A 55,293-nucleotide genomic window follows, 5' to 3' on the forward strand; every position below is an offset into this window, starting at 1 on the left:
CGCAAGCGCTCTCCTGCTCTGAGGTCGTGAGCGGGCCGGGGGGGAGGCGTCGCGGGGCGGCGCTCCTGATGCGGGCCAGGATGGGCGAGAGAGGTTAACGAGCCGTATACGGGGCGTTCGGTGGGGGGTGGGGCGACGCAACACCCCGGGGGCAAGGCTCTGATCCAGCTCGCAAACCGCTCGGGCCGGGGTGTTGCGTCGCCTCCTCGGGGTGGGGTTCGATCCGTCCAGGCATCGCGCCGAATCAGGGCGTGACTCGGGGGAGCTGGCCGTCGCCGAGGTCGGCCCGATCCGCTCCCGAAGCTCAGGCCCCGCCTCCGCGAGGGGGACGGGGCCGGGATCGCGCCGGCTCGGGGCGCCGGTCGTGGGGCCCTCGCTTGCCGGTCCGGGCGAAACCCGCTAGGGGCCCCGGCAATACCTCACGGAGCCCCGCCATGACCGCCCCCGCGCCCAAGAAGGTCGTCCTCGCTTATTCCGGCGGGCTCGACACCTCGATCATCCTGAAGTGGCTCCAGACGGAGTACGGCTGCGAGGTCGTGACCTTCACCGCCGACCTGGGCCAGGGCGAGGAGCTGGAGCCCGCGCGGAAGAAGGCGGAGCTGCTGGGGATCAAGAGCGAGAACATCCACATCGAGGATCTGCGCGAGGAGTTCGTGCGGGACTTCGTCTTCCCGATGTTCCGGGCGAACGCGCTTTACGAGGGGCTGTATCTGCTCGGGACCTCGATCGCGCGGCCGCTGATCGCCAAGCGGCTGGCGGAGATCGCGGCCGAAACCGGGGCCGATGCCGTGGCGCACGGGGCCACGGGCAAGGGCAACGACCAGGTGCGGTTCGAGCTGGGTGTGGCGGCGCTGAATCCCGCGCTCAAGGTGATCGCGCCGTGGCGGCTCTGGGACCTGACCTCGCGCACCAAGCTGCTGGAGTTCGCGGAGGCGAACCAGATCCCGATCGCCAAGGACAAGCGGGGCGAGGCGCCGTTCTCGGTGGACGCGAACCTGCTGCACACCTCGTCCGAGGGGAAGGTGCTGGAGAACCCGGCGGAGGAGGCGCCCGCCTACGTCTACCAGCGGACCGTGGACCCCGAGGCGGCGCCGGACCGGGCGGAGCTGGTGGAGATCGGGTTCGAGCGCGGGGATGCAGTCTCGATCAACGGGGAGCGGATGTCGCCCGCGACGATCCTGACGCGGCTGAACGAGATCGGCGGCCGGCACGGGGTCGGGCGGCTGGACCTCGTGGAGAACCGCTTCGTGGGGATGAAGTCGCGCGGAGTCTACGAGACGCCCGGCGGGACGATCCTGCTGGAGGCGCATCGGGGGATCGAGCAGATCACCCTGGACGCAGGCGCGGGTCACCTCAAGGACTCGATCATGCCGCGCTACGCGGAGCTGATCTACAACGGCTTCTGGTTCTCGCCCGAGCGGGAGATGCTGCAGGCGCTGATCGACAAGAGCCAGGAGCACGTCACCGGGACGGTGCGGGTGAAGCTCTACAAGGGGTCGGTGCGGACGGTGGCGCGGTGGTCGGACCAGTCGCTCTATTCCGAGAAGCACGTGACCTTCGAGGAGGACGCGGGCGCCTACGACCAGAAGGACGCCGAAGGGTTCATCCGGCTCAACGCGCTGCGGCTGCGGCTGGTGGCGGTGCGGAACGCGCGGACGAAGGGCTGAGCGGGTGATGCGCCTGAGGCGCGTCCGAGGCTAGGGACGTTGGAGGGCGGGGGAGACCCCGCCCTTTTCCATTTCGGCGTGTTCTCACGGGAGTGCCGCCTTTGGACGGGTCTGAAGCGCGGTTCGACCCGCCGTGATGCAAGGTGGCGGGCTGAAGCCCGCCCTACGCATGACGGAGAAGGCGCTCGTAGTGGGGCAGCCCCTGGTCAGCAAGGCGCTGGTAGTCGGGCGGGAGGGTCGGGAGCGGGCCCTCGGCGGCGTCGAAGCCGGTGGAGGCGTGGACGGCGTTGTACCAGTGCGGCGCCCAGGCGCCGTCGTAGGGCTTGGGGCCGGGAGGCCAGGAGAGCATCCGGTCGGTGAAGGGGATGTGGAGGGCGTCGCAGAGGCGGGCGAGGGTGGCGCGGGGGTTCGCGCGGACGGCCTCGGCGGAGACGACGGGAGGTGGGTGGCCGAGCCATCGGGCGACCTCGTCGAAGAGGTCGGCCTGCGCGCGAAACCCGAGGTCGTCGAAGGTGGGGGCCTCGCGCTTGCGGGCATAGGAGGCCACGACCCGGGCGGGGTGGCGGATCAGGAAGACGTTGGTGACATGGCGCATCCAGTCGCGAGGGACGCCCGCGACCATGTGGAGCGTCATGTGCTTCTGATAGAACAGCGGCTCGGGGCGGTCCTTGGTGCAGGCCGTTGCCACGGACGTGGGGTCCGCGTCGTGGGCGGCGATGATCTCGTCGCGCATCGGGTGGGGGATGCCGGTGAGGCGGAGGTAGGCGGCGTAGAAGGGCTCGTCCCAGACGGCGCAGTCGCCCCGGGCGGCGAAGCTGTACATCAGGGCCGTCGAGAGGTTGCGCGGCCCCGACCACATGGCGATACGGAGGGTCATGGCCTGGGATGCCCCGGGGCGATGGCGGCGCAGAAGTTCATGCGCCGACCAGCGCCTTGTAGAGGTCGCGGAGGCGCGCCGTCACGGGGCCCATCTGGCCGGTGCCGATGGTGCGGCCGTCGATCATGCCCACCGGGGTCTGGGCGCCGAAGGTGCCGGTGAGGAAGGCCTCGTCGGCGGAGTAGGTCTCCACGAGGGAGAAGTTCTTCTGGTGGACTGGGATGCCGTGGGCGCGGCAGAGGTCGATGACCTTGGCGCGGGTGATGCCGGGCATGCAGTAGTCGCCGGTGCTGGTCCAGACCTCGCCCTTGCGGACGATGAAGAAGTTGCAGGCGTTGGTCGTGTTCACGAAGCCATGGACGTCGAGCATCAGCGCCTCGTCGGCGCCGGCCTTCTCGGCCGCGATGCAGGCGAGGATGCAGTTGAGCTTGCTGTGCGAGTTGAGCTTGGGGTCCTGCGTCATGGGCAAGCCTCTCAGGTGCGGGACCGTGGCAAGGCGGATCGGGCGCGGGGCGTTGGGGCGCGAATGCTCCATGATGATGGCCATGGTGGGGCCGGAGCGGCTCAGGGAGGGGTGCTGGAAGGGGCGGGACTTCACGCCGCGCGTCACCATCAGGCGGGCGTGGGCGTCGGTGTGCATCCCGTTCGCCGCCTGGGTGTCGAGGAGGGCCTGGGCGACCTCCTCCCTCGTGCGGCCGATGTCGAGGTCGATGGCCTTCGCGGCCTCGAACAGGCGGTCGAGGTGGTCGTCGAGGAAGGCCCAGCGGCCGTCGTAGAGGCGCAGGCCCTCCCAGACGCCGTCGCCGAGCATGAAGCCGGAGTCGTAGACGCTGACGGTGGCCTGCGCGCGGGGAAGGAGCTGGCCGTTGACCCAGATGAGGATGGAGTCGTTGCGGGCGTCCTCCTCGGCCTGGTGGGTGGTGACGTGGGTGTCCGCCCCCTCGAGGGCCTGGGGGGTCGGGGCGTGGTCGTCAGGCATGGGCTTCTCCCTCGAAGGCCTCGGCCTCCGCGCGGGTGGGAACGGCGTCGGCGGCGCCGTGGCGCGTGACCTTCAGCGCGCTGGCGCGGGTGGCGAGGCGGATGGCGTCGGGCATGGGCATCCCCTCGTCGAGCGCGGCGAGGATGTAGCCGGTGAAGGTGTCGCCGGCGCCGGTCGTGTCCACGGGGGTGACGCGGAGGGCCGGGAAGCTCTCCTCGCGGCCGTCGTGGAACCAGAGGCAGCCCTCGGCGCCGAGCGTGACGATGACGTCGGCGACGCCGAGTTCGCCGAGCGGCGTGCCGGTGGCGTCGCGGAGCTGGTCGGCCTCGACCTCGTTCAGGATCAGGAAGTCGGCGTGGGGGAGCATCGCCTGGACGGCGGCGGGATCAAAGGGGGCGGCGGCGTAGCCGACGCGCAGGCCGCGCGCCTTGGCGAGGCGGGCGGCCTCGAGCTGGTGGTTGGTCTCGTTCTGCGTGAGGAACCAGTCGCCGGGGGCGGCCTGGGCGAGGGCGGCTTCGATATGGGCGGGCGGGATCTGGCGGTTGGTGCCGGGGAAGACCAGGATGAGATTCTCGCCCCCGTCCTCCACCGCGATGATCGCGTGGCCGGAGGGGGCGTCGAGGGTGGCTATGTGGGTGGTGCCGACGCCGTAGGAGCGGAGGCGGTCGGCCATCCAGGCGCCCTCGGGGCCGAGGGCGCCGATGTGTTCTGTCTTGCCGCCTGCCCGGGCACAGCCCACCGACATATTGGCCCCCTTGCCGCCGAGGCCAGTCGTAAGGGTGCGCGCGGCGAGCGTCTCGCCGGGAGCGGGCAGGTGCGGGAGGGCGTAGATGTAGTCGGCGTTGATGCTGCCGAGGTTCCAGATGGTCATGGGATCACGCGATGGGAGGTGAGAGATCGAGTGCGGCGCGAGCGGAGGCCGCCAAGGTTCCAGATGGTCACAGGAGCTGTCCCTGGCGGTCCACCTGCGCGGCGGCGAGGAGGCCCATGTTGAGGATGTCGTTGGCGGTCGCGACGGTGGAGCAGAGCTGGATCGGGCGGTCCACCCCTGCGAGGATCGGGCCGATGACGGTGGCGCCCGCCATCTCCTGCAGGAGCTTGACGCTGATCGAGGCGGAGTGGCGGGCCGGCATGACGAGGACGTTCGCGGGGCCGGTGAGGCGGGAGAAGGGATAGGCCTTGGCGGCCCCGGGGTTGAGGGCGACGTCCACGGTCATCTCGCCCTCGTACTCGAAGTCGGCGCCCTCCTCGTCGAGGACGCGGGGGGCCATGTGCATCTTGGTCGCGCGCTCCGAGACGGGGTGGCCGAAGGTGGAGAACGACAGGAAGGCCACGCGGGGGGTGAGGCCGAGGTCGCGGGCGACCTGGGCGCCGCGCCGGGCGATGAGGGCAAGGTCGCGCTCCTCGGGCCATTCCTGCACCAGCGTGTCGGCGATGAGGACGATGCGGCCCCGGTGGAGGACGGCGGTGATGCCGACGGCGCCGCTGGCGAGGTCCACATCGAAGACCTTGCCGATCTGGTCCATGACATGGGCGGACTTGCGGGTGGCCCCCGTCACCATGCCCTCGCCGTGGCCGTGCGCCAGCATGAGCGAGGCGAAGACGTGGCGGTCCCGCGCGGCGAGGCGGTGGATGTCCTCCTGGTCGAAGCCGCGCCGCTGTAGGCGCTTGTAGAGGAACTCTTTGTAGGTCTCGAGGTGGGGCGTGTTGGCGGCGTTGACGACCTCGATCTCGCCCACGGCGTCGGCGAGGCCCTCGGCGGTCAGCTTCGCGCGCACGTCGGATTCGCGGCCCACCACCAGTGCCTTGCCGAAGCCGCCGCGCTGGTAGTTGACGGCGGCGCGCAGGGCGCGGGGGTCGTCTCCTTCCGCGAAGATGATGGTGGCCTGGGCGGCGCGGGCGCGGGCGTGGATGCCGCGCAGGACCGAGGCGGTGGGGTCCATCCGTTGCCGAAGCTGGGCGGCGTAGGCGTCGAGGTCGGGGATCTCCCTGCGGGCGGTGCCGGTGCGCATCCCGGCCGCCGCGACGGCCGGGGGAGTGCGGTGGATGAGGCGGGGGTCGAAGGGGGTGGGGATGATGTAGTCGCGCCCGAAGGCGAGCTTGCGGCCGTAGGCCATGGCGACCTCGTCGGGGACGTCCTCGCGGGCGAGCGCGGCCAGGGCCTCGGCGCAGGCGATCTTCATCTCGTCGTTGATGGCGCGGGCCCGGATGTCGAGAGCGCCTCGGAAGAGATAGGGGAAGCCCAGGACGTTGTTGACCTGGTTGGGGTAGTCCGAGCGGCCCGTGGCGACGATGGCGTCGGGGCGGACGGCCTGCGCTTCCTCGGGCGTGATCTCGGGGTCGGGGTTGGCCATGGCGAAGATGACGGGGTCGCGGGCCATGCTGGCCACCATTTCGGGCGTGACCGCGCCCTTGGCGGAGACGCCGAGGAAGACGTCGGCACCCTGCATTGCCTCCTCCAGGGTGCGGAGGTCGGTCTTCACCGCGTGGGCCGACTTCCACTGGTTCATGCCGTCGGTGCGGCCCTGGTAGATGACGCCCTTGGTGTCGCAGGTGATGCAGTTCGCCGGGTCCGCGCCCATGCTCTTGAGGAGCTCGATGCAGGCGATGCCGGCGGCCCCTGCCCCGTTCAGGACGATGCGGCAGTCCTTGAGGTCCTTCCCGGTCAGGTGCAGGGCGTTGATGAGGCCCGCCGCGCAGATCACCGCCGTCCCGTGCTGGTCGTCGTGGAAGACGGGGATGTCCATCTCCTCCTTCAGCCGGCTCTCGATGACGAAGCACTCGGGCGCCTTGATGTCCTCGAGGTTGATGCCGCCGAAGGAGGGGCCGAGGAGGCGGACGGCGTTGCAGAAGGCGTCCACGTCCTCGGTCGCGAGCTCGAGGTCGATGCTGTTGATGTCGGCGAAGCGCTTGAAGAGGACGGACTTGCCCTCCATCACCGGCTTCGAGGCGAGGGCGCCGAGGTTTCCGAGGCCCAGGACCGCCGTGCCGTTGGAGATGACGGCGACGAGGTTGCCCTTGTTCGTCAGGTCGTAGGCGAGGCCGGGGTCGTCGCGGATCGCGAGGCAGGGATGGGCCACGCCGGGGGAGTAGGCCAGCGACAGGTCGCGCTGGGTGGTCATGGGTTTGGTCGGCTGGACCTCCCACTTGCCCGGGTGGGGCTCGCGGTGGAAGGCCAGGGCCTCCTCGGGCGTGATGCGGGCGCGTGGCATGAGTCCCCCTGTTGTCCCGGCAGATTGCGCGAGGGTCACGGCGGGGGCAACCGTCCTCGGCGGGGGCTGGCGAGGTGCGGCCCGAGGGCCTAGCCTTGCCGGGATGCGAGGGGAGCGGGCGATGGACGGGTCGGGGGAGGTGTCGGGCCCAGATTCGAGGGGCGTCACGCCGATGATGGCGCAGTACCTGGAGATCAAGGGGCGGCATCCGGACGCGCTCCTGTTCTACCGGATGGGCGACTTCTACGAGATGTTCTTCGAGGACGCCGCCCGGGCCGCCGAGGCGCTGGACATCGCGCTGACCACGCGGGGGCAGCACCTTGGACGGGACATCCCGATGTGCGGGGTGCCGGTGGGGACGGCGGAGTCGTATCTCCTGCAGCTCATCCGCAAGGGGTTCCGGGTCGCCATCGCGGAGCAGCTCGAGGACCCGGCGGAGGCCAGGAAGCGCGGGTCGAAGTCGGTCGTCAGGCGCGACGTGGTGCGGCTGGTGACGCCGGGAACGCTGACCGAGGAGTCCCTGCTGGAGGCTCGGCGGGCGAACTTCCTCGCGGCCTTCGCGGGGTCGCGAGGCGAGGGGGCGCTGGCCTGGGCGGACATCTCGACGGGGGCCTTCGGGGTGAAGGCCTGCGCGGTGCGGGACCTGGGGGCGGAGCTGGCGCGGCTCGCGCCCCGGGAGCTCCTGGTCTGCGACGAGCAGGAGCGGGAGCTTGAGGCCGTGGCCGGCGAGGCGGGGGCGCAGGTGACGCCCCTGCCGAAGGGGGCCTTCGAGGCGGGCGGGGGCGAGCGGCAGCTGCGGGCCTGGTTCGGGGTGGCGACGCTCGACGGGTTCGGGAGCTTCGGGAAGGCGGAGTTGGGCGCGATGGGGGCGCTCGTCGACTACCTCGACCTCACGCAGAAGGGGGCGCGGCCGCATCTGTCGCCGCCGGTGCGGGAGAGCGAGGGGGATTGCGTCGAGATCGACGCGGCGACGCGGGCGTCCTTGGAGGTCACGCGCGCCATGGGAGGTGGACGAGCGGGGTCGCTGCTGGGATGCGTGGACCGGACGGTGACGGCGGGAGGGGCGCGGCTGCTGGAGGCACGGCTCGCGGCCCCGTCGCGGCGGCTGTCGGTGATCGCGGCGCGACTCGACGCGGTGGCGGCGCTGGTGGAGCGGCCGGGGCTGGTGCGCAACCTGCGGGAGGAGCTGCGGCGGGCCGGGGACATGGACCGGGCGCTGTCGCGGCTGGCGCTGGACCGGGGCGGGCCGAGGGACCTCGGGGCCTTGCGGGACGCGCTGGGGGTCGCGGAACGGGTGGCGGGGCTCCTAGGGGGCGAGGACCTGCCGGGGCTGCTGGCCGGGGCGGCGGAGGGACTTTGGGGACCGGAGGGGCTGCGGGAGCTGCTGGAGGAGGCGCTGGTCGCCTCGCCGCCGACTCTGGCGCGGGACGGGGGCTTCGTGGCGGCGGGCTTCGCGGGGGACCTCGACGGGGCCCGCAGGCTGCGGGACGAGGGGCGGGCGGTGATCGCCGGGATGCAGGCGGAGTATGCCGAGCGGACCGGGGTGGCCTCGCTCAAGATCCGGCACAACGGGACGCTGGGCTATGTGGTCGAGGTCTCGACGGCACAGGCGGAGAAGCTGAGGCGGGCGCCCTTGGACGCGGTGTTCCATCATCGGCAGACGACGGGCTCGGCGGTGCGCTTCGCCACGCAGGCGTTGAGCGAGACCGAGGCGCGGCTCCTCAACGCGGGCGAGGAGGCGCTGGCCATCGAGCGGCGCATCTTCGGGGAGCTGCGGAGCGCGGTGCTGGCGGAGGCCTCGGGGCTGGCGCGCGTCGCGGGGCGGCTCGCGGAGGTGGACGTGGCGTCGGGGCTCGCGGACCTCGCGCTGCAGGAGGGGTGGACGCGGCCCGTGCTGGACGAGTCGCGGGATTTCGAGGTGCGGGGCGGGCGGCATCCGGTAGTGGAGGCGGCGTTGCGGCGACAGGGCAAGCCCTTCGTGGCGAACGACTGCGATCTGTCGGCGCGGCCGGTGAAGCTGCTGACCGGGCCCAACATGGGGGGCAAGAGCACCTACCTGCGGCAGGCGGCGCTGCTCGCGGTGCTGGCGCAGGCGGGGAGCTTCGTGCCGGCGGAGCGGCTGAGGATGGGGCTGGTGAGCCGGCTCTTCTCGCGCGTCGGCGCCTCGGACGATCTGGCGCGCGGGCGGTCCACCTTCATGGTGGAGATGGTCGAGACGGCGGCGATCCTGCACCGGGCGGATGACCGCTCGCTGGTGCTCCTCGACGAGATCGGGCGGGGGACGGCGACCTGGGACGGGCTCAGCATCGCCTGGGCTGTGCTGGAGCACCTGGAGGGCGTGAGCCGCTGCCGGGCGATCTTTGCCACGCATTACCACGAGCTCGCGGAGTTGGCGGCGCGGCTGCCAGGGTCGGCCAGCGCCCATGTGGCGGCGACGGAATGGAACGGCGACCTCGTGTTCCTCCATGAGGTGCGCGAGGGGGCGGCGGACCGGAGCTACGGGGTGCAGGTGGCGCGGCTTGCGGGGCTGCCGCCGAAGGTGGTGGCGCGGGCCAAGGCGGTGCTGCGGGCTCTGGAGGCGCGGGCGCGCGAGGGGGGGCCGAGGGCCCTGGAGGACGAGCTGCCGCTGTTCGCGCAGGCGGCGCCGGAGGTGATGCGGGAGCCCTCGGCGGTGGAGGAGCGGCTAGGGACGGTGCGGCCGGACGAGTTGAGCCCGCGCGAGGCGCTGGAGCTGGTCTATGAGCTGAAGCGGCTGGCAGGGGACGGGTGAGGCTCGGCTTTACCGAGAAGCACCTATCCTGCGGGGAGGCCGTAGGGCGGGCTTCAGCCCACCACGACCCTGGCTGCCAAGGAAGCGCCGGCTACGGCCGGAGATGGCGAGCTGAAGCCCGCCCTGCGGGAATCGGCGCAGGATGGGTGTGCCCCACGCGGACGGAGCCGACGCGTGGGTTGCGCCCGCAAGGGGGCGGGCTCCACCTCATCCTACAGTACTACGGAGCGGTCGCAGGGCGCTCAGGACGCCGGCATCGAGGACACGCCGACCTTCGCGGGACGCAGCAGGCGGTCGTGGAGCATGAAGCCCTCGGCGGCGATCTGGATGATGTCGCCGGCGCGGGTGCCGGGGAGGGGGGCCTCGAACATCGCCTCGTGGACGGCGGGGTCGAAGCGGTCGCCGACCTTCGGCGTGACGACCTTGATGCCGTGGCGGCCGAAGACGTTGACGAGCTCGCGCATCGTCAGGTCGATGCCCTCGAGGAGGGCGGCGTTGGCGGCGCGCTGCTCCTCGGTGACCGTCTCCAGCGCACGGCTCATGGCGTCGTAGACGGGCAGCAGGTCGCGGGCGAGCTTGGAGCCGCCGTACTGCTCGGCCTCCTTGCGGTCGCGCTCGGCGCGCTTGCGCATGTTCTCGGCGTCGGCGAGGGCGCGGAGCAGGCGGTTCCTCATGTCCTCGTGCTCGGCGCGGAGACCTTCGAGCTCCTCCTCGAGGTGCTGCGCGGCGGCGTCCATCTCGTCGCCCTCGGCGGCGAGCTCGTCGAGGGACTTGGGCTCGGCCTGCTGGGGCTTGAGGTCGTCGGCCTGGGGGTGCGGGTCGGTCGGACATTCGGAGGGAATCCTTCAGGTGCGTTCGGAGAGGAGGCGGCCCACGAGCTGGGCGGTGTAGTCCACGATGGGGACGATGCGCCCGTAGTTGAGCCGGGTGGGGCCGATGACGCCGATGGCGCCGACCACCGTGCGGTCGGCGTTCATGTAGGGCGACACGACGAGGGACGAGCCCGAGAGCGAGAAGAGCTTGTTCTCGGAGCCGATGAAGATGCGGACGCCCTCGGCGCCCTGGGCCAATTCGAGAAACTGCGCGATGTCGCGCTTCTGCTCCAGGTCGTCCATGAGGCTGCGGACGCGGTCGAGATCGGCCTGCGCCTCGGGGCTTTGGAGGAGGTTGCCGGCGCCTCGGACGATGAGGCGCTCGGGCGCGCCGTGATCCTCGCTGGCCCAGGTGGCGAGGCCGCTCTCGACCATCGCCTGGGCGAGGGCGTCGAGCTCCTGCCTACGGTGCTCCATCTCGCGGGAGATGGCGGCGTGGAGCTCGGACAGCGTGCGGCCGGAGGCGAGGGCGTTCACGAAGTTCGCGGCCTCGCGCATCGAGGACGGGGTCTGGCCGGGGGGCGGGAGGAAGACGCGGTTCTCCACGTGGCCATCGGCGAAGACGAGGACGAGGAGCGCGCGGTCGGGGCCGAGGGAGACGAACTCGACGTGGCGGATGGGGGCGCTGTCGCGCTTGGGGGCGAGGACGAGCGAGGCGCCGCGCGTGAGGCCCGAGAGCGCCGCGCCCACGCGATCGAGGGCCGCCGTGACGTCGCCACCGGGGCGCGGGCCCGTGACGGTGGATTCCAGACGCTCGCGGTCCTCACCGGCCATGGGGCCGACCTCGAGGAGGCCGTCCACGAAGAGGCGCAGGCCTGCCTGGGTGGGGACGCGGCCCGCGCTCACGTGCGGGTGGCCGAGGAGGCCCATCTCCTCGAGGTCTTGCATCACGTTTCGGATGGTGGCGGCGCTCACCTGCTCGGAGAGCGTGCGGGTGAGGCTGCGCGAGCCCACGGGGGCGCCGGTCTCGAGATAGGCTTCCACCACGCGGCGGAAGACCTCGCGCGAGCGGTCGTTCATCTCCTCGATCAGGGAGCCGTTGGACATGGGGCGGGCGGACCTCCGGGGGCAGGCGGATGTAAGCAAGCGGGTGCCCCGCGTCAACCGGAGGGGCGGGTTGGCCTTGGGGCCTGCATCCTGTAGGGGACGGGGCCGACATCCACAGGAGTTTCCATGCGCCCCTCCGGCCGAGCCACCGACGCCCTGCGACCCCTCTCCATCGAGCCTCACGTGAACCGCCATGCCGAGGGGTCCTGCCTGATCCGCGTGGGGCACACGCACGTGCTCTGCACGGCGTCGCTGGAGGAGCGGGTGCCGCCCTTCCTGAAGAACACCGGCAAGGGCTGGGTGACGGCCGAATACGGGATGCTGCCGCGCGCGACCAACACCCGGATGCGGCGCGAGCGCGACGGCGCCTCGGGGCGGACGCAGGAGATCCAGCGGCTGATCGGGCGGTCCCTGCGGGCGGGGTGCGACCTCGTGGCGCTGGGGGAGCGGCAGATCAGCATCGACTGCGACGTGATCCAGGCGGACGGGGGCACGCGCTGCGCGGCGATCACCGGGGGCTGGGTGGCGCTGCGGCTGGCGGTGAACCGGCTGCTCAAGGTCGGGGCGATCCAGCGCGACCCGCTGGCCGCGCCGGTGGCGGCGGTGTCGGTGGGGCTCTATGCCGGGCAGCCGGTGCTGGACCTCGACTATCCCGAGGACAGCGAGGCGGGCGTGGACGCCAACGTGGTGATGACCGGCGACCGGCTGATCGAGGTGCAGATGAGCGCCGAGGGGGCCACTTTCTCGCGCGAGCAGATGACGGTGCTCCTTGACCTGGCCGCGCGGGGCACCGACCTGCTGGCGCAGGCGCAGAGGGCAGCGGTGGCATGACGCGGAGGCTGACGGACCCCAGGCTCGTCGTGGCGACGGGGAACAAAGGGAAGCTCGAGGAGATGCGGCAGCTCCTCGGGCCGCGGGGGATCGAGATCACCTCGCTCAAGGACCACGCGCTGCCCGAGCCGGAGGAGACCGAGGACACGTTCCTGGGCAACGCCCGGATCAAGGCCCATGCGGCGGCCAAGGCGCTGGGGATGCCGGTGCTGGCCGACGATTCCGGGATCGTGGTGGACGCCCTGGACGGCGCGCCCGGGGTGCGGACGGCGGATTGGGCCGAGACGCCTTCGGGGCGCGATTTTATGGTCGCAATGACGCGGACGCACGAGGCTCTGCTGGCCTCGGGCGCGCCGGAGCCCTGGACCGCGCGGTTCGTGAGCGTGCTCGTGCTGGCCTGGCCGGATGGGCACGAGGAGGTGTTTGAGGGGCGCACCGAGGGGCGGGTGGTCTGGCCGCCGCGCGGGGCGCTCGGGCACGGCTATGACCCGGTGTTCGTGCCCGAGGGGCAGGATCGCACCTTTGCCGAAATGACGGCGGAGGAGAAGAACCGGCTCAGCCACCGGGGCAACTCCACGCGCGCCTTCGAGGCGGCCTGCCTTGGCTGACGGCCTGCTCCTGCGCCCCGAGGCGGAGGCCCGTCGGGAGGACTGGGAGGCGGGGGGCTTCGCGCTCTACGTCCACTGGCCCTTCTGCCAGGCCAAGTGCCCGTATTGCGACTTCAATTCGCACGTGGCGCGGAGCATCGACCAGACCCGCTGGGCGCGGGCCTATGAGGCGGAGATCGCGCGGGCGGCGCGCGAGGTGCCGGGGCGGGTGCTGCGGTCCATCTTCCTGGGCGGGGGGACGCCGTCGCTGATGGAGCCCGAGACCGTCGAGGCGGTGATCGGGGCGGCCCGGGCGGCCTGGGGCTTCGCGAACGACATCGAGATCACGATGGAGGCCAACCCGACCTCGGTCGAGACGGAGCGGTTCCGGGGGTATCGCGCGGCGGGGGTGAACCGGCTGTCGCTGGGGGTGCAGGCGCTGAACGACGCGGACCTGCGGCGGCTCGGCCGGCTACATTCGACGGAGGAGGCGGTCGCGGCCTTCGGGATCGCGCGGGAGACCTTCGAGCGGGTGAGCCTGGACCTGATCTACGCGCGGCAGGGGCAGACGCCGGAGGCCTGGGAGGCGGAGCTGGCCGAGGCGCTGCGGCTGGTCGACGGGACCGGGGCGGGGCATCTGTCGCTGTACCAGCTCACCATCGAGGAGGGGACGGCGTTCGGGGACCGCTTCGCGGCGGGGAAGCTGCGGGACCTGCCGGACGAGGATCGGGCGGCGGACCTGTGGGACGTGACGCAGAGGCTGACGGACGCGGCGGGGCTGCCGGCCTATGAGGTGTCGAACCACGCCGCGGAGGGCCAGGAGAGCCGGCACAACCTCGTCTACTGGCAGGGCGGCGACTGGGTCGGCGTTGGACCGGGGGCGCATGGGCGGCTGACGCTCGGGGGCGTGAGGACCGGGGTCGAGACGGAGCGGGCGCCGGGGCGGTGGCTCCAGAGGGTCGAGGAGGACGGCTCGGGCGAGAGCGGGCGCGAGGCGCTGTCCGAGGTGGAGGCCGCCGAGGAGCGGCTGATGATGGGGCTGCGGCTGCGCGAGGGCGTGGAGATGGGGCGGCTCGGGGCGCTGGACGGGCTGGGTATCCCGGCCGAGGAGCTGGCCGGGATGGGGCTGGTGGCCGTCGAGGATGGGCGGCTGCGGACGACGGCGGCGGGGCGGCCGGTGCTGAACGCGGTGCTGCGGGAGCTGCTGGCCTGAGGGCACCGCGCTCTCCTGTTGGCGTCGGCCGGGGGCGCCCGCCATTCGCGCGCGCGCCACGAAGCCCACCCTCAGGGCCGACGCCGCCCTTGTCTGTGATCGGAGGGCCGCCGGGGATGCACGTCTCGGCCTGCCAGACGCTCAGGCCATCCACGCCTGCCGGCGCTTCCAATAGGTCGAGATAGGCGCCCCGTCCCTCTCCGCTGGAAGCCGGGTCGCTCGCTGAGCCTCGACGGCGTCGTGGGTGCTGGGAGGCGCGCCCCTCGTAGGAGATGCGGCCACTCCGACCAGCGCGCGCGGCCTGCTGGCTTGGCACAGGTGTCGTCGCGGCGAGCGAGCCGGGCGTGCCGAGGACGGGGCCTCAGCCACCCGAGAGACGGCTCAGCAGGTCGTCGAGCTGTTCCAGGTTCTTGTAGGTGATCGACAGGCGGCCGCCTTCGCCAGCAGCGCCGTGGTCGATGCGGACGGCCATCTTGAGGGCGGCCGAGAGCTCGCCCTCGATGGCGCGGGTGTCGGCGTCCTTCTCGGCACGGGCGCGAGGGGCCGCCTTTTCGGTGGCGGGCGTCTTGGCGATCCGCTCGGCGTCGCGGGCCGAAAGACCGCGCTCGGCGATGCGGCGGGCGAGGTCGATGGCGCGTGGGTGGCCGATCAGGGGACGCGCGTGGCCGGCGCTGATCGTGCGGTCGGCAACCATCTGCTGCACCTCCCTGGGGAGGCTCAGGAGGCGCATCTGGTTGGCGACATGGCTGCGGCTCTTGCCGAGGGCGGAGGCCACCTGCTCCTGGCTGTGACCGAAGCGGTCGATGAGGCTGCGGTAGGCCGCGCCCTCGTCGATGGGGTTGAGGTCGTCGCGCTGGACGTTCTCGATGATGGCGATTTCCAGGAGCTCGGCGTCGTCGTAGTCGCGCACGATCACCGGGACCTCCGTCAGGCCCGCCTTTTGGGCGGCGCGCCAGCGGCGCTCGCCGGCGACGATCTGCCAGGCGCCGGGGGCCGTAGGGTCGGGGCGCACGATCAGGGGCTGGATGACGCCCTTGGACTTGAGGGAGGCGGCGAGGTCGTCGAGCGCGGCGGGGTCGAAGGTGCGGCGGGGCTGGTCGGGGTTGGGGCGCAGGGACTCAACCGGCATCATGCGGTCGGGGGTGCGGGGGACCGGCGGGGCCTCCGCCTCCTTGGCGAGGTCGGTGCCGAGGTCGGCCATGAGGGCGGAGAGGCCCCGGCCCAGGCCGCGCTTCAGGAGGGGTTTCTCGGCCATGACTCAGGTCTCGCGGGCAAGGAGCTCGGCCGCGAGCGCGCGGTAGGCGTTCGCGCCGGCCGAGGAGGGGTCGTAGTCCAGGACGGACTGGGCGTGTGACGGGGCCTCGGAGAGGCGGACGTTGCGGGGGATCACCGTCTGGAACACGAGGGTCCCGAGGTTCTCGCGCGCGTCGGCCTCGACCTGCTGGGCGAGGCTGGTGCGGCGGTCCACCATGGTGAGCGCCACGCCTTCGATGCGGAGGGAGGGGTTCGCGGTCTGCCGGACCTCCCGGATCGTCAGCATGAGCTGGGAGAGGCCCTCGAGGGCGAAGAACTCGCTCTGCAGCGGCACGAGGACGGACTGCGCGGCGACGAGGGCGTTGATCGTCAGGATGTTCAGCGAGGGCGGGCAGTCGATCAGGATGTAGTCGAGGTCGAGGTCCGCCATGAGCGGCTGGCGCAGGGCGCCGCGCAGGAGCTGGGTGCGGCCCTGGCGCTGGCCGAGCTCAAGGTCGGCGGCGCTGAGGTCGGAGGTCGAGGGGACGAGGAGGAGGTTGGGGCTCGTGGTCTCGCGCACGGCCTCCTGCGGCGTGGCCTCTCCGAGGAGGAGGTCGTAGCTGGTGACGTGCCGGTCCTCGGGCGGGGCGCCGAGGCCGGTGGAGGCGTTGCCCTGGGGGTCGAGGTCCACGAGGAGCACGCGGCGGTCACGGCGCGCGAGGGCGGCGCCGAGGTTGATGGCCGTGGTGGTCTTGCCGACGCCGCCCTTCTGGTTGGCGACGGCCATGATCTTGGGGGCGCGGCGGGGCTCAGCCATGAGTGAGGTCCCTCAGGCGCAGGATGCGGGCGGAGGGATCGGTGCGGCTTGGGAGCGCCTCGGCCGTGAAGGTCCAGCCGGCGGCACGGGCGGCGTCGAGCTCGGTGGCATGGTCGCGGCCCTTGGGGAGGAGCGCGGTGCCGCCGGGGGCGAGGTGGCGGGCGACGAGGGGCAGGAGGGTCGGTAGGGGCGCGAGGGCGCGGGCGGAGACGACGTCGGCCTGCTGGGGCGGGGCGGCCTCGGCGCGCTGGTCGAGGATCGTTGCCTTGATGCCGAGCTCACGCAGGGCGGTGCGCAGGAATGCGCATTTGCGCTGGTCGCTCTCAATCAGGGTGACCTGCGGGGCGCCGGCTTCGGCCGCAAGGATGGCGACGACGAGGCCGGGGAAGCCGCCGCCGGAGCCGAGGTCGGCCCAGGTCTTGGTGGCCTGGGGAGCCAAAGGCCAGAGCTGGGCGGAGTCGGCGATGTGGCGGGTCCAGAGGTCGGGGACCGTTGAGGGGGCGACGAGGTTGATCTTCTCGGTCCAGCGGCGGGCAAGGGCCTCGAAGGCCTCCAGCAGGTCCAGCGTCGCCTTGGAGACGTCGAGCCCGGGCAGATCGCGGGTCGTCGTCATGCGGCGAGGCCGTCCGGGCGCTTCTTGAGGCGCGCGGTGAGGAGAAGGAGGGCTGAGGGCGTCATGCCATCGATCTCGGCCGCGTGGCGGAGCGTGGCCGGGCGGTGGCGTTCGAGCTTCTGGCGAAGCTCGATGGATAGGCCGGGCACGGCCGCATAGTCGAAATCGGCGGGCAGGCGCGTGGCCTCCTCGCGCTTGAGCTGGGCGATGTCGCGCTCCTGCCGATCGAGGTAGGTGGCATACTGGGCCTCGCGCTTGAGCTGCTCGCGGATCTTTGGCGCGGGCAGGGGCAGCGCGGGGTCGAGCGTGGCGAGTTGGTCCCAGGTCGCATCGGTGAGGGCGAGGGTCTGGAGACCGTCGCGGCTCTCGCCATCGGGATTCAGGTTGAGGCCGGCGGAGGCGATCCGGCGGGCGGTGAAGCGGCAGGCGCGGAGGTCCGCGCGGGCGGTCTCCAGGGCGTCCATCTTCTCGGAGAAGGCAGCCCAGCGAGGACCGCCGACGACGCCCCACTCCCTACCTTGCGCGGTCAGGCGCTGGTCGGCGTTGTCGACGCGGAGGCTCAGGCGGAACTCGGCGCGCGAGGTGAACATCCGGTAGGGCTCAGTGACGCCGCGCGAGGTCAGGTCGTCGATCATCACGCCGATGTAGGAGCCGGCGCGGCTGAACTCGGCCGGTGCCTCGCCTTGCGCGGCGCGGGCGGCGTTGAGGCCGGCGACGAGGCCTTGGGCGGCAGCCTCCTCATAGCCCGTCGTGCCGTTGATCTGGCCGGCGAGGTGGAGGCCGGGGAGGGCCTTGACTTCGAGGGACAGCGTGAGCGCCCGCGGGTCGACGTAGTCGTACTCGATCGCGTAGCCGGGCTGGGTGATGACGGCCTGTTCCAGGCCCTCGATCGAATGAACATATGCGTCTTGGACCTCGGCGGGGAGGGAGGTGGAGATGCCGTTCGGATAGACGGTGGGGTCGTCGAGGCCCTCGGGTTCGAGGAAGACCTGGTGGCTCCCCTTGTTGGAGAAGCGGACGACCTTGTCCTCGATGGAGGGGCAGTAACGGGGGCCCACGCCCTGGATGTGGCCGCCGTACATGGCCGAGCGGTCGAGGTTCGCGCGGATGATCTCGTGCGTGTGGGCGTTGGTGTGGGTGATGCCGCAGGCGACCTGGGGCACGACGGGGGCCTCGCTGAGGAAGCTCAGCATCGCGGGGTCCTCGTCGCCCTCCTGCCGTTCGAGGCGGTCCCAGGCGATGGTGCGGCCGTCGAGGCGCGGAGGCGTGCCGGTCTTGAGGCGGCCCATGGGCAGGCTGAGGCCGTAGAGGCGGTCGGCCAGGGCCTTGGACGGGGGCTCGCCCACCCGGCCGCCAGGGCGGGAACGGTCGCCGACATGGATCACGCCGTTGAGGAAGGTGCCGGTGGTCAGGACCACGGCGCGGGCGCGGATCTCGGAGCCATCGGCGAGGGTGACACCGGCAACGCGGCCGTTCTCGACGAGGAGGTCAGCAGCTTCGCCCTCGACGAGGGTCAGGTTCGGGGTGGCGGCGAGCTCGGCCTGGACCGCTTCGCGGTAGAGCCTGCGGTCGGCCTGGGTGCGGGGGCCCTGGACGGCCGGACCCTTGGACCGGTTGAGGAGGCGGAACTGGATGCCGGCGCGGTCGGCCATGCGGCCCATGATGCCGTCGAGCGCGTCGACCTCGCGCACGAGATGGCCCTTGCCAAGACCGCCGATGGCCGGGTTGCAGGACATCACGCCCACGGAGGCGAGCTTGAGCGTGAGAAGGACCGTGCGGGCACCGGAGCGCGCGGAGGCGTGCGCGGCCTCGCAGCCGGCGTGGCCGCCGCCCACCACGATCACGTCCCAGGTCTCGGGCGCATCCCGTTTCACGTGAAACACCGTCCTACTTTCCGATGCAGAAGCTCGAGAAAATCTCGCCGAGTATATCCTCCACCCCGACGCGCCCCACAAGGGCGTCGATCCGACGCAGGGCGCGTCGGAGGGTTTCGGCCACGATCTCGACGGGGGCGGCTTGGTCGAAGAGGGTGCGCGACTCGTCGAGGAGGCCGGCGGCATCCAGCATGGCGCGCGCGTGGCGCTCGCGCAGGCCGACGCCGAGGCCGGTGGCGCGGGGCTTCAAGCGGGCGGCGATCTCGGCCACGAGCGCGTCGATCCCGGAACCGGTTCTGCCGGAGATAGCGAGGGCGCCCGTGGGTGCGAGGTCGGCCTTGGCTTGGACGACGAGATCGTCTGGACCGGCCTCGGGCGCGGGTTCGCCGGGGAGGTGGAGGTGCACGCGGAGGTCGGCCTGGGCCGCGCGGCTGCGGGCACGTTCGATGCCGATGGCCTCGACGGGGTCCTGGGCCTCGCGCAGGCCGGCGGTGTCGATCAGGGTCACGGGCAGGCCCTCGAGATCCATGCGGACCTCGATCACGTCGCGGGTGGTGCCGGCGTGTTCGGAGGTGATGGCGGCCTCGCGTCCCGCGAGGCGGTTGAGGAGGGTGGACTTCCCGACGTTCGGGGCGCCGACGATGGCGACCTCGAAGCCCTCGCGCAGGCGCTCGGCGAGGCGGGCGCCTTGGGCCTCCTGGCGCAGTTCTTCGGCGAGGAGGACGATGAGCTCCAGCACCTCGGGCCAGACGTTCTCGGGGACGTCCTCGTCGGAGAAGTCGATGGTCGCCTCGACGAGCGCCACGGCGCGGAGGAGCTTGGCGCGCCACTCCTCCGCCTTCCGGCCCAGCGCGCCTGCGAAGACGCGCATGGCTTGGCGGCGCTGCGCCTCGGTCTCGGCGGAGAGGAGGTCGGCGAGGCCCTCGACCTGCGGGAGGTCGAGGCGGCCGTTCTCGAGGGCGCGGCGGGTGAACTCGCCGGGCTGGGCCTGGCGGAGGCCGGGGAGGATGCCGAGGGCGCGCAGGACGGCGGAGACCACGGCGGGGGCGCCGTGGCAGTGAAGCTCGGCCACGGCCTCGCCGGTGAAGCTGCGATGGGGGGCGAAGGTCAGTACGAGAGCCTGGTCGAGCGCCTCGCCCGAGGCGTCGCGGAGGGTGCGGAGGGTGCGGCCGTGCTCGGGCAACTCTCCCGCGAGCGCGCTCGCCGCGGCGTGGGCCCCGGGCCCGGAGAGGCGCAGGACGGCGATCCCGGCCCGGCCGGGCGCGGTGGCCAGGGCGAAGATTGTGTCGGGCGCGTGCGGCGGATGGCTCATCGAAGGTCCGGAAATGGAACGGCGCCCGAGGAGGTCCCGGGCGCCGCAGGTCGTGAAAACGGACGCCCGACCCGATCAGGCGTTCCCCGACGCGGCTTGCGCGTCAGGCGTTCATGCTGTCGAAGAAGTCGCTGTTCGTCTTGGTCTGCTTGAGCTTCGAGAGCAGGAATTCGATGGCGTCGGTGGTGCCCATCGGGTTGAGGATGCGCCGCAGCACGTAGGTCTTGGCGAGGTCCGTCTTCTCGACCAGCAGATCCTCCTTCCGGGTGCCGGACTTGAGGATGTCCATCGCCGGGAAGGTCCGCTTGTCGGCCACCTTGCGGTCGAGCACGATCTCGGAGTTGCCGGTGCCCTTGAACTCCTCGAAGATCACCTCGTCCATGCGCGAGCCGGTGTCGATCAGCGCCGTCGAGATGATGGTGAGCGAGCCCCCCTCCTCGATGTTGCGCGCCGCGCCGAAGAAGCGCTTGGGCCGCTGGAGCGCGTTGGCGTCCACGCCACCGGTCAGCACCTTGCCCGAGGACGGCACGACCGTGTTGTAGGCGCGGCCCAGGCGGGTGATCGAGTCGAGCAGGATCACCACGTCGCGCTTGTGCTCGACAAGGCGCTTGGCCTTCTCGATGACCATCTCGGCCACGGCGACGTGGCGCGTCGCGGGCTCGTCGAAGGTGGAGGAGATGACCTCGCCCTTCACCGAACGCTGCATGTCGGTCACCTCCTCGGGCCGCTCGTCGATGAGCAGCACGATGAGGTAGCACTCGGGGTGGTTGCGCTCGATGCTGTGCGCGATGTTCTGGAGGAGCACCGTCTTGCCGGTGCGCGGCGGCGCGACGATCAGGCAGCGCTGGCCCTTGCCGATGGGGGCCACGAGGTCGATCACCCGGGCCGAGCGGTCCTTGATGGTGGGATCGTCCTCGATCTCCATCTTGAGGCGCTGGTCGGGATAAAGGGGCGTGAGGTTCTCGAAGGCGACCTTGTGGCGGGCGCGCTCGGGCTCCTCGAAGTTGATCCGCTCGACCGAGACCAGGGCGAAGTAGCGCTCGTTCTCGTTGGGTTCCTGGATGACGCCCGAGACGGTGTCGCCGGTGCGCAAGGAGTACTGCCGGATCATCTCCGGCGAGACGTAGATGTCGTCGGGGCCGGGGAGGTAGTTGGCCTCGGGGCTGCGGAGGAAGCCGAAGCCGTCCTGGAGCACCTCGAGCACCCCGTCGCCGCCGATGACCCAGTCCTCGTCCGCGCGCTCCTTGAGGATGGCGAACATCATGTCGCCCTTGCGCATGGTCGAGGCGTTCTCGATCTCGAGCTCCTCGGCGAGGGCCAGGAGGTCCTTGGGGCTTTGCGCCTTGAGGTCGGCCAGGTTGAGACGGTCTTGAGTCATGAAGATCCTGATGGTCCTGCGCGACCGCACTCGCCCGGGTCGGGCGGCAGTCGGGACGAAGTCATGCGCGTGAGATGCCGTTCCCGGACGGGAGGGCTGACGCAGAGATAAGGATTCCGCCGGCCCGCGTCAATCGGGGGTCGCGACGATCAGAAGGGCTTCACGATCACCATGGCGACGATGACGAGCAGGAGGAGCGTCGGCAGCTCGTTGGCGATCCGGTAGGTGCGGCCCGGGCGGGTGTTGCGGCCCGCGGCGAAGTCCCGCCGCCGCGCCGCGCACCACATGTGGAAGGCGGTGAGGGCGAGGACGCCCAGGAGCTTCACGTGGAACCATCCGGCGGTCCACCAGCCCCCCAGCGCCAGGAGCAGCAGGCCCAGGACCCAGGTCGCGATCATGGCGGGGTTCATGATGGCGCGCAGGAGGCGCCGCTCCATGACCTGGAAGGTCGCGTCGAGCTCCGAGCCGGGGGTCCCGCGCTCGGCGTGATAGACGAAGAGGCGGGGCAGGTAGAACAGGCCCGCCATCCAGGCGACCATCGCGACGACATGCGCGGCCTTGATCCAGGGATAGGCAGACTGAAGGGTGTCGATCATCGGGTCCGCGCGAACAGTGGTGGCCACCTTCTCTAAAGACTCCCCGAAGGGGAAGGGAAGTGGATGGCGGTTGGGCTGTGGAGAACTCCGGCGAAGGCCTGCCGCCCCCAGAAGAGTCCACAGGCGGTTCGGGCGCGTCGCCGCGGCGTCCGAGCCACAGCTCTCGTGGCGAGAGCCTGACTCCAAGGACTTCCCGAGGTGGGAGGCCGATCCTGATGGGAGCTGGCGGGGGTGAGTCGTCCCCAGGGCGGACTTATCCTCATCCACGGTGGGGGACTCAGGGCGACTCGGGTGCCGAAGGGGGTGAGTCGTCCACCCCCTTCCGTCCGGGGCCATGCTCGTCCATACGCCGGGGCGATCCATCCCGCTCTTGCCCGCAGGGTTGTCCACATGTCCCAGTCCCTTGTCCTCGCCTCCGGCTCCGCCACGCGCGCGGCGATGCTGCGCGCCGCCGGCGTCCCCTTCGAGGTCGTGGTGGCGCGCGTGGACGAGGAGACCTTCACGGCGGGCCTCCTGGCCGAGGGAGCCTCGGCGCGCGACATCGCGGATGCGCTCGCGGAGATGAAGGCCGCGCGGATCTCGCCGCGCCGGCCGGAGGCCTTCGTCCTGGGCTGCGACCAGACGCTCTCCTGCGACGGCGAGCTGTTCTCGAAGCCCGCGACGCCGGAGGAGGCGCGCAAGCAGCTCCGGTCCCTCATGGGCCGCACCCACAAGCTCCATTCGGCGGCGGTGATCTACCAGCACGAGCAGCCCGTCTGGCGCGAGGTGACCGAGGCGAAGCTCACCATGGGCCGGATGTCGGACGAGTGGGTCGATGGCTATCTCGGGCGCAATTGGGAGTCGGTGCGGCATTCGGCCGGCGCCTACCGGATCGAGGAGGAAGGGGTGCGGCTCTTCACCAAGGTCGAGGGCGACCACTTCACCATCCTGGGGCTGCCGCTGCTGCCCCTCTTGTCTTTCCTCACCCTGCGCGGGACCATTCCGTCATGACCAAGCCCTATCTCCTGGCCGGCGTCGTCGGGCGCCCGGTCGCGCATTCGCGCTCGCCCCGGCTGCACCGCCACTGGATCGCGCGGCATGGGATATCCGGGGACTACGTCGCCATGGAGATCGCGGAGGAGGACCTGGGCGAGGTGTTCCGGGCGCTGCCCAAGGCAGGGTTCCGGGGCGTCAACGTCACTATCCCGCACAAGCGCGCGGCCCTCGACTTGGCCTCCGAGGCGACGGAGCGCGCGCGGCGGATCGGGGCGGCAAACCTGCTGGTCTTCGAGGACGGACGCATCCTGGCGGACAATACCGACGGCGAGGGGTTCCTGAGCTCGCTGCGCCAGGGCGCGCCCGAGTGGGACCCGGCTGCGGGACCCGCGACGGTGCTGGGCGCGGGCGGCGCGGCGCGGGCGGTGATCGTGGCGCTGCTCGACGCGGGCGTGCCCGAGGTGATCCTGAGCAACCGCACGCGCGGGACCGCCGACGCCCTGCGGGAGGAGTTCGGGGACAGGCTCCGGGTGGTGGACTGGGTGCAGTCCGGCAACGCCGTCGAGGAGGGGGCGCTGGTCGTCAACACGACCTCGCTCGGCATGACGGGCAAGCCCGAGCTGAGGGTTCCGCTCGATGGACTGCGGGCGGGGCAGGTGGTGACGGACCTCGTCTATGCGCCCTTGGAGACGCGGCTCCTGCGCGAGGCGCGGGCGGCGGGGGCCGTCGCGGTGGATGGGCTCGGGATGCTGCTGCACCAGGCGGTGCCGGCCTTCGAGCGGTGGTTCGGCGTCCGGCCCGAGGTGGACGACGCCCTGCGCGCGGCGGTGCTGGGCTGATGCGCTTCGTGCTGGGCCTCACGGGGTCCATCGGCATGGGCAAGTCCACCACGGCGGCGATGTTCCGCGAGGAGGGCGTGCCGGTCTGGGACGCCGACGCCTCGGTCCATGCCCTCTACGCGCCGGGGGGCGCCGCGGTGCCGGGCATCCGGGCGCTCGTGCCCAGGGCGGTGGCGGGTGGCGAGGTGGACCGGCCGGCGCTGCGCGAGGCGCTGGAGCGGGACCCCACGCTCTTTCCCCGGCTGGAGGCCCTGGTCCACCCCCTCGTGGCCGAGGACCGGGCGCGGTTCCTGGGCACGACTCCGGGCGACATTGTCGTGCTGGACGTGCCGCTGCTCTATGAGCGGGAGATCGACCGGGAGTGCGACGAGGTGGCGGTCGTGTCGGCCTCGGCCGCCACGCAGATGGCGCGGCTGCTTGCCCGGCCGGGGATGGACCTCGCCGGCGTGGAGCTGCTGCTCTCGCGCCAGATGCCGGACGCGGAGAAGCGGGCGCGGGCGCGCTGGGTGATCCCGACCGAGACCCTTGAGGAGGCCCGGGCCGCCGTGCGACAGATCCTTTCGGAGATCCGCGCCGACGCGGGTTGAAAGGGCTTCGATGCGCGAGATCGTCCTCGATACGGAAACGACGGGCTTCGAGCCCGAGACCGGCGACCGGATCGTGGAGATCGGGGCGGTGGAGCTCTTCAACCACCTGCCGACGAAGCGGCACTTCCACGTCTACGTCAACCCCGAGCGGCCGATGCCCGAGGCGGCCTTCGCGGTCCACGGGCTGGGCGACGACTTCCTGCGGGACAAGCCGGTCTTCGCGGAGGTCGCTCGGGACTTCGTGGAGTTCATCGGCGACGCGAGGCTGGTGATCCACAACGCCGCCTTCGACATGAAATTCCTGAACCACGAGCTCGGGCGGATCGGCTACCCGCCGATGCCGATGGACCGGGCCATCGACACCGTGCTCATGGCGCGGCGCAAGTTCCCCGGCGCGCCCGCCTCGCTCGACGCGCTCTGCCGGCGCTTCGGGATCGACAACTCGGCGCGGACGCTGCACGGGGCGCTCCTCGACAGCGAGATCCTGGCCGAGGTCTACCTGGAGCTGATCGGCGGGCGGCAGCCGGACTTCGGGCTGAGCGCCGAACCCTCGACCCCGGCCCGTGCCGAACGGGCGGAGCAGGTGGACGGGACCTGGCGCCCGCGCCCCCGGCCCGTGCCGCTGCCGCCCCGGATCACCGAGGAGGAGGCTGCGGCGCACGCGGGTTTCGTGGCCTCCCTGGGCGATGGGGCGCTCTGGAACCGGACATGAGGCGAAGGGCCGCCCTCGGGGAGCGGGCCCCTTGCCGCCGTCGTGGGTCGCGCCCTGCTCAGGTGGGTTCTCCGTCGGCCTCTTGCCCTGACGCCCGCGACCGGGCTCCATCCCGTCTCGGCCCGCTCGCTTTGAGGCGGGCTCCTGCTTCCTGCCGGTCGATGGGACCGGCATCGCACTCGTTTTCTGCCGGGATTTGCCGATGATCACCGATATCGAGGACTTCTTCACGAAAGGCTGCGGCCGCTGCGAGCGCTTTGCCACCCCGGACTGCTCGACGCGGGCCTGGACGCGGGGGCTGGACGAGCTTCGCCGCATCTGCCGGGAGGCCGGGCTCGACGAAGCCGTGAAGTGGGCGCATCCCTGCTACATGCACGCGGGGCGCAACATCGCGATCATCGGCGCGTTCCGCGGCGACTTCCGCCTCAGCTTCTTCGATGCGGCCCTGATGAAGGACCCCGAGGGCCTTCTTGAGCGGCAGGGACCGAACACCCGCCATCCCGACATGATCCGCTTCAGCGCCAACGAGCAGGTGGCGGACAGGGAACTGGTCATCCGGTCCTACCTGCGCGAGGCGATGGGCTATGCGGAGCAGGGCCTCAAGCCGCCGAGGGAGGAGGCGTCCCTCGATCTGCCCGACGAGCTGGTCGCGGCGCTGGACGCCGACCCCGAGCTGGCTGAGGCCTTCCACGCCCTCACGCCGGGTCGGCAGAGGAGCTACGTGGTCAACCTCAGCTCGGCGAAGACGCCCGAGACGCGAACCGCGCGGGTCGCCAGGTTCCGCGACAGGATCATCGCCGGCAAGGGCGCGACGGAGCGGTAAGGGGGCCCTTCGTCGGTGCGCGTCACGCTGCAATGGGTGCGGCGAAGGACGGCTCCATCTGCACAGTCGAGGCGTGACACGGTCGAACGCGCCGATCCGTCATCGGCGGGTCGCTGGTCTCGCCGGCGACGCTTTCGGCAAAGGGCCGCCCTTGGGGACGGCCCTTCTCCCGAGAGCAGGGTCTCAGGCGTCGAGCTTGGGCGCGGCCGCCGGGGGCTGCTGGGCCTGGGCGCGGCGCGCGAGGTCGTTGCGGTAGAGCGACACGAAGTCGATGATCTCGAGGTTGAGCGGCGGGAAGCCACCGTCGCGGGTGAGGTCCGACACGATCCGCCGCAGGAACGGGAAGGTGATGCGCGGGCACTCGATCAGCAGGTAGGGGTGGAGCTGCGCCTCGGGCACCCCCTCGATCTGGAAGACGCCGACATACTCGAGCTCGAGGACGAAGAGGACCTCGCCGCTGGCCTTGGTCTTGGAGGTCGCGTTGAGCTTGGTGGTGACCTCGTACTGGTTGTCGCCGCCGCGCTTGCGGGCGTCGAGGCTGACCTGCACGGCGATCTCGGGCGCGACCTCGCCGGTCACGCCCTTACGGGCGAGGACGTTCTCGAAGGAGAGGTCGCGGATGTACTGCGCGAGGATGCGCTGCGTGACGCGCGGGGCCGCAGCCGGAGTGGCGGGAGCGGGGGACCCCCCTTCGGGCGTGTCGGGCGTGTCGGTCATGGGGTCTCCTCCGAGGGATCACGATGTCGGAGGTTCCCCTAGCATCCCGGGGCGTCCCTCCTCAATGGCGGGGCTAGTGGCGGGTCCAGCCCGAGGGGCGATGGGTCGGGCGCTTGGGCGGGGGCACCTCTTCCCACTCGGCCTCGACCACGCGGTCTCGCGGAACTCCGGAGGACGTGGGCCGGACGCCGTAGATCTCCGTGGCCCGCATGGTCGCGACGCGGGCGCCGGTGCGGGCGGCGAGAGTCCTCCCCACCAGCCGCTGCACGGCCGGGACGAGCAGCGCCAGCGCCACCAGGTCGCCCAGGAAGCCCGGCAGGATCAGGAGCAGCGCCGCCACGAAGCGGAAGCCGCCGCGCAGGAGCGCGGGCCGGGGGTCGCGCCGGGCGTCGAGGCTGCGGCGCATCGCCGAGAGCGCGTCGCTGCCCTGCTGCCGCAGCAGCGCCACGCCGAGCAGGCCGGCGCCGACCACGAGGAGCAGCGTCCCCAGCACGCCGATCCAGTTGCCGACGATGACGAGGCTCGCGACCTCGGCGAGCAGGTAGGCCGCGACCAGCAGGCGTGCCATGAGGAGGGCTCCTTGTCCCTGGTGGGGGCACCCGGGGCCCCGCGTTCCGGGAGGCCGATGGACTTGATCCGGCCCCCGCAATACATAGGTGCCCTGAAGCCGCCTCGCTAGACGCGGCTCGTTACGGCTGCGCGAGGACCCGCATGAACTCTCCGATCGTCCAGCTTCTGGTGCTGGCCGCCATCGCGATCTTCCTGATCCTGCGCCTGCGGAGTGTGCTGGGGAGCCGCGAAGGCTTCGAGAAGCCGCCGGTCGCGCTGCCGGAGAGCCCCGCCCGCCGCAGCCGGCCCGAGCTCGAGGTGATCGAGGGGCGGCCGGACCGCGACATCACCGATCACGTTCCCGAGGACTCGGACGCGGCGAAGGCGCTCGCGGCGATGAAGGCGGCGGACCCCTCCTTCACCGTGCGCGACTTCCTCCAGGGCGCCCGCGCCGCCTACGAGATGATCCTGATGGCCTTCGAACGGGGCGATCTCGCCCCCGTGAAGCCCTTCCTGTCGCCCGATGTCTACGGCGCCTTCGCGCAGGTCGTCGAGGAGCGGCACGCCAAGGGCTACAAGGTCGAGGCGACCTTCGTGGGCCTCTCGGAGCTGGCGCTAAGGGACGCGACCTTCGACCCGGCCACCCGCGAGGGCGAGGTCTCGGTGCGCTTCGTGGGCGAGCTGACGTCGGTCGTGCGCGACAGTGCGGGCGAGGTCGTCGAGGGGTCGTCCACGGCGATCCGGCGGCAGCGGGACGTCTGGACCTTCTCGCGCGTGATGGGGGCGTCGGACCCCAACTGGATCCTGGTCGCCACCAGCGAATGACCCTGGCAGCCCGGGAGGTGGGAGTGCCCGTGGCCGCGCGGCGGCTCACGGGGCTCGGTTTCGGCGACCTCGACGGATGGGCCGAGGACGACCACGCGGCTGCGTTGCGCGCGTTCCGGGCGACCTGCGACTTGGCGGAGGGTGACGGTTGGACCGGGCTGGCCCGCGATATCCGGCCCGAGTCGGCGCGGGGCTTCTTCGAGGCGCGGTTCCGCCCGGTGCTGATCGAGGACGGGTCGCCCGCGCTCTTCACCGGCTACTACGAGCCGGAGATCGAGGGCTCTCCCGTGCCCTCCGACCGCTACCCCGCGCCACTCTATCGGCTGCCGCCCGGGCTGCCTTGGCTCACGCGGGCGGAGATCGAGGACGGGGCGCTGGCCGGGCGGGGGCTCGAGATCGCCTGGGTCGAGGATGCGGTCGAGGCCTTCTTCCTGCAGGTCCAGGGCTCGGGACGCGTCCGGCTGCCGGACGGGCGGGTCCTGCGGCTGGGCTATGCGGGGAAGAACGGGCATCCCTATGCCTCGGTGGGGCGGCTGCTGATCGAGCGGGGCGCGCTGGTGGCCGGGGAGGCCACGGCCGATGCGGTGCGCGGCTGGCTGCGTCGAAACCCGGAGGAGGGGCGGACGGTCATGCGGGCCAACGCCTCCTTCGTGTTCTTCCGAGAGCTGGAGCTGCCGTCCGAGCTGGGACCGCTCGGCGCGATGGGCCGACCGGTGACGCCGCTGCGAAGCCTCGCGGTGGACCCGGGCCATGTGCCGTTGGGCGCGCCCATCTGGATCGAAGCGAACGGGGCGGAGCGGCTGCGCCGCCTCATGATCGCGCAGGACGTCGGCGGCGCCATCAAGGGCGCGCAGCGGGGGGACATCTTCGTGGGCACGGGGGCCGCGGCGGGGCTCCGCGCCGGGCGCATCCGGGACGGCGGGCGCATGGTGGTCCTGCTGCCCCTTCCGCAGGCCCAGGCCCTCCTGGCCGCCGCGTCGTGAGCCGCCGCCTCTCCGCCGAGGATCGCGAGCTCTGGGAGCGGGTGAAGGGGAGCGTCGCCCCTATGCATCCGGCGCAGGCCATTCCGGCGCCCCTGCCCAAAGCTCCGTCGCCGCCGGTGCAAGCCCCGGCGGCACCCCCCGCGCCCCAGCCGATCGCGCCGTTCCGGGTGGGGCAGGCGGTGGACCACCGGAAGACGAACGACCTGCTGCCGGGGCTGGCCGAGAGCCTCGCCCGGGGGCCGCTCCGGATGGATGCGGGGACCTTCGGGAGGATGAGGAAGGGGAAGCTCAGGCCGGACGCGCGGATCGACCTGCACGGGATGACGCTGGCCGAGGCGCATCCGGCGCTCCAGTCCTTCATCCTGGGGTCCCGGGCCAAGGGGCGTCGCCTCGTGCTGGTGATCACCGGCAAGGGCCGGGTGAACGACGACCTCGCGCCCATGCCCGCAAGGGCGGGACGTCTGCGGCACGACGTGCCGCGCTGGCTGATGCTGCCGCCGCTGGCAGGGGCCGTGCTCCAGGTCGCCCCGGCCCATCAGCGGCATGGGGGCGAGGGCGCGCTCTACGTCTACCTGCGCGCCTGACCGACGACGGGAAACCCGCAAGGCCTGCCGGGCGTTGCGCCCGGACGCAGCCATGGACCTCGACATGACCGAAGCCTCGACCCTCGACGACGCCCAGCGCATCTGCGTCATCTGCAACGAGAACTCGGGCCGCAACAGTCGCGAGGCGGATGCCATCAAGCTGGCCATGGAGGTCCTCGGGACCCGGGCCGAGCTGCGGCAGGTCAAGGGCGAGGAGATCGAGGGCGCGGCCCGCCGGGCGGTCGAGGACGACTTCGATGCCATCGTGGGCGCGGGGGGCGACGGCACGGTCATGACCGTGGCCGGAGCGCTGATGGACTCGGGCCACCGCTTCGGGGTGCTGCCGCTGGGCACCTTCAACTACTTCGCCCGCGGCCTGGGCATCCCGGAGGACCCCAGGGCGGCCGCCGAGGTCATCCTGGCCGGCGGCACGCGCCGCGTGTCGCTGGCCGAGGTCAACGGCCAGGTCTTCCTCAACAACATCAGCCTGGGCATCTACCCCGCGATCCTGAAGAATCGCGAGGAGGTCTATGCCCGCTGGGGCCGGAGGCGGCTGGCCGCCCACTGGTCGGCCGCCAAGACCTTCATGCGCTTCCAGCGGCCGCTGTTCCTCACCGTCATGGCGGATGGACGGGAGATCCGGGTCAAGACACCGCTCCTCTTCGTGGCCCGCTCCGCCTACCAGCTCGAGAGCTTCGGGCTCGCGGGGGCGGAATGCGTGGCGCAGGGGCGCTTCGCGGTCTTCGTGGCGCCCGACACGGGCCGGGCGGGGATGTTCCACAAGGCCTGGCGGCTCGTCCGGCAATCCATGCGGCAGGGGCGCGACTTCGACCTCGTCTGCGCGGACGAGGTGACGATCGCGGCCCGTTCGCTGCATCTGACGGTGGCCTGCGACGGGGAGAAGATGCGGATGCGGACACCCCTGCGGCTGCGCGTGCACAAGGACGCGCTCGAGGTCTATGCCCCGCCGGAGGAGGCCGTGGGCGCAGACGCCCCGGGGGCCGCCGCATGAGGACGATCCTTCACCTCTCGGACCTGCATTTCGGGCGCACCCGGCCGGACCTCCTCGACCCGCTGGTGACGCTCGCGGCCGACCTCGCACCCGACCTCGTGGCGGTCTCGGGCGACTTCACGCAGCGCGCGCGGCGAAGCCAGTTCGTGGAGGCCGCGAAGTTCCTCGACCGGCTGCGCTCGCCTTGGCTCGCGGTGCCGGGGAACCATGACATCTCGCTCGACAATGTGGTGGTGCGGCTCCTCGACCCCTGGGGGCGCTACCGCTCGCTGATCCACGACGACCTCTCGCCGCGCCACGAGGACGAGGAGGTCACGGTGGTCGGCCTCAACACCGTCAACCGCTACGCCCATCAGGCGGGGCGGATCGGGAGGTCGCAGCTCCGCGCCATCGCGCGGTCGCACGAGGCGAACCCGCAGAAGACGCTGGTCGTGATGATGCACCACCCGCCCGAGCATCCCGTCGGCTCCACCAAGCGGCTCATGAGCCATTCCGGCAAGGGGGTGGAGGCGCTGGTGCAGGCCGGGGCCGACATCGTGCTGTCGGGGCACCTGCACAACGCCCATGTGGCGCCGCTGACAGCGGCCCCGGGGGTCCTCCTCGTGCAGGCGGGAACGGGGCTCTCCACGCGCCTGCGGAACGAGCCCAACACCTTGAACCTGCTGACCATCGAGCCCGGGCACGTGCGGATCGACCGCTACGCCGCCTTCGAGAAGCCCGTGTTCGAGGTCATCGAGACGGCGTGGTTCGGGCGCGACCTGTCGGACCAGAACGCCGGCTGGGAGGCGCTGTCGGGCATGGCGCCCGTCAGCGTCGCCTAGGCTGACCCTCAGAGGAGGATCGCGCGACCGGACCCGAGGACGCCGGCGCGGATTTCCCTTCGCCGTTAACGGTTTCTCAACTTTTCTGGGGCAGGGTGATCCTGTCCCTGGGTCGCCGCCCGGCGGGGTAGGGGAAGCTGCGTCCTTCGCCTGGACCCCACGGCCCCGCCGGAAAAGGTCCTAGAGCACATAGCGGCCGAGGTCGGCGCGGGACATGAGCGCGCCCAGGTGCTTCTCGACGAAACCCGCATCCACGGTGACGCTCTCGCCGCCGCGGTCAGGGGCGGCGAAGCTCAGGTCCTCGAAGACGCGCTCCATCACCGTGTAGAGCCGCCGCGCGCCGATGTTCTCGACCGCGCGGTTCACCTCGGCCGCGATGCGGGCGAGCGCGGCGATACCGTCGTCGGTGAAGGCGACCTTCACGCCCTCGGTCTCCATGAGGCCGGCGTACTGGCGCGTCAGGGCGTTCTCGGTCTCGGTCAGGATGCGGACGAAGTCGCCCTCGGTCAGCGGCTGGAGCTCCACCCGGATCGGCAGGCGGCCCTGCAGCTCGGGCAGGAGGTCCGAGGGCTTGGCGATATGGAAGGCGCCGGAGGCGATGAAGAGGATATGGTCGGTCTTCACGGGGCCGTATTTCGTGGAGATCGTAGTGCCCTCGATCAGCGGCAGGAGGTCGCGCTGCACGCCCTCGCGGCTGACGTCGGCGCCCCGCGTCTCGGCGCGGGCGCAGACCTTGTCGATCTCGTCGAGGAAGACGATGCCGTTCTGCTCGACGGCTTCGAGCGCCGCCTTGGTCACCGTCTCGTCGTCGAGGAGCTTGTCGGCCTCCTCGTTCAGCAGCACGTCGTAGCTCTCGGCCACGGTCATGCGCTTCCTCGTGGTGCGGCGAAGGGCCTTGCCGAAGAGGTCGCCCAGCGACGCCATGGCGAGGCCTTGGCTGCCGGGGAGGTCGAGACCGGGCGGCATACCGAAGGGGCTCGCCGCGTCGTTCAGCTCGAGTTCGATGAACGTGTCGTCGAGCTCGCCCGCCTTCAGCTTGCGACGGAAGGCCTCGCGCGTGCCGGGACGGGCGTCCTCGCCGGCCAAGGCGGTGACGACACGGTCCTCGGCGGCCTGGAGGGCACGGGCCTTCACGTCCTCGCGCATCTGCTCGCGCGTGGTGACGATGGCGGCGTCCACGAGGTCGCGGACGATCTGCTCCACGTCCCGGCCGACATAGCCCACCTCGGTGAACTTGGTGGCCTCCACTTTCAGGAACGGCGCCTTGGCGAGGCGGGCGAGGCGGCGGGAAATCTCGGTCTTGCCGACGCCGGTGGGGCCGATCATCAGGATGTTCTTGGGCGTGACCTCCTGCGCGAGGTCGGCGGGGAGCTGCTTCCTCCGCCAGCGGTTCCGCAGCGCCACGGCGACGGCGCGCTTCGCGGCCTCCTGGCCGATGATGAAGCGGTCGAGCTCGGAGACGATCTCGCGGGGGGTCAGGTCGGTCATCAGGTGTTCCTTCGGTCTGGCGTCCATCTATGGAGGCCAGGCCGTCCTGCCAAGCGGCGCGCCCATCAGGAGGGCAGCGCCTCCACGGTCAGGTTGCCGTTGGTGTAGACGCAGATCTCGGCCGCGATGGCCATGGCCTTGCGGGCGATGGTCTCGGCGTCCATGTCGGTCTCCATGAGCGCGCGGGCCGCGGCAAGCGCGTAGTTGCCGCCCGAGCCGATGGCCGCCACGTCGTTCTCGGGCTCCAGCACGTCGCCCGCGCCGGTCACCACGAGGAGGTTGCTGCCGTCCGTGACGATCAGCATGGCCTCGAGCTTCTGGAGATACTTGTCGGTGCGCCAGTCCTTGGCGAGCTCCACCGCCGCGCGGGCGAGCTGGCCGGGCGCGGCCTCGAGCTTGGCCTCCAGGCGCTCCAGCAGCGTGAAGGCGTCGGCGGTGCTGCCCGCGAAGCCCGCGACCACCGCGTGGCCGCCGGGCGAGAGGCGGCGCACCTTGCGCGCCGTCCCCTTGATGACGGTCTGGCCGAGCGAGACCTGGCCGTCCCCGGCCACCACGACCCGCCCGCCCTTGCGGACCGCGAGGATGGTCGTGCCATGCCAGCCGGGAAAGTCGTCGGCCATCAGATGTTCGAGTCGATCCAGGACTGCAGCGCGGCCTTGGGCGCCGCGCCGACCTTGTTCGAGACCACCTGGCCGTCCTTGTAGAGATAGAGCGAGGGGATGCCCCGCACGCCGAGCTTGGCGGCCTCGTTCGGGTTCTCGTCCACGTTGACCTTGGCGATCTTGATCTTGCCTTGGTAGGCGGCCGCGATCTCCTCGAGGGCCGGGCCGATCATCCGGCAGGGCCCGCACCATTCGGCCCAGAAGTCCACCACGACGGGCACAGAGGAGTTGCGGACCTCGGAGTCGTAGGTCGCGTCGGTGACGTGAACGGTGGCCATGACGGCTCTCCTGAAGGGGCGCCGGGCGGTGTGGCCGGCGCAAGGGCTAGGCAGCGAAGGTATGAGCCCCCACCCGGAGCGTCAAGATGTGGGGTCTCCGCCGGGTCCCGGCGCGCGTTGCAGGGCGGCCATGACCAGGGCGGAGGGCAGGGGCATCAGCGTCGCCGTGTGGGTCCAGAGGATGGCGGTGCGCACCGCCCGGCCCGGGTAGAGGGCGGCCAGCATGGCGGCATAGGCGCCCATCTGGCGCAGGATGCCCTCGGGCACCTCCTCGGGCGTCGAGGGGAAGACGCGGTTGGTCTTGAAGTCGATGGCGGTGACGGCCTCCGGAGCGACGAGGAGGCGGTCGATGGTGCCGTGGAGTCGGCCGACGCCCTCGATTTCGGCGCTGAGGTCGACCTCGGCCAGCGCGTCCGGCGCGAAGAGGGCGGCGAGGTGCGAGGCGGCCATGAGGGCCTGCGCCTCGGCCACGATCTCGGACAGGTTGCCGGCGAGCGCGGCGTCCTCGGTCGCGGCAAGAAGGGCGGCCACGGTTTCGGGCGAGGTGACGGGCAGGTGCTCGAGCGCGAGGTGCAGGAGGTGGCCGCGCGCGAGGGCCCGGGCGCGGCTGGCCTCGGGGTCGCGGGTCGAGGCGTCGTGCTCGTCCGGCAGGATCTTGGCGCCACCGAGGTCCGTGGGGGCGAGGGCGACAGGGCGCGGACCGGGCGGGGGCACGGGGCCGAAGTCCGGCACCGGCACCGGCTTGGGCGGCAGGCGGCGGGCGCGCTTGGGCGCCTTGGGCAGGTGGTCCCAGTCGCCGCCGTAACGGCGGCCCCGGCCGTCGAGGCAGGGATGCTCGGGCGCCTCCAGCTCGTCGAGGCCCCTTTCCACGGAGCCGTGCCAGCTCTCGGGCCCGCATTCTCCGGCGCCGCAGACGACGAGCCAAGCCTCGGCCCGGGTCATGGCGACATAGAGGAGCCGCCGCCGCTCCCGCTCCTGAGCCGCGAGAAGGGCCTCGCGACGCTCGCGCATGAGGCGGGGCATGTCGTCCTTGGGGCAGGCCCAGAGCAGGCGACCGCCCTCCATCGGGTAGAGGGGAGAGAGCTGGGGAGCCTGTCGCTTGGCGCAGTCGGGGAGGATGACGATGGGTGCCTCGAGGCCCTTGGCGCCGTGGACGGTCATCACGCGGATCCTGTCGCCGGCCGCGTCCATCTGGCGCTTCACCTCCACCTCGTCCTGCCCGCGCCACTCGAGGAAGCCGGTGAGCGAGGGCACGGCCTCGCTCTCGTAGGTAAGCGCCTGCGCGAGGAAGGCGTCGATTCCGTCCTCGGCCTCGGGCCCCAGCCGCGCGAGCAGGCGTCGGCGGCCGTCGTGGCGCAGGAGCAGGCGGTTGACGAGGTCGTAGGGGCGCAGGAAGTCGGCCTTGTCCCTCAGGTCCTTGAGAATGGTCAGAGCCTCGGATTCTCCGGCGCCGCGGAGCGCATCCCAGAGGCTCTGACCCTCGGGGCGGGGCTGGGCGAGGTGGTAGAGTTGGCGCTCCGTCCAGCCGAAGAGGGGGCTTTTCAGGGCGCAGGCGAGGGACAGCGAGTCCTCGGGAAGCGCCAGGAAGCGCAGCACGGCCTCGATGTCGCGGACCGCAAGCTCGGCGCGGAGCTTGAGGCGGTCGGCGCCGGCCACGTCGAGGTTGCGCTTCTTCAGCTCGCGGATGATCGCGCTGAACAGCGTGCTGCGGCGCTGGACGAGGATCATCACGTCGCCCGGCGTGACGGGACGGCGCATCCAGACGCCGTCCACCTCCACGGGGAGGGAGCCGTTGTGGATCATGTCCTCGACGGCGATGGCGACCTTCTCCGCGAGCTGGAGGTTCGCATCCTTGGGGTCGGTGGAGTCGACCGGGTCGGTCCAGGGGCGCTCGTCCTTGGCCCGCTCCACCTTCGGCACCGGCGGCCAGAGGTCCACGCGGCCCGGCATCCCGGCGCGGAAGGCGAGGTGGGTGGTGGGGGCCGTCTCGCCCAGCCCGTCATGGTCGCGGAAGGTGGCGTCCACGACGTTCAGCACCGCCTCGGAGGAGCGGAAGGAGTATTCGAGCTGCTGGGACTGGAGCGTCTGGCCGATGCGGGAAAGGCGCTCGCCGAAATGCGCCTGCATCCGGTCGAAGCCTTCGGCGTCGGCGCCCTGGAAGGAGAAGATCGACTGCTTGCGGTCGCCCACGACGAAGATCGTGCGGTGGCGCTGCGGGTCGCGGCCCTCGCCGGACGCGAACTCGTCCGCAAGGCGCTCGATCACCGCCCACTGACCGGGCGAGGTGTCCTGCGCCTCGTCCACGAGGATGTGGTCGATGCCGCCGTCGAGCCGGTAGAGGACCCACTGGGCGACCGCCGGATCGGTCAGGAGGCCACGGGCGCGGGCGATGAGGTCGTCGAAGTCGAGGAGCCCGCGCGCGAGCTTCTTGCGCTCGTAGGCCTCGACGAAGGCGGCGGCGAAGGCATGGAGGTCGTGGTTGCGGGCATGGGCCTGAAGGCAGAGTCGGAGCTCGCGGGCGGCCTCCACGTCGTGCATCAGCTCTTCCAGGCGTTCGATCAGCTCGGGGGCCCTGCCCCGAAGGCCCTTGGTCGGGAAGGCACCGATCTTGGCGCTGAAAGGCTCGTTCTTCTCGGCGGTCGCACCGTAAAGGAAGACCTTCTCGAGCTCGGCCAGCGTGCTCAGGGCAAAGCGGTCCTGGGTGCAGACGCGCTGGAGGGCGCGGGCGGCCTTCTGATCGTTGGCGCCTCCGGTCAGGCCCAGGTCGGTGACGTCGCGCAGGAGCTGACGACGTTCGGCGCTCTCGATGCAAGCGAGGAGGGAGTCCTCGGAGGCGTCCTCGGCGAGAGCGAGGAGGGCGCGGAGGTCAGCCTCGACAGGGCAGGGCGAGAAGGCCTCGCGCTTGCCGGCGATCACCTCCAGCATGTCCTCGAAGGCATCGCCGGAGAGGTACTTGGCCACGGCGTCCACGAGGGACGCCTGCGGACCGGTCGCCATCTCCTCGGCGACCTCGGCGCGCAGCAGCGCCATGCCGCGCTCGTCCAGCTCGCGGAACTGGGGGGAGACGCCGGCCTCCAGCGGGAAGCGGCGGAGGAGCGAGGCGCAGAAGGCGTGGATCGTCTGGATCTTGAGGCCGCCCGGGGTCTCCAGCGCCTGCGCGAAGAGGCGCCGCGCCTCGCGCAGGTTCACCGGCTCCAGCCCCTCGGTGAGGCCGAGGGTGCGGAGCTCCTCGATGAGCGGCTCGTCCTCCTTCATGGCCCAGCCACCCAGCCGCTTGAAGAGGCGGGTCTGCATCTCGGCCGCCGCCGCCTTGGTGTAGGTGAGGCAGAGGATGTTCGCCGGGTCCACGCCCGCCAGCAGGAGCCGCGCCACGCGGTCGGTCAGCACCCGCGTCTTGCCCGAGCCCGCGTTGGCCGAAAGCCAGGTCGAGGCGCGCGGGTCCGCCGCCTGCCGCTGCCGCTCGGACGCCGGGTGATTCGTGTCGAAGCTCGGGCGGGCGCGGTCATGCGGGAGAGGGCCGGGTCTTGGGGTGCGTCTGGGGCGACGCTATCAGGCCATGTCCTCCGGCGTCACGGGGGTCGCATGATCCCATTCGCCGTAGCGTGCAAGATGGTCATGGTCGCCTTCCCAATCCTCCTTCTCGACCGCCATGCGGGCAGAGAAGCCGCGGGAGGGGTCCATCCAGGCGGCGAGGAGGATCTGGAGCTCGGACCAGACCTGATCGGTCGTGATCTCGGACAGGGGAGCCTTCACGATGGTGGGCTTGGAGCCCAGGCCTACGAAGGCGGCGTCCGCGACCTTGACCGTTCCGAGCGCCCCGAAGGCGCCGCGCTCGGCCATGGCGGCCATCAGGAGGAGTTGCTTGGCGAACTGCTTCTGCTGCTTCTCGGTCGGAACCTGCCCGGTCTTGTAGTCGAGGATGACCGCCTCGCCGCCGGGGGTGAGGTCGATGCGGTCGGCCTTGGCGACGAGAGTGATCCCCAGGGCGGGCAGCTCGATCTCGCCCTTGGTCTCGAAGAGCTTGGGCTGGCCTTTGGCGCGGCGCTCGGCTTCGGTTTCCAGGAACCATGGTGCGACCTTGGCGAGGTGCGCGAGCCAGAGGCGACGCATGACGGGCCAGGCACAATCCGTCTCGAAGACCTCGGAGGCAGTTTGCAGGAGTTGCAGGGACGCTCCGGGAGCATCCGGGGCCACGCCTGCCTCGATGAACTTCTCCAGCGCCTTGTGCATGACGGTGCCGCGCAATGGTGCATCAGGCTCGGCGGTGAGGGGGTCGAGGGCAGGGAGGCGCAGGATCGTCTCGGCGTAGACCGAGTAGGGATCGCGGCGGAGCCGCTCGATGGCCGTGACGGAGATGCGCCGGGGCCGGTGTGCGATCGGAGGGCGCGGCGAGGGACGGGGCGCCGGGTCCTGCCGCGTCACCGGGCGCGCGAGAGCGGTCGCCTTGCCGAGCCAAGCGTCGCCGCGCGACTTCATCGCCTCGATGGCCTCGAGGCCGCCCTGGAGCGGCAGGCCCTCCAGCAGGTTCAGGAGGCGGTTGAGCCAGCGCGAGGGGACGGTCGGCGCCTCGTCGGTGCGGACGGCGCGGGTGATCCAGGCCTCGGGGGCGGCCAGCGCCAGCATGTAGTCGAGCGCGGCCTGGCCGATCTGCCGCTCGGGGAGCGGCAGGCTGGCGGCCCCGCGCAGGCGGCGGTTGAGCCAGGGGTCCACCGGGGCGGCGGGGGGCCAGACGCCCTCGTTCATGCCGCCGAGAATCACGAGGTCGGCGCCTTGCGCCCGCGCCTCCAGGGTCCCCCAGATCAGCGCGCGGGGATGGCCCCGGTCGCGGTCGCGCACCTCGGCCTGGGCGAGGACGCCGCCGAAGAGGCTCGCGTAGTCGCGGGGCGAGAGGCGGCCGCCCGCGTCGGCGTGGCGCTTGAGTTCGGCGCAGACCTTGCGGGCCTCGCGCCCGGCGGCCTCCTGCCAGAGTGGGTTGGGCGTCTCGGACGCGCCGGAGCCAAGGGCGAAGGCCTCGGTCAGGGCAACGTGGTCGGCGACGTGCTCGACGAGGGTATGGTCGTGGTCTGGCCGCAGCCGGGCGAGGAGAGATGCGAGCCAATCGGCCCACCCGGCGACGCCCGGGTCCTGGGCGAGGCGCTGGGCGGCGAAGGCGCGGATCGTGCCCGGCTCAGGCGCCGGTGGGCCCTTGCGGCGGAGCTGGAGTTCCAGCTCGTGCGTGCGGCGGAGGTGCGGGCCCCGGTCGGACCCGGCGTGGCAGAGCGGGTGCTTGAGGAGCGACAGGAGCGATTCGCCCGTGGGCCGCGCGCCGCGCAGGTCCGCGATCTGGCGCAGGAGGCGGCCGGGGGGCGAGAGCGGGAGCGGCTCGCCCGCGCTGTCGTCGGGGACCACGCCCCAGCGGTCGAGCGCCGCCGCCACGGCGCGCGAGAGCGTCCGGTCGGGCGTCACGAGGGCGCAAGTGCGCCCCTCCTCGATGGCTTGCCGCATCCGGAGCGCGACCGCCTCGGCCTCGGCGCGCGGCGAGGGCGCCTCGAGGAGCGTGAGGTTCTCGCAGGCGGGGGCGAGCGGGCCGAGCGATGGGCCCTCGGAGAGCCACTGGTCCGTCACGGGGGGCGGGCGCAGCGAGAGGGAGACGAGCCGCGCCCGGGGCGGGCAGGGTGTCGGCGTGGAGGTCCAGGGCAGGATCTCTCCGGGCGCGAGGCCCAGTCGGCTCAACAGGCAGGCGTAGAGGAACTGCGGATGATCCTCGCCGTTCAGCGCGCCGTCGTCTTGAAGCCGCGTCCAGATCGGCTCGGGCAGGTCGGTGTCGAAGCCGGGCAGGACCACGGCGCCCTGGGGCAGCCGCGCCACCAGTTCCATGAGCCGCATGGTGGCTCCGCGCGACCCGGTGGCGCCCGCGACGATCACCGGGTCCGAGGGCGGCTCGGTGAGCCAGAGGCGCTCCAGCCGTTCGGTGACGCGGCGCATCCGGGCGTCGCCGTCGGGGGCGCCCTCGGCCTCGAACCAGGGCTCGAGGATACGGAGGAACTTGACCGAGCGCGCCCAGTGGCCGGACAGGTCCGCCACGTCGAGGCCCGCGATGGCCGAGGGGGGCACGCCCTCGCCCTGCATCTCTTCCATGAGATCCGCGAGGCTGTCGGACAGGTCGAAGAGCCGGGCGCGGGGCGCGAGGTCGGGCTCGCGCGCCAAGAGCGCGGCGATGAGCTGGGAGAGCTCCAGCCTCCGGCGAAGCGCGGGGACGGGGGGCGGGAGGTCGGCGCCGATCGGGTCGAGCGCCACCTCCGAGACGAGGCGGAGGCGCGGGACCAGCCGGGGGCCGCCCGCGTCGAAGGCCTCGCGCAGGTGGCGCTGCATCCGCCGGGTCGGGACGTAGATGGTGACGCGGGCCCAGGCCTCGGGCGCGGCGCCGTCCAGCCGGTCGGCGAGGCCGCGCAGCAGCCCGGTCGCGAAGTCGGTGCCGGGGGGCAGCGTGAAGAGGCGGGGGCCGGGGGCGTCGAACATCAGCGGGCCTCCTCGCGCAGGAGATCCTCGGCCAGGGCGAGGTTCTCGGGCCGGCCGACGTCGCACCACCGGCCCTCGTGGACGAGGCCGAAGAGCCCGCCACACGCGGCGGCGCGGTCCCAGAGGCGGTTGAGCGAGAAGACGGTCTCGGGAATCTCGGCCAGCCCTTCGGTGCGGAGGATCTGGGCGCCGGTATAGACGTACGAGGTCCCGCGCGCGAGGCGTCCCGTCGCGTCGAGGTCGAAGTCCCCCGCCCCCGCGTAGCCCAGCGCCCGCTCGCGCGGGACGAGGAGGAGGAGCGCCTCCATCCCGGGCCTCCAGGCGCGGGCCAGGGCGGCGAGGGGGTTGGGGCCGGACCAGGCGGCGTCGCTGTTCAGGGTCCAGACCGGGCCTTCGCCCAGGAGCGGCAGCGCCGCCTTGAGGCCGCCCCCGGTCTCGAGGAGTTGCGCGGTCTCGTCGGCGATGCGGACGGGCTCATGCGAGAGATGGGCGCGGAGCTGGTCGGCCCTGTAATGGACGTTGACGACGATGGGGTCGGCCCCGGCCTCCTTGGCGTAGGCGAGCGCCGGGTCGATGAGCGGACGGCCCGCGACCTCGATCAGCGGCTTGGGGCGGTCCGCCGTCAGCGCCCCCATGCGGGTGCCGAGGCCGGCCGCGAAGATCATGGCGGCGCGTGGGATCATGCGGGGACCTCGGGCGGCGGGACGGCGGCGCGGACGGACGGCTCCAGGCGTCGCAGCGCCGGATGGGCGAGATCGCCCTGGATATGTGCCCAGACGCGAGGAAGGAGGGCGAGATAGCCGGGCTTGCCCCTCTCGCGGGCGAGGCGGGCGAAGATTCCGAGGATGCGGAGGTTCCGTTGCAGGCCCAGCACCGCTGTCGCGGCGGCGACGCGGCCTTCGGAACGGCCGGTGAGGTCGGCGAAGCGGCGGGTCATGGCGGCCCTGAGCTCCGCGTCGGTGTCGCGGCGGGCGTCGCGCAGGAGGGAGGTCAGGTCGTATTCCGGGGGCGCCAGCACGGCGTCCTGGAAGTCGAGGAGACCCAGGCGGTCGGTGCCCTCGCGCTCGGGACGCCAGACGAGGTTCTCGGCGTGGTAGTCGCGCAGGGAGAGCACTGTCGCCTCGGGGGCATGCGTCTCCAGCGCCTCGCGCAGGCGGCCGGCGAGCTCGGCCGCGAGGCGGGGGTCGGTGCCGGGGGCGTAGTGCTCGAAGAGGGGCGCGATCATGCCGGCCGCGCGGGTGGGCGTCAGGGCCACGAGGCCTTCGGGCGGCGGCGCGGGCTGGAGTCGCACCAGCACGTCGATGGCGCCGCCATAGAGGAGCGGGGCCTCGCCGGGATGATCGGAGAGCCAGGCGGCCATGTGGGTCGGGCCCAGGTCCTCGAGGAGGAGGAGGCCCTCGCCTTCGGCCAGCACCTCGGGCGCCCGGAGGCCCAGCGCCCGCAGATGCGCGCCGATGCGGAGGAAGGGGACGAGCGAGGCGGGCTCGGCGCGGGCGTCCATCAGGATGGCGGTGCGGCCGTCCGGGGCACGGAGCCGCTCGTAGCGGCGGCCCGAGGCGTCGCCGGCCAGCGGCACCCGCGCCCAGCCCGCGGCGGGGGAAGCCGCGACGAAGGCGATGCAGGGATCGGGGTGGAGCGCGGCGTCAACCATGAAGGTCCTCCAGGCGGGGGGCCCAGGCGGGCGGACCCGAGAAGATGGCGGCGCGTCCTTCCCCCTCGGGCACGAGGTCGAGCCGAAGGGCCGAGGCCGGGATCAAGGGACCGAGGCGGTCGGGCCATTCGATCAGGCAGATGGCGTCCTCCAGCGCGGCGAGCAGGCCGAGCTCCACCACCTCGTCGGGATGCGAGAGGCGATAGAGGTCGGCGTGCCAGAGCGTGCCTTCACCTGCGCCGTAGGTCTGGACCAAGGTGAAGGTGGGAGAGGGGACCTCGGCCTCCGGATCCCCGAGCCGCGCGCGGATCAGGGCCCGGGCGAAGGCGGACTTTCCGGCGCCCACGGGACCCGAGAGGAGGACCGCGTCCCCGGGCACGAGCCGGGGGGCCAGGAGACCGGCGAGGGCCGCGGTCTCGGCCTCGGTGGAAAGGTGGATGGGTCCGGCGAGCACCATGGGCCGAACCTACGCAGGCCGGCCGAGAGCCGCCAGCCCTTGTTCTGCCGGCTTCGGGCGCGGGCCATTCCGACGATGCGGGGACACTCGCCTCCCGGATGCCGGGCTCGGCTGAGCCGTCAGGCCGGCTCCGTCCGGCGGGCCGAGTCATGGGGCGCAAGGGCCTCGTCTTCGGGTCGATCACGTCCGACACTCCCCTGGAACCTCACCAGGAGGGCGCCGTGGGGCAGGGGTGCCGCACGCATGGCGAGCTTGCGGCCATCCAGGAGCCGAACCTGCTCCTCGATCGGCGTCGGACGATCCGGCGCCAGGTTCTCGAGCCTGCTCCAGGCGGAGCTGGGATGGCAGCCAGCCTTCCAGCGGGCGACCTCGTCGGCCAGAGCCTTGTCCGGCATGGCCGAAGAGGAAGGTCCCCAGAGCCCTTCGTAGGTCGCGCTCGACAGGAAGAGCCCTCCGGCGGGCGAGAAGACGGCCACGGCCTCGTCCAAGGCGTCGAGGACGTCGCGCATCGTGTCGACCTCGGTCCGGATGCGACGGGCGAGGCCCACCTCTCCACTGATGTCCTCGAACAGGAAGGCCAGGGCGCCGTCCGGGTGGGGGCGCCCCGTTACCCTCCAGGTCTGGCCGCCGGGGAGGGTCCAGGTTTCACGGTACTCCCCCTGCGCCGCGGCGGCTTCGAGGGCGGCGACGCTTTCGCGCCAGGAGGCGTAGTCGCGCGGCTCCGGAAGGATCCGGGCATCGCGGAGACGGTCGAGGACAGCCTGCACGAGGGGGCGGCCGCTCAGGAACTCGATGGGCAGGCCGGTGAGGTCGAGGAAGGCCGGGTTGAAGAGCACGAGGCGCCGGTCGCGGTCGAAGACCGCGAGGCCGGTGGCGAGATGCGCGAAGGTCTTGGCCAGGGTCTGCACGAAATGAAGCCGCGTGACCTCGGCCTGCACGAGACTCGTCACGTCCGTGGCGAAGTGGAGGCTCCCCGGGCCGCGCCGGACGCTGGTCACGTCGTACCAGAGCGGCTCCTCGCTGTCGGGCGAGGCGAGGGCCAGGCGCTCCTGCAGCGGTCGGCCTTCGGCGAGGTCGGTGGGCGAATCCCATAGAGGCTGCACCGGCCAGGCTGCCCGTGCGACAGTCGCGCCATCCGGGTCCCCGGGCCGAACGCTCGCGATGTCGGCGAGGGCAAGATAGGCCCGGTTCGCCCAGGTGAGCTCGCCCCGCACATCCAGAGTCCAGATGGGATGCGGCGAGTCCTCCGCGAGGCCGCGGAGGAGCTGGAGCTCCTCCCGAGCGGCGTCGAAGGCCAGCGTATCGATCGCGGAGGCCCCGACCCCGTCGGGACGGAGGGTCAGGCGGAGGGCGCCGCCTTCCTCGGCCACCTCGACCGCGCCGGCACCGTTGGGGGAGGCGAGCGAGAGCCGACCGCCGGATGGCAGCTCGGCGAGCCGCGGTCCCAGGTCGGGCCCGAAGCCACGCTCCAGGAGCCGCAGCACCTTCGCGAGGTCCGGTCCTCCCTCGGGCTGCCCACGCAGGAGCCGGCGCGCGGCCGGGGTGGCATCGACAAGGTCCTGTCCCTCGAACAGGAAGACGATCGGATCGGACCGGCGCCTAGCGACAACGGGTGGCCTTCTCGTCCACAGCGTCAGGCCCCAGACGATGAGGAGAGCCCCCGAGAATGCGAAGATCCCCGCGCCGATCGCGTCGAGCAAGTGCATCACCGCCTGCCCTCCGGGCTTGCCTCCGGGCGCGACCCTGGCAGGGATTGGTTAACGCCGAGTTAACGTCGTGCCCGGCGCGGGCCTCCGCCCTGTGGAGTGTGGCGGATTTGCAAGGACCGCCCCGGTCTCAGGAGAGGTGCGCGTGCTCGGCCCCTTCGCCGGGGGCGACGGCGGATCGGGGCCAAGCCACGACCGCCACGGCGCCCCCAGCGGCGTCATTGGCGAAGGTGAGCCGTGCGCCGGTGCGTTCGAGCAGGGACTTGGCGATGAAGAGGCCCAGTCCCATCCCTTCGTAGCCCGGGCGCTCGGCCGGTCCTGTCTCCTGCGGCCGTGCGCCGGGTCGGCCGCGCATGAAGGGGTCGCCGATGCGGTCGAGGAGAGCGGGCTCGAACCCCGGGCCATCGTCTCGGATGCGCACGGACAGGCGCTCGGGCGTCCAGTCGAGGCGGATCTCGACCCGGGAGCGGGCGAAGTCCACCGCATTCTGCACAAGGTTGCGCAAGCCATGGACGATCTCGGGTCGGCGGGGAATCTCGGGCTGTCGGCCCTCGGCGACGACGATCTCGACGGCCTTGCCGCGGTCGAGGTGGGGCTCGGCGGCCTCGCGCAGGACGGCCTCGAAGGGCGCGCGGTCGAGGTAGGAGTCGCGTCGGCCCGCCCGCCCCATGGCCCGCAGGATGTCGCGGCAGCGGTCCGCCTGGGCGTGAAGGAGCTCGGCATCCTCCCTGAGGTCGGCGAGGTCGGGACGGTCCCCGAGCTCCTCCATCATCTCGCCCGACACCAGCTTGATGGTGGCGAGCGGCGTGCCGAGCTCGTGCGCCGCGGCGGCGACCACGCCGTCGAGGTCCGAGAGGCGCTGCGCGCGGTGGAGCGCGAGCTGGGTGGCCGTCAGGGCCTCGCTCATGGCGGTCATCTCGGCCGTGACCTGGCGGGCGTAGAAGCCGAGGAAGCCCACGCCGATGGCCAAGGCGACCCAGAAGCCCCAGAGGAACAGCCGGGGCGTCTCGAGCGGCCCGTCGGCCGTCACGACGGGTACATGCCAAGGCCCGATGGCGGTGATCACCGCCAGCGTCAGGCCGCCCAGCACGAGGGTGCTGCGCGTGTGCAGGATGCTCGCGGCGATGGTGACGGGAGCGAGGAGAAGCACCGCGAAGGGGTTGTTGAGCCCGCCGGTCAGCGCCAGCAGCAGGCCCAGTTGAAGGATGTCGAAGGTAAGGAAGAGCGTGGCCTCCCGCTCCGTCAGGCGGCGCGTGCGGGGCGCGGTGAGGGCGGCCACGAGGTTCACCAGGACCGAGGCGCCGATGGCGAGCGAGGCCGCGCCGGTGGCGATCTCCAGCTCGATGACCTGCGTCGCAACCACCAGGGCCGCGACCTGGCCCGCAATGGCCACCCAGCGCAGGACGGTGAGGGTCCGCAGCGGCACCCAGTCGCGCGGGCGCGCGAGGCCCAGGGGGTCGGGCGGGAAGGGGGAATCCGGATCGAGCACGGCCGAGCTCCCTTGCGGCGGTTGGGCGCATTGCTATGGACCCGGGACGGGCCGATCTAGCCCGGAACAGCTAGGAGGGATCGGGCATGCGGACCAGCACCATCGCCGTCGTGGCCGGCGCCGTGGCGGTCGTCGGGGTCGCGGGCATGGCCCTGGCGCCGCGCCTGCTGGGCTCGGACGACGCCTTCGCCGACTGCCGCGGCGGGCAAGTGGCCGGGGGGGACCTCGGAGGCCCCTTCACGCTCGTGAACGGGGCGGGACAGGCGGTGACGGACCAGGAGGTGTTCACCGAACCCTCGATCCTCTATTTCGGCTATACCTCCTGTCCCGATGTCTGTCCGCTCGACATGGCGCGCAACGCCCAGGCGGCGGACATCCTGCGGGAGCGCGGCATCGAGGTCACTCCGGTCTTCGTCTCGGTGGACCCCGCGAGGGACACCCCGGACGTGGTCGGAGCCTATGCGAGGAACTTCGGCGAGGACGCGATCGGCCTGACCGGCAGCCCCGAGCAGGTCGATGCGGCGGCCAAGGCCTATCGGGTGCTCTACGCCAAGCAGGACGACGATCCGGAGTACTACTCGGTGCAGCACTCGGCCTTCAGCTACCTCGTGCTCCCGGGAGTGGGCTTCGTCGACTTCGTGAACCGGGACGAGACCCCAGAAGGCCTGGCCGATCGGATGCAGTGCTTCGCCGAGGCGGCCGGCGCCTGAGGCGCGTTGACGCAGGATGGCCATGGCCTATTCTCGGGCCCATGGCTCCCGAAGGTTCCGTTCCCGCTCCCGACACCGCCCCCGAAGCTCTCGAGCTCGGGCCGGATCCGTCGCTCCTGCTTGTCGACGACGACGAGGCGTTCCTGCGGCGGCTCGGCCGGGCCATGGAGCGGCGGGGCTTCCAGGTGACGATGGCCGGGTCCGTGGCTCAGGCGGTCGAGGCGATCGCGGCCCATCCGCCGGCCTACGCGGTGGTGGACCTGCGGCTCGGCGACGGCAACGGGCTCGACGTGGTCGAGAGGCTGCGCGAGCGGCGGGACGATGCCCGGGTCATCGTGCTCACCGGCTACGGGGCCATCGCCAGCGCCGTGGCGGCGGTGAAGATCGGCGCCATCGACTACCTGTCGAAGCCCGCGGACGCGGCCGAGGTCACCCAGGCGCTGCTTGCGCAGGGCGGCGACCTGCCCGAGCCGCCGGAGAACCCCATGAGCGCGGACCGCGTGCGCTGGGAGCACATCCAGCGCGTCTACGAGATGTGCGACCGCAACGTCTACGAGACGGCGCGGCGACTCGGGATGCACCGACGGACGCTCCAACGCATCCTGGCTAAGCGCAGTCCAAGGTAGGCCGGCGTTTCACGTGAAACAGCCTCATCAAGGGGCCCAGGTCAGCCGGTCGTCAGGTCGGCGTGGCGAGCCAGGAAGGCAGCCCTCGCCTCCATGGGAGGCCGGAGGCGGATCTCCAGGCCGGCGAGGACCCCCTCCGGCGGACGTCCGAAGATCCGGTCGGCCTCGGAAACCGAGAACCCTGCGATGCGCGTGGCCTCGAGCCAGGCGCTCACCTTGTCGGCGCGCTTGATCGCGGCCTTGACCTCGCGCGGGAGCGTGGCCGGTAAGCCGAAGCGCAGGTGCACGGCTTGGGCAAGCCTCGCGTCGAGCGCGCCATAGCCCTCGCCCAGCACGGCCTTCACCGGGGAGATCATGTCGCCGATGACATATTCGGGGGCGTCGTGGAGCAGCGCCGCCAACCGCCAGCGGGAGGACGGCTCAGGGGCGTTGGCCCCGAATATCGCCTCGACGAGGAGGGAGTGCTCGGCCACCGAATAGGGCCAGTCGCCCCGGGTCTGGCCGTTCCAGCGCGCGACGAAGGCGAGGCCATGGGCGATGTCCTCGATCTCCACGTCCAGCGGCGTGGGGTCGAGCAGGTCGAGCCGCCGGCCCGAGAGCATCCGCTGCCATGCGCGCCTGACCATCCCGTCCTCCTCCGTCCTCCTCGCGATCTAGCGGTGCCCGGAGCGGAAGGCCAAGTGCGTTGCCGACAAGGCCGCCGGATGCTAAGTCGCCCCGCCACAGCCCCAGAGGATCCGCCATGCCGCTCGACAAGTCTCAGGACCATATCGTCAAGGACCTTGGCCTCGCGGCCTTCGGGCGCAAGGAGCTCGCCATCGCCGAGACCGAGATGCCGGGCCTCATGGCGCTGCGCGAGGAGTTCGGGGCGACGAAGCCTCTCAAGGGCGCGCGCATCGCGGGCTCGCTGCACATGACGATCCAGACGGCGGTGCTGATCGAGACGCTGGTCGAGCTCGGCGCCGAGGTGCGCTGGGCCTCCTGCAACATCTTCTCGACCCAAGACCATGCGGCGGCGGCCATCGCCGAGCGCGGCATCCCGGTCTTCGCCGTCAAGGGCGAGACGCTGGAAGAGTACTGGGCCTACACGGACCGGATCTTCGCGTTCCCCGAGGGGACCTGCAACATGATCCTGGACGACGGCGGCGACGCGACGCTCTATGTCCTCTTGGGCGCGCGGGTCGAGAACGGCGAGGCCGACCTCATCGCGGTGCCGACCTCGGACGAGGAGGTCTGCCTCTTCAACCAGATCCGGAAGCGCATGGCCGAGGAGCCCGGCTGGTTCACTAGGCAGCGCGACGCGATCCGCGGCGTCACCGAGGAGACCACGACGGGCGTCAAGCGCCTCTACGACCTGCACAGGAAGGGGCTGCTGCCCTTCCCGGCGATCAACGTCAACGACTCGGTCACCAAGTCCAAGTTCGACAACAAGTACGGCTGCAAGGAGTCGCTCGTCGACGGCATCCGGCGGGCCACCGACACGATGATGGCCGGCAAGGTCGCGGTGGTCTGCGGCTATGGCGACGTGGGCAAGGGCTCGGCGGCCTCGCTGCGGGGCGCGGGCGCGCGGGTGAAGGTGACCGAGGTCGACCCGATCTGCGCGCTGCAGGCGGCGATGGACGGCTACGAGGTCACGCTCCTCGAGGACGAGGTCGGGACGGCCGACATCTTCATCACCACGACCGGCAACAAGGACGTGATCCGGCTCGAGCACATGCGGGCGATGAAGGACATGGCCATCGTCGGCAACATCGGCCACTTCGACAACGAGATCCAGGTCGCCGCGCTCCGCAACCACAAGTGGACCAACATCAAGGAGCAGGTGGACATGATCGAGATGCCTTCGGGCAATCGCATCATCCTCCTGTCCGAAGGACGGCTCCTCAACCTCGGCAACGCCACGGGGCACCCGAGCTTCGTGATGTCGGCCTCCTTCTCGAACCAGGTGCTCGCGCAGATCGAGCTCTGGACGAAGCAGGGCGACTACGCGCCGGGCGTCTACATCCTGCCCAAGCAGCTCGATGAGAAGGTCGCGCGGCTGCACCTCATGAAGATCGGAGCGAAGCTCACCGAGCTCAAGAAGGATCAGGCCGACTACATCGGCGTGACCGTCGAGGGGCCGTTCAAGCCTGAGCATTACCGCTATTGACGGGCTGGCCGGGCAGGGCCCTGATCCTAGGTCAGGGCTCGACCCCGTTCGGAGACCGCCGATGTCGCGCCTATTCCTCGTCCTCGGCATCCTGATGATCGCCTCCGGCCTCCTTTGGGCCGCGCAGGGGAGCGGGCTGTTCCCCTATCCGGCGCAGAGCTTCATGATCGACTCGCGCCCTTGGATCGGCTGGGGGTTCCTCATGGTCTTGGCCGGCGGGCTGGTCCTCTGGGCGTCGCGATGGCGATCGGGGCGCTGAGAGGGCGTCCGGGCACGTCCTAGTGGGAAGGCTGAGGACGCAGCTTCCCCTACCCCGCCGGGCGGCGACCCAGGGACAAGATCACCTTGGCAGAGACAGGTTAAGAACCGGTAAATGGGCGCGCGAAACATCGCGGCGAGGAACCTCGTTAGGCTCCTCGCTTCGGACGGTCGGCTCGTCCTCGCGCTGATCACCGCGAAATGGCCTGCCTGTGGGCGCTCCGAGGCCGGAGTTCGGCGGCCGTCCGAGTTCCGTTGCGCGTCAGGGCTCCGTGCCGCCCAGGGTGCAGATGCGATGCCACTCCTCGGGCGTGACCGGCTGGACGGAGAGGCGGCTGTTCTTGACCAGCACCATGTCCGCGAGGGCCGGCTCGGACCGGATCGCGTCCAGCGTCACCGGGCGGGCGAAGGGACGCAGGGCCCGGACATCCACGCAGTCCCAGCGCGGGTCGTCCGAGGTCGAGTCGGGGTGGCAGGAGGCCGTGACCTCCACGATGCCGACGATCTCGCGCCCCTTCTGGGAGTGGTAGAAGAAGCCGAGGTCCCCGGGCTGCATGGTCCGCATGTGGTTGCGCGCCTGGTAGTTGCGCACGCCGTGCCACTCGCCGCCCGCCTCGCCGAGCGCCACCTGCTCATTCCAGCCGAAGACGTCCGGCTCGGACTTGAAGAGCCAGTAGGCCATGTTCTTCCCCTTCGCTGTCCCGGCCCCGTCCTATTCCGCCTTGAGCGGCCGGTCGAGGAGCGCGCGCACCGCCGAACCTACATCGATGTGGCCCTCCACCAGCGCGGCCACGGCGTCGGTCACGGGAAGGTCGATCCCGAGCCTTTGGCCGAGCCGGGCCGCGGCCAGGGCGGTCGCGGCCCCTTCCACCGTGACGCCGGGCTCGAAGGACTCCCCGCGCCCGAGGTGGAGGCCGTAACGGTAGTTGCGTGAGCCTTCGGACATCGCCGTGAGCACGAGGTCGCCCAAGCCGGACAGGCCCATCAGTGTTCCATCCTCGGCCCCGCAGACCAGCGCCAGACGCCGCATCTCGGCGAAGCCGCGCGTCAGAAGCGCCGCCCGGGCCGACTCGCCGAAGCCGCCCCCCAGGCAGGCGCCGCAGGCGATCGCCACGACGTTCTTGAGGGCGCCGCCGAGCTCCGCGCCGACGAGGTCGGTCGTGCGGTAGAGCCGGAGCACGGGCGTGGACAGGAGGGCCTGAAGCCGTGTGCCCTCCTCGGGGTCGGCGCAGGCGAGGGTCAGAGCGGTCGGCAGCCCCCTCGCGATGTCGGCCGCGAAGCTGGGGCCGGTCAGCACCAGCGGTCGGGCCGACGGGATGGCATGGGCGATGACAGCGGTCGGGCCTTCCAGGGTCTCGAGGTCGATGCCCTTGCCGCAGGCCACGAGGGGCTTTTCGGCGAGAGCCTCGGCATGATCGGCGAGGAAGCCCCGAAGGGCTTGGGCCGGGACGGCCAGCAGGAGGATGTCGGCCCGTTCCAGCGCGGCGGGATCGGAGGTCACGTCCAGAGCCGGGGGCAGCGGGACGGCGAGAAGCCTGGGATTGCTGCGGGTTCCGGAGAGACGAGCCATGGCCGGTCCGTCCCGCCCCCAGAGGGTGACCTCGCGGGTGCCCGAGAGGGCCACCGCCAGCGCCGTCCCGAAGGCGCCCGCGCCGGCGACGACGATCCCGCTCACGACTTGGCTCCCTTCTTCCCCGCCCCGATCAACGGCGCCGCACGGTCGTCGAGCGGCCAGCGCGGGCGTGCGACGATGGCGGGATCGGGTGGCAGGCCTGCGCGCGCGCGCTCGATGCCGGCCCAGGCGATCATGGCGGCGTTGTCGGTGCAGAGCAGGAGGGGAGGCGCCACGAAGGCCACGCCCTCCCGTTCGCAGAGGTCAGCAAGGCGCGCCCGGATCAACCCGTTGGCGGCCACCCCGCCCGCCACGGCAAAGGCGGGCCGCTCGGGCCGGTCGGCGAGGTAGAGCGCCAGCGCCCGGCGCGACTTCTCGGTCAGGATGTCGGCCACAGCGGCCTGGAAGGCCGCGCAGAGGTTCCGCCGGTCGCTCTCGCGCAGGCCGCCCGCTTCGGCCACCAGGGCGTCGCGGGCCCGCAGCGCGGCGGTCTTGAGGCCGGAGAAGGACAAGTCGCAGCCCGGCCGGTCGAGGAGCGGACGGGGCAGGGGGATGCGGGTCGGGTCGCCGGCCTGCGCCTCGCGCTCCACCGCCGGGCCGCCGGGCTGGGGCAGGCCCAGGAGCTTGGCGACCTTGTCGAAGGCCTCGCCGGGGGCGTCGTCGATGGTGCCGCCGAGGCGGTGGAAGCGGTCGGGGCCCTGGACGATCAGGAACTGGCAATGTCCCCCGGAGACGAGGAGCATCAGATAGGGGAAGGTCAGGCCCTCGGTCAGCCGCGGCGTGAGCGCGTGTCCGGCAAGGTGGTTCACGCCCCAGAGCGGCAGGCGGGCGGCGGCCCCTAGTCCCTTGGCCGTCATCACCCCCGCGAGGACCCCGCCGATCAGGCCGGGTCCCGCCGTGACGGCGATGCCGTCGAGATCGGGGAGGTCGAGACCCGCCTCGGCCAGCGCCTTCTCCACGCAGAGGTCGAGGACCTCGGCATGGGCGCGGGCGGCGATCTCGGGCACCACGCCGCCGAAGGCCGCATGAAGCCGTCCCTGGCCGCGCACCACCGAGGACAGGACCCGCGCCCCGTCCCGGTCGTGACGCACCAAGGCGGCGGCGCTGTCGTCGCAGCTCGATTCGATGCCGAGAAAGGTGAGCGGCCTGTCCATGTCCTTCGGTCCCTGGCCCGCGAGGCTGGCCTTCGCATGGCCCGCCCGCGTAGCATCCGGGCGGCCCCTGGACAAGGAAAGGATGACGGCATGGACGGCACCGCTCGCCTGTTGCTCACGCGGCCCGAGCCGGCCGCGCGCCGCTTCCTCGCGGCCTGCGAGGCGGTGCGGGGCCGACCCATCCCGGCCATACTGAGCCCCATCCTGGAGATCCGGCCGGTCGAGGTCCGCCTGGCCGAGTTGCCGGCGGCGCTGATCCTCACCTCCGAGAACGGCGTCGCGCGGGCGCGGGAGATCGGGCTCGGAGGGTGTCCCGCCTGGTGCGTCGGGCCCCGCACGGCGGAGGCGGCGCGGGCCGCGGGCTTCCAGGCCATCGAGGCCGGGCCGGATGCCGAGGGCCTCGTGGCCGCGCTGCTCGCGGCCCGGCCCGAGGGTCCACTTCTCCATCTGCGGGGCGAGCACGCGCGGGGCGACGTCGCCGAGCGGCTGCGGGGGGCCGGGCTCGACGCCCGCGAGGTCGTGGCCTATCGGCAGGACGCCCTTCCTCCATCGGCCGGGGCCCGGGCGGCGCTCGACGGCGCGGGCCCGCTGGTCGCGCCGCTCTTCTCGCCCCGGAGCGCCGCGATGCTGGCGACCTGGTCCCCCCGCGCGCCGCTGCATGTCGTCGCGATGAGCGAGGCCGTGGCCGAGGCGGCGCGCGCCATGACCCCCGACCGGCTCCGGGTCGCGCCTTCGCCGGAAGCCGGGGCCATGGTCGGGATCACGCTCGACATGCTTGCCGCCTTGGACGCGAGCGCGGCTTGAGGAGAAGGGACGACCGGTTTAGGTAGCGGGTCGCCACAGCGGTCCGCAGGGACCCCAAGCGAAGGATCGATCATGGCGCGCAAGGCGGGCCCCGGCGACGGGGCAGAGGACGCCCCGGAGGGGCGCGCGGACCTCACCCCGGAGGAGGGGAGCCGCCTGTCGGATGCGCGCATCGCCGAGGTTCCGGAGGCGGGCGCCGGGCTGCATCTCTCCAGCCCCGGAGAGGATGCGCGGATCGAGGCGCTGTCCGAGGAGGGGCTGTCCGCTCTCCCGCCAGAGGAGCCTCGGGCCGGCGAGGCGCCTTCGCCCGACGACCAGGTGTCGTCGTCGGGCCCGGAAGGCTCGTCGGTGTTTTCCGGGGACTGGCGGCAGGGAGGGTTCGGCGAGGCCCGGAACCAGGGAATCGCCGGACAGGCCGGCCCGACGACTCCGGAGGCCGGGAGCGGGGCGTCCGATGCGCAGGGGTTCGGAGGGAGGGACGATTCGGACCCTCTCGGGCGGACGAGCCCCCTCGACGCGGCGGATGCCGCAGGCTCCTTCGCTGCGACGCCGACCGCCCCCGAGCGGCTCGGGACCGCTCCGCCCGCTCCGCCTCCCTCGCGGCGGCGAGGCGGGTTCGGGGCGTTGCTTCTCGGCGGCATGATCGCCGCGGCCCTGGGCTTCGGCGCGGCTTGGCTTGCCCATGACCGGCTGGGCCTGTTCCCGGCCCGGCTTCCGGCCGATCTGGAGGAACGGCTCGCTGCCCTCGAGACGCGTCCGACGTCGGATGCTGAGGCGCTCGGTCCCCGCGTGGCCGAGCTGGAAACGCGACTGACGTCCCTCGAGGAGGCGCCCGCGCCGACCGCCGGGCCCGCGCCCGCCGTGGATCTGGAGCCCCTCCGGCAGGAGGTGGCCCAAGACATCGAGGAAGCCCGCACCCGCGCGGCCGAACTCGAGCAGCGCATCGCCGCGCTCGAGGCCCGGCCCGCAGCCCCGACGGGCGAGGAGGCTCCCTTGGGTGCGATCGCGCCCGAGGCCGGTCCGGCGGTCCAGGCCGGCCCGACCACCGACCCCGAGGCCCTACGTCAGGACATCGTCGGTGCCCTCGAGCCCCGCGTCGCGGAGACCGAGGCCGGGCTGGCGGACGTCAGGAGGGCCCTCGCCGAGGCGCAGGCGAGCCTCGATGCCCTTGCCGGGCGGCTCGATCAGGCCGAGACCCAGAGCGCCAGCGCCGCCGAGGAGGCGCAGGCTGCCGCGGCGAGCTTGGCCGAAGCCCAGACCCGCGCCGCCACCGCCGAGACCCAGGCTCGGGCGCGGACCGCGCTTGGCGAGCTGGAAGCTGCCTTCGATGCGGGTCAGTCCCTGGAGGCTCCCCTCGCCGACCTCGCCGCCACGGGCGTGACCGTGCCGGACGCCCTGACCCAGGTCGCCGCCGACGGCGTGCCGACCCTGGCCGAACTTCGGGACGGCTTCCCGGACGCCGCGCGCGCCGCGTTGGAGGCGGCTCGTGGGGAGGGGCTTCTGGACGACGGAGGCGGCGTGATGGGCTTCCTTCGGAACCAGCTCTCGGTCCGTTCGGTGAGCCCCCGCGATGGATCGGACCCCGACGCCGTGCTGTCGCGCGCCGAGGCCCAGCTTTCGGAAGGGCATCTCGATGCCGCGCTGGCCGAGGTCGACTCATTGCCCGAACCGGTGCGCGCCGCGATGGCGGATTGGCTCGCCCAGGCCCAGACCCGCGCTCAGGCCGGAGCCGCCCTTGCCGACCTCCGCGACACCCTTCCCGCTCCCGAGGCTCCCCCGGCCGACTGACGGCCCCTCCGACACAACCGAAAGGCCCGGCCCACCATGCTATGGTCCCTCCTGAAACTCCTCGCCTTCGTCGCGGTCGTGGCCGGGCTCACCATCGGCGGCGCCTACCTGATGGAGCAGGGAGGCGGCGCGGTGATCGCCATGGGGGGCTACGAGGTGAGCCTCACCCCCCTGCAGCTCGCCATCGGGGTCCTGCTGCTCGTGGCCGTGGTCTGGGTGCTGCTCAAGCTCCTGGGGCTCCTGGGCGCGGTGCTGCGCTTCGTCAACGGCGACAACAACGCCTTGTCCCGCCACTTCTCGCGCCGCCGCGAGAGGAAGGGCCTCGAGGCGCTCACCGATGCCGCGGTGGCGCTCGCCTCGGGCGAGGGCAAGGCCGCGCTCGCCCGCGCCACGCAGGCCAACCGCTACCTCGACCAGCCCGAGCTGACGCAGGTCCTGATCGCGCAGGCAGCCGAGATGACGGGCGACACGGCCCGCGCCGAGGAGACCTACAAGCTCCTCGCCCGTCATGAGCGGACGCGCTTCGCCGGCATCCGGGGACTGCTGCGCCAAAGGCTGGCCCAGGGCGACGACGTGACCGCCCTGCGGCTTGCGGAGCGGGCCTTCGAGCTCAACCCCCGCCACGCCGAGACGCAGGACGTGCTCCTGCGACTCCAGG

50 protein-coding genes and 1 pseudogene (1 of these 51 only partly in view) are annotated in these 55,293 nt (G+C 72.0%); 22 read left to right on the top strand and 29 right to left on the bottom strand.

The window, feature by feature from the left end:
* Positions 1–434: 434 nt before the first annotated feature.
* Positions 435–1,667: an argininosuccinate synthase gene (locus RUMESO_RS21570; protein WP_037283631.1), complete on the top strand. Its 1,233-nt coding sequence runs from the start codon at positions 435–437 to the stop codon at positions 1,665–1,667.
* 163 nt (positions 1,668–1,830) lie between these two features.
* Here the strand turns inward: RUMESO_RS21570 and RUMESO_RS21575 are convergent, their stop codons facing one another.
* The 4 genes from RUMESO_RS21575 to RUMESO_RS21590 form a co-directional block, all read right to left on the bottom strand.
* A complete protein-coding gene (locus RUMESO_RS21575; RefSeq protein ID WP_483826441.1) occupies positions 1,831–2,544 on the bottom strand; it encodes a sulfotransferase-like domain-containing protein in 714 nt (237 codons plus the stop codon).
* Between the two features lie 37 nt (positions 2,545–2,581).
* Complete coding sequence (locus RUMESO_RS21580; RefSeq protein WP_051521593.1) at positions 2,582–3,523, bottom strand: D-amino acid aminotransferase; 942 nt, start codon at positions 3,521–3,523, stop codon at positions 2,582–2,584.
* Complete coding sequence (locus RUMESO_RS21585) at positions 3,516–4,394, bottom strand: ribokinase (protein ID WP_037283636.1); 879 nt, start codon at positions 4,392–4,394, stop codon at positions 3,516–3,518. Before RUMESO_RS21585 ends, RUMESO_RS21580 begins: the two co-directional genes overlap by 8 nt.
* Positions 4,395–4,461: 67 nt before the next feature.
* Positions 4,462–6,735 carry an NADP-dependent malic enzyme gene (locus RUMESO_RS21590; RefSeq protein WP_037283637.1) on the bottom strand — a complete coding sequence of 758 codons (2,274 nt, stop codon included), beginning with the start codon at positions 6,733–6,735 and terminating at the stop codon, positions 4,462–4,464.
* A 121-nt stretch (positions 6,736–6,856) separates the two neighbouring features.
* On the opposite strand from RUMESO_RS21590, the gene mutS reads away from it, so the two are divergent.
* Positions 6,857–9,505 carry a DNA mismatch repair protein MutS gene (gene mutS / locus RUMESO_RS21595; RefSeq protein ID WP_037283638.1) on the top strand — a complete coding sequence of 883 codons (2,649 nt, stop codon included), beginning with the start codon at positions 6,857–6,859 and terminating at the stop codon, positions 9,503–9,505.
* A 242-nt stretch (positions 9,506–9,747) separates the two neighbouring features.
* Here mutS and RUMESO_RS21600 read toward each other — a convergent pair whose 3' ends face one another.
* Entirely contained in the window at positions 9,748–10,242 is a 495-nt protein-coding gene (locus RUMESO_RS21600; protein WP_051521594.1) for a nucleotide exchange factor GrpE, read from the bottom strand.
* Between the two features lie 108 nt (positions 10,243–10,350).
* On the bottom strand, positions 10,351–11,424 hold the full coding sequence (hrcA, locus tag RUMESO_RS21605) for a heat-inducible transcriptional repressor HrcA (protein WP_037283639.1): 1,074 nt from the start codon (positions 11,422–11,424) through the stop codon (positions 10,351–10,353).
* Positions 11,425–11,550: 126 nt separating this feature from the next.
* On the opposite strand from hrcA, the gene rph reads away from it, so the two are divergent.
* The 3 genes from rph to hemW are packed head-to-tail and all read left to right on the top strand — an operon-like array spanning position 11,551 to position 14,055.
* The gene (gene rph, locus RUMESO_RS21610) at positions 11,551–12,255 is read left to right on the top strand and encodes a ribonuclease PH (protein WP_037283640.1); all 705 of its coding nucleotides are present in this window, start codon (positions 11,551–11,553) and stop codon (positions 12,253–12,255) included.
* Positions 12,252–12,863, top strand: coding sequence for an RdgB/HAM1 family non-canonical purine NTP pyrophosphatase (gene rdgB / locus RUMESO_RS21615; RefSeq protein ID WP_037283641.1), 612 nt, complete (start codon positions 12,252–12,254; stop codon positions 12,861–12,863). The genes rph and rdgB overlap by 4 nt, the downstream gene beginning before the upstream one ends.
* Positions 12,856–14,055, top strand: coding sequence for a radical SAM family heme chaperone HemW (hemW, locus tag RUMESO_RS21620; RefSeq protein WP_245639378.1), 1,200 nt, complete (start codon positions 12,856–12,858; stop codon positions 14,053–14,055). Before rdgB ends, hemW begins: the two co-directional genes overlap by 8 nt.
* Positions 14,056–14,416: 361 nt before the next feature.
* Here the strand turns inward: hemW and RUMESO_RS21625 are convergent, their stop codons facing one another.
* The 7 genes from RUMESO_RS21625 to hemJ form a co-directional block, all read right to left on the bottom strand.
* A complete protein-coding gene (locus RUMESO_RS21625) occupies positions 14,417–15,310 on the bottom strand; it encodes a ParB/RepB/Spo0J family partition protein (RefSeq protein WP_037283643.1) in 894 nt (297 codons plus the stop codon).
* A gap of 3 nt (positions 15,311–15,313) precedes the next feature.
* A complete protein-coding gene (locus tag RUMESO_RS21630; protein WP_037283645.1) occupies positions 15,314–16,105 on the bottom strand; it encodes a ParA family protein in 792 nt (263 codons plus the stop codon).
* The gene (rsmG, locus tag RUMESO_RS21635) at positions 16,098–16,718 is read right to left on the bottom strand and encodes a 16S rRNA (guanine(527)-N(7))-methyltransferase RsmG (protein ID WP_037283648.1); all 621 of its coding nucleotides are present in this window, start codon (positions 16,716–16,718) and stop codon (positions 16,098–16,100) included. Before rsmG ends, RUMESO_RS21630 begins: the two co-directional genes overlap by 8 nt.
* The gene (gene mnmG, locus RUMESO_RS21640; protein ID WP_037283654.1) at positions 16,715–18,601 is read right to left on the bottom strand and encodes a tRNA uridine-5-carboxymethylaminomethyl(34) synthesis enzyme MnmG; all 1,887 of its coding nucleotides are present in this window, start codon (positions 18,599–18,601) and stop codon (positions 16,715–16,717) included. Before mnmG ends, rsmG begins: the two co-directional genes overlap by 4 nt.
* A 4-nt stretch (positions 18,602–18,605) precedes the next feature.
* Entirely contained in the window at positions 18,606–19,904 is a 1,299-nt protein-coding gene (gene mnmE / locus RUMESO_RS21645; RefSeq protein ID WP_037283657.1) for a tRNA uridine-5-carboxymethylaminomethyl(34) synthesis GTPase MnmE, read from the bottom strand.
* A gap of 103 nt (positions 19,905–20,007) precedes the next feature.
* Complete coding sequence (gene rho / locus RUMESO_RS21650; protein WP_037283660.1) at positions 20,008–21,282, bottom strand: transcription termination factor Rho; 1,275 nt, start codon at positions 21,280–21,282, stop codon at positions 20,008–20,010.
* 149 nt (positions 21,283–21,431) lie between these two features.
* Positions 21,432–21,878, bottom strand: coding sequence for a protoporphyrinogen oxidase HemJ (gene hemJ, locus RUMESO_RS21655; protein WP_037283663.1), 447 nt, complete (start codon positions 21,876–21,878; stop codon positions 21,432–21,434).
* Positions 21,879–22,268: 390 nt separating this feature from the next.
* On the opposite strand from hemJ, the gene RUMESO_RS21660 reads away from it, so the two are divergent.
* The 5 genes from RUMESO_RS21660 to RUMESO_RS21680 all read left to right on the top strand — a co-directional run bounded on the left by RUMESO_RS21660 (position 22,269) and on the right by RUMESO_RS21680 (position 25,814).
* Positions 22,269–22,868, top strand: coding sequence for a Maf family protein (locus RUMESO_RS21660; RefSeq protein WP_037283667.1), 600 nt, complete (start codon positions 22,269–22,271; stop codon positions 22,866–22,868).
* Positions 22,865–23,692, top strand: a complete 828-nt coding sequence (locus RUMESO_RS21665) for a shikimate dehydrogenase (protein ID WP_037283670.1) — start codon at positions 22,865–22,867, stop codon at positions 23,690–23,692. Before RUMESO_RS21660 ends, RUMESO_RS21665 begins: the two co-directional genes overlap by 4 nt.
* The gene (gene coaE, locus RUMESO_RS21670; RefSeq protein WP_037283672.1) at positions 23,692–24,279 is read left to right on the top strand and encodes a dephospho-CoA kinase; all 588 of its coding nucleotides are present in this window, start codon (positions 23,692–23,694) and stop codon (positions 24,277–24,279) included. Before RUMESO_RS21665 ends, coaE begins: the two co-directional genes overlap by 1 nt.
* Before the next feature lie 10 nt (positions 24,280–24,289).
* Complete coding sequence (gene dnaQ / locus RUMESO_RS21675) at positions 24,290–24,991, top strand: DNA polymerase III subunit epsilon (RefSeq protein ID WP_037283675.1); 702 nt, start codon at positions 24,290–24,292, stop codon at positions 24,989–24,991.
* Between the two features lie 202 nt (positions 24,992–25,193).
* Positions 25,194–25,814 (top strand): YdeI/OmpD-associated family protein, encoded by a 621-nt coding sequence (locus RUMESO_RS21680; protein WP_037283678.1) that lies wholly within the window; start codon positions 25,194–25,196, stop codon positions 25,812–25,814.
* Positions 25,815–25,997: 183 nt separating this feature from the next.
* On the opposite strand, the gene secB is transcribed toward RUMESO_RS21680, so the two are convergent.
* Both secB and RUMESO_RS21690 read right to left on the bottom strand, forming a co-directional pair.
* A complete protein-coding gene (gene secB, locus RUMESO_RS21685) occupies positions 25,998–26,531 on the bottom strand; it encodes a protein-export chaperone SecB (protein WP_037283681.1) in 534 nt (177 codons plus the stop codon).
* Positions 26,532–26,604: 73 nt separating this feature from the next.
* Positions 26,605–27,099 (bottom strand): FxsA family protein, encoded by a 495-nt coding sequence (locus RUMESO_RS21690; protein ID WP_037283684.1) that lies wholly within the window; start codon positions 27,097–27,099, stop codon positions 26,605–26,607.
* Positions 27,100–27,242: 143 nt separating this feature from the next.
* Here RUMESO_RS21690 and RUMESO_RS21695 point away from each other — a divergent pair, with 143 nt between their 5' ends.
* The 5 genes from RUMESO_RS21695 to RUMESO_RS21715 all read left to right on the top strand — a co-directional run bounded on the left by RUMESO_RS21695 (position 27,243) and on the right by RUMESO_RS21715 (position 31,305).
* The gene (locus RUMESO_RS21695) at positions 27,243–27,905 is read left to right on the top strand and encodes a Tim44/TimA family putative adaptor protein (RefSeq protein ID WP_037283687.1); all 663 of its coding nucleotides are present in this window, start codon (positions 27,243–27,245) and stop codon (positions 27,903–27,905) included.
* Positions 27,902–28,888: a murein transglycosylase A gene (gene mltA, locus RUMESO_RS21700; RefSeq protein WP_037283690.1), complete on the top strand. Its 987-nt coding sequence runs from the start codon at positions 27,902–27,904 to the stop codon at positions 28,886–28,888. The genes RUMESO_RS21695 and mltA overlap by 4 nt, the downstream gene beginning before the upstream one ends.
* Positions 28,885–29,472: a Smr/MutS family protein gene (locus RUMESO_RS21705; protein WP_037283693.1), complete on the top strand. Its 588-nt coding sequence runs from the start codon at positions 28,885–28,887 to the stop codon at positions 29,470–29,472. Before mltA ends, RUMESO_RS21705 begins: the two co-directional genes overlap by 4 nt.
* 64 nt (positions 29,473–29,536) lie before the next feature.
* On the top strand, positions 29,537–30,484 hold the full coding sequence (locus RUMESO_RS21710; protein WP_037283818.1) for a diacylglycerol/lipid kinase family protein: 948 nt from the start codon (positions 29,537–29,539) through the stop codon (positions 30,482–30,484).
* A complete protein-coding gene (locus RUMESO_RS21715) occupies positions 30,481–31,305 on the top strand; it encodes a metallophosphoesterase family protein (protein WP_169791217.1) in 825 nt (274 codons plus the stop codon). The genes RUMESO_RS21710 and RUMESO_RS21715 overlap by 4 nt, the downstream gene beginning before the upstream one ends.
* A gap of 180 nt (positions 31,306–31,485) precedes the next feature.
* On the opposite strand, the gene hslU is transcribed toward RUMESO_RS21715, so the two are convergent.
* The 10 genes and pseudogenes from hslU to regB all read right to left on the bottom strand — a co-directional run bounded on the left by hslU (position 31,486) and on the right by regB (position 45,534).
* The gene (gene hslU, locus RUMESO_RS21720; protein ID WP_037283696.1) at positions 31,486–32,793 is read right to left on the bottom strand and encodes an ATP-dependent protease ATPase subunit HslU; all 1,308 of its coding nucleotides are present in this window, start codon (positions 32,791–32,793) and stop codon (positions 31,486–31,488) included.
* 65 nt (positions 32,794–32,858) lie between these two features.
* Positions 32,859–33,413 carry an ATP-dependent protease subunit HslV gene (hslV, locus tag RUMESO_RS21725; protein WP_037283699.1) on the bottom strand — a complete coding sequence of 185 codons (555 nt, stop codon included), beginning with the start codon at positions 33,411–33,413 and terminating at the stop codon, positions 32,859–32,861.
* Positions 33,413–33,733: a thioredoxin gene (gene trxA / locus RUMESO_RS21730; RefSeq protein ID WP_037283701.1), complete on the bottom strand. Its 321-nt coding sequence runs from the start codon at positions 33,731–33,733 to the stop codon at positions 33,413–33,415. The genes hslV and trxA overlap by 1 nt, the downstream gene beginning before the upstream one ends.
* An 81-nt stretch (positions 33,734–33,814) precedes the next feature.
* Positions 33,815–37,183, bottom strand: a pseudogene (addA, locus tag RUMESO_RS21735) (double-strand break repair helicase AddA); the annotation flags it as partial.
* Positions 37,184–37,282: 99 nt separating this feature from the next.
* Entirely contained in the window at positions 37,283–40,231 is a 2,949-nt protein-coding gene (addB, locus tag RUMESO_RS21740) for a double-strand break repair protein AddB (RefSeq protein WP_156363058.1), read from the bottom strand.
* Complete coding sequence (locus RUMESO_RS21745; protein WP_037283704.1) at positions 40,231–40,914, bottom strand: nucleotidyltransferase family protein; 684 nt, start codon at positions 40,912–40,914, stop codon at positions 40,231–40,233. Before RUMESO_RS21745 ends, addB begins: the two co-directional genes overlap by 1 nt.
* The gene (locus RUMESO_RS21750; protein WP_037283707.1) at positions 40,911–41,882 is read right to left on the bottom strand and encodes an aminoglycoside phosphotransferase family protein; all 972 of its coding nucleotides are present in this window, start codon (positions 41,880–41,882) and stop codon (positions 40,911–40,913) included. Before RUMESO_RS21750 ends, RUMESO_RS21745 begins: the two co-directional genes overlap by 4 nt.
* Entirely contained in the window at positions 41,875–42,339 is a 465-nt protein-coding gene (tsaE, locus tag RUMESO_RS21755; RefSeq protein WP_037283709.1) for a tRNA (adenosine(37)-N6)-threonylcarbamoyltransferase complex ATPase subunit type 1 TsaE, read from the bottom strand. The genes RUMESO_RS21750 and tsaE overlap by 8 nt, the downstream gene beginning before the upstream one ends.
* Positions 42,340–42,458: 119 nt before the next feature.
* Positions 42,459–44,045: a PAS-domain containing protein gene (locus RUMESO_RS21760; RefSeq protein ID WP_051521595.1), complete on the bottom strand. Its 1,587-nt coding sequence runs from the start codon at positions 44,043–44,045 to the stop codon at positions 42,459–42,461.
* 130 nt (positions 44,046–44,175) lie between these two features.
* Positions 44,176–45,534, bottom strand: a complete 1,359-nt coding sequence (gene regB, locus RUMESO_RS21765) for a sensor histidine kinase RegB (protein WP_245639379.1) — start codon at positions 45,532–45,534, stop codon at positions 44,176–44,178.
* An 86-nt stretch (positions 45,535–45,620) separates the two neighbouring features.
* On the opposite strand from regB, the gene RUMESO_RS21770 reads away from it, so the two are divergent.
* Together RUMESO_RS21770 and RUMESO_RS21775 are read left to right on the top strand one after the other, a co-directional pair.
* Positions 45,621–46,244, top strand: coding sequence for an SCO family protein (locus tag RUMESO_RS21770; protein ID WP_037283711.1), 624 nt, complete (start codon positions 45,621–45,623; stop codon positions 46,242–46,244).
* Between the two features lie 41 nt (positions 46,245–46,285).
* Positions 46,286–46,870 carry an ActR/PrrA/RegA family redox response regulator transcription factor gene (locus tag RUMESO_RS21775; RefSeq protein WP_037283713.1) on the top strand — a complete coding sequence of 195 codons (585 nt, stop codon included), beginning with the start codon at positions 46,286–46,288 and terminating at the stop codon, positions 46,868–46,870.
* Positions 46,871–46,911: 41 nt separating this feature from the next.
* Here the strand turns inward: RUMESO_RS21775 and RUMESO_RS21780 are convergent, their stop codons facing one another.
* Entirely contained in the window at positions 46,912–47,496 is a 585-nt protein-coding gene (locus tag RUMESO_RS21780; RefSeq protein WP_037283715.1) for an HD domain-containing protein, read from the bottom strand.
* A 116-nt stretch (positions 47,497–47,612) separates the two neighbouring features.
* On the opposite strand from RUMESO_RS21780, the gene ahcY reads away from it, so the two are divergent.
* Both ahcY and RUMESO_RS21790 read left to right on the top strand, forming a co-directional pair.
* The gene (ahcY, locus tag RUMESO_RS21785) at positions 47,613–49,019 is read left to right on the top strand and encodes an adenosylhomocysteinase (protein ID WP_037283718.1); all 1,407 of its coding nucleotides are present in this window, start codon (positions 47,613–47,615) and stop codon (positions 49,017–49,019) included.
* Between the two features lie 61 nt (positions 49,020–49,080).
* Complete coding sequence (locus tag RUMESO_RS21790) at positions 49,081–49,278, top strand: hypothetical protein (protein WP_037283720.1); 198 nt, start codon at positions 49,081–49,083, stop codon at positions 49,276–49,278.
* A 261-nt stretch (positions 49,279–49,539) separates the two neighbouring features.
* On the opposite strand, the gene RUMESO_RS21795 is transcribed toward RUMESO_RS21790, so the two are convergent.
* From RUMESO_RS21795 to tsaD, 3 genes are read right to left on the bottom strand one after another with little or no spacing between them, the layout of a single operon-like run.
* The gene (locus RUMESO_RS21795; RefSeq protein WP_037283722.1) at positions 49,540–49,959 is read right to left on the bottom strand and encodes an EVE domain-containing protein; all 420 of its coding nucleotides are present in this window, start codon (positions 49,957–49,959) and stop codon (positions 49,540–49,542) included.
* 30 nt (positions 49,960–49,989) lie between these two features.
* Positions 49,990–50,952, bottom strand: a complete 963-nt coding sequence (locus RUMESO_RS21800; RefSeq protein ID WP_245639380.1) for an NAD(P)H-dependent glycerol-3-phosphate dehydrogenase — start codon at positions 50,950–50,952, stop codon at positions 49,990–49,992.
* Positions 50,949–52,043 carry a tRNA (adenosine(37)-N6)-threonylcarbamoyltransferase complex transferase subunit TsaD gene (gene tsaD / locus RUMESO_RS21805; RefSeq protein WP_037283724.1) on the bottom strand — a complete coding sequence of 365 codons (1,095 nt, stop codon included), beginning with the start codon at positions 52,041–52,043 and terminating at the stop codon, positions 50,949–50,951. Before tsaD ends, RUMESO_RS21800 begins: the two co-directional genes overlap by 4 nt.
* Positions 52,044–52,133: 90 nt before the next feature.
* Here tsaD and RUMESO_RS21810 point away from each other — a divergent pair, with 90 nt between their 5' ends.
* The 3 genes from RUMESO_RS21810 to RUMESO_RS21820 all read left to right on the top strand — a co-directional run.
* A complete protein-coding gene (locus RUMESO_RS21810; protein WP_037283725.1) occupies positions 52,134–52,847 on the top strand; it encodes a uroporphyrinogen-III synthase in 714 nt (237 codons plus the stop codon).
* A gap of 72 nt (positions 52,848–52,919) precedes the next feature.
* On the top strand, positions 52,920–54,635 hold the full coding sequence (locus RUMESO_RS21815; protein WP_037283727.1) for a COG4223 family protein: 1,716 nt from the start codon (positions 52,920–52,922) through the stop codon (positions 54,633–54,635).
* 36 nt (positions 54,636–54,671) lie between these two features.
* On the top strand, positions 54,672–55,293 hold the beginning of the coding sequence (locus RUMESO_RS21820) for a heme biosynthesis protein HemY (protein ID WP_037283729.1). The gene runs 836 nt beyond the window's last position; the window shows 622 of its 1,458 coding nt (coding positions 1–622); its start codon is at positions 54,672–54,674; the stop codon falls past the right edge of the window.

The organism is Rubellimicrobium mesophilum DSM 19309 (assembly GCF_000600335.2).
GTDB lineage: Bacteria > Pseudomonadota > Alphaproteobacteria > Rhodobacterales > Rhodobacteraceae > Rubellimicrobium > Rubellimicrobium mesophilum.

Excerpts from the sequence above, each read along its gene's own strand:
- RUMESO_RS21790 (WP_037283720.1), top strand. The coding sequence starts at position 49,081 with ATGTCGCGCCTATTCCTCGTCCTCGGCATCCTGATGATCGCCTCCGGC.
- RUMESO_RS21570 (WP_037283631.1), top strand. The coding sequence starts at position 435 with ATGACCGCCCCCGCGCCCAAGAAGGTCGTCCTCGCTTATTCCGGCGGG.
- rph (WP_037283640.1), top strand. The coding sequence starts at position 11,551 with ATGCGCCCCTCCGGCCGAGCCACCGACGCCCTGCGACCCCTCTCCATC.
- hslV (WP_037283699.1), bottom strand. The coding sequence starts at position 33,413 with ATGGCCGACGACTTTCCCGGCTGGCATGGCACGACCATCCTCGCGGTC.
- RUMESO_RS21780 (WP_037283715.1), bottom strand. The coding sequence starts at position 47,496 with ATGGTCAGGCGCGCATGGCAGCGGATGCTCTCGGGCCGGCGGCTCGAC.
- RUMESO_RS21810 (WP_037283725.1), top strand. The coding sequence starts at position 52,134 with ATGGACGGCACCGCTCGCCTGTTGCTCACGCGGCCCGAGCCGGCCGCG.
- RUMESO_RS21775 (WP_037283713.1), top strand. The coding sequence starts at position 46,286 with ATGGCTCCCGAAGGTTCCGTTCCCGCTCCCGACACCGCCCCCGAAGCT.
- RUMESO_RS21665 (WP_037283670.1), top strand. The coding sequence starts at position 22,865 with ATGACCAAGCCCTATCTCCTGGCCGGCGTCGTCGGGCGCCCGGTCGCG.
- RUMESO_RS21585 (WP_037283636.1), bottom strand. The coding sequence starts at position 4,394 with ATGACCATCTGGAACCTCGGCAGCATCAACGCCGACTACATCTACGCC.
- trxA (WP_037283701.1), bottom strand. The coding sequence starts at position 33,733 with ATGGCCACCGTTCACGTCACCGACGCGACCTACGACTCCGAGGTCCGC.
- mutS (WP_037283638.1), top strand. The coding sequence starts at position 6,857 with ATGGACGGGTCGGGGGAGGTGTCGGGCCCAGATTCGAGGGGCGTCACG.
- RUMESO_RS21600 (WP_051521594.1), bottom strand. The coding sequence starts at position 10,242 with ATGGACGCCGCCGCGCAGCACCTCGAGGAGGAGCTCGAAGGTCTCCGC.
- rho (WP_037283660.1), bottom strand. The coding sequence starts at position 21,282 with ATGACTCAAGACCGTCTCAACCTGGCCGACCTCAAGGCGCAAAGCCCC.
- RUMESO_RS21580 (WP_051521593.1), bottom strand. The coding sequence starts at position 3,523 with ATGCCTGACGACCACGCCCCGACCCCCCAGGCCCTCGAGGGGGCGGAC.
- RUMESO_RS21745 (WP_037283704.1), bottom strand. The coding sequence starts at position 40,914 with ATGATCCCACGCGCCGCCATGATCTTCGCGGCCGGCCTCGGCACCCGC.
- mltA (WP_037283690.1), top strand. The coding sequence starts at position 27,902 with ATGACCCTGGCAGCCCGGGAGGTGGGAGTGCCCGTGGCCGCGCGGCGG.
- RUMESO_RS21750 (WP_037283707.1), bottom strand. The coding sequence starts at position 41,882 with ATGGTTGACGCCGCGCTCCACCCCGATCCCTGCATCGCCTTCGTCGCG.
- RUMESO_RS21760 (WP_051521595.1), bottom strand. The coding sequence starts at position 44,045 with ATGCACTTGCTCGACGCGATCGGCGCGGGGATCTTCGCATTCTCGGGG.
- RUMESO_RS21625 (WP_037283643.1), bottom strand. The coding sequence starts at position 15,310 with ATGGCCGAGAAACCCCTCCTGAAGCGCGGCCTGGGCCGGGGCCTCTCC.
- coaE (WP_037283672.1), top strand. The coding sequence starts at position 23,692 with ATGCGCTTCGTGCTGGGCCTCACGGGGTCCATCGGCATGGGCAAGTCC.
- RUMESO_RS21575 (WP_483826441.1), bottom strand. The coding sequence starts at position 2,544 with ATGACCCTCCGTATCGCCATGTGGTCGGGGCCGCGCAACCTCTCGACG.
- rsmG (WP_037283648.1), bottom strand. The coding sequence starts at position 16,718 with ATGACGACGACCCGCGATCTGCCCGGGCTCGACGTCTCCAAGGCGACG.
- secB (WP_037283681.1), bottom strand. The coding sequence starts at position 26,531 with ATGACCGACACGCCCGACACGCCCGAAGGGGGGTCCCCCGCTCCCGCC.
- tsaE (WP_037283709.1), bottom strand. The coding sequence starts at position 42,339 with ATGGTGCTCGCCGGACCCATCCACCTTTCCACCGAGGCCGAGACCGCG.
- RUMESO_RS21710 (WP_037283818.1), top strand. The coding sequence starts at position 29,537 with ATGACCGAAGCCTCGACCCTCGACGACGCCCAGCGCATCTGCGTCATC.
- RUMESO_RS21695 (WP_037283687.1), top strand. The coding sequence starts at position 27,243 with ATGAACTCTCCGATCGTCCAGCTTCTGGTGCTGGCCGCCATCGCGATC.
- RUMESO_RS21590 (WP_037283637.1), bottom strand. The coding sequence starts at position 6,735 with ATGCCACGCGCCCGCATCACGCCCGAGGAGGCCCTGGCCTTCCACCGC.
- rdgB (WP_037283641.1), top strand. The coding sequence starts at position 12,252 with ATGACGCGGAGGCTGACGGACCCCAGGCTCGTCGTGGCGACGGGGAAC.
- RUMESO_RS21815 (WP_037283727.1), top strand. The coding sequence starts at position 52,920 with ATGGCGCGCAAGGCGGGCCCCGGCGACGGGGCAGAGGACGCCCCGGAG.
- hrcA (WP_037283639.1), bottom strand. The coding sequence starts at position 11,424 with ATGTCCAACGGCTCCCTGATCGAGGAGATGAACGACCGCTCGCGCGAG.
- hemJ (WP_037283663.1), bottom strand. The coding sequence starts at position 21,878 with ATGATCGACACCCTTCAGTCTGCCTATCCCTGGATCAAGGCCGCGCAT.
- RUMESO_RS21690 (WP_037283684.1), bottom strand. The coding sequence starts at position 27,099 with ATGGCACGCCTGCTGGTCGCGGCCTACCTGCTCGCCGAGGTCGCGAGC.
- dnaQ (WP_037283675.1), top strand. The coding sequence starts at position 24,290 with ATGCGCGAGATCGTCCTCGATACGGAAACGACGGGCTTCGAGCCCGAG.
- mnmE (WP_037283657.1), bottom strand. The coding sequence starts at position 19,904 with ATGAGCCATCCGCCGCACGCGCCCGACACAATCTTCGCCCTGGCCACC.
- ahcY (WP_037283718.1), top strand. The coding sequence starts at position 47,613 with ATGCCGCTCGACAAGTCTCAGGACCATATCGTCAAGGACCTTGGCCTC.
- hslU (WP_037283696.1), bottom strand. The coding sequence starts at position 32,793 with ATGACCGACCTGACCCCCCGCGAGATCGTCTCCGAGCTCGACCGCTTC.
- RUMESO_RS21795 (WP_037283722.1), bottom strand. The coding sequence starts at position 49,959 with ATGGCCTACTGGCTCTTCAAGTCCGAGCCGGACGTCTTCGGCTGGAAT.
- RUMESO_RS21660 (WP_037283667.1), top strand. The coding sequence starts at position 22,269 with ATGTCCCAGTCCCTTGTCCTCGCCTCCGGCTCCGCCACGCGCGCGGCG.
- RUMESO_RS21630 (WP_037283645.1), bottom strand. The coding sequence starts at position 16,105 with ATGGCTGAGCCCCGCCGCGCCCCCAAGATCATGGCCGTCGCCAACCAG.
- addB (WP_156363058.1), bottom strand. The coding sequence starts at position 40,231 with ATGTTCGACGCCCCCGGCCCCCGCCTCTTCACGCTGCCCCCCGGCACC.
- RUMESO_RS21680 (WP_037283678.1), top strand. The coding sequence starts at position 25,194 with ATGATCACCGATATCGAGGACTTCTTCACGAAAGGCTGCGGCCGCTGC.
- RUMESO_RS21770 (WP_037283711.1), top strand. The coding sequence starts at position 45,621 with ATGCGGACCAGCACCATCGCCGTCGTGGCCGGCGCCGTGGCGGTCGTC.
- RUMESO_RS21715 (WP_169791217.1), top strand. The coding sequence starts at position 30,481 with ATGAGGACGATCCTTCACCTCTCGGACCTGCATTTCGGGCGCACCCGG.
- tsaD (WP_037283724.1), bottom strand. The coding sequence starts at position 52,043 with ATGGACAGGCCGCTCACCTTTCTCGGCATCGAATCGAGCTGCGACGAC.